Here is a 57,671-nt window from a genome sequence, read left to right as displayed (position 1 = left end):
CGGCGCTGGCTCCGGCCTGACGTCGTCGCTCACGGCCGACCTCCCACCGAGGCAATCGCCTCCACGACGCGCGTGTAGCCGGAGCACCGGCAGACGTTGCTGCCGAGCGCCTGGCGGACCTCGTCCACGGATGGGGACGGGTTCAGCTCCAGCAGCGCCTTCGCGGCCAGGACGATGCCAGACATGCAGAAGCCGCACTGCACCGCGCCGTGCCGGACCAGCGCCTGCTGAACGGGGTGGAGCTCAGGGCCGTTCCTGACGCCCTCGATGGTGGTGATGGCGCGGCCGGGCAGCGTCACCGCGAGCGACAGGCAGGAGAGCACGGGCAGGCCTTCCACCAGCACGGTGCAGGCACCACAGCTCCCCTCGTCACATCCGCGCCGGGTTCCCGTGGCGCGGACGTCCTCGCGCAGCACGTCCAGCAAGGTTCGTTCTGGGGAGAGGGTGAGCGCGTGCTCCGCGCCGTTGATGGTGAGTGAGATGGAGACCGTTTCAGACATGGGCGCGCTCCCGGGCCTGCGAGAGGGCGCGGCCGAGCAGACGCGGAATCAACATGCGCCGGTACTCCGCCGAGCCGCGAACATCGTCGATGGGCGCCGCGGCCTGGGCGAGCAGGCCTCCCGCAGCGGCCACGTCCTCCGCCTCCAGCCGCGTCCCGATGAGCCGCTGGTCCGCTGCGTCAAGGTGGAGCGGCACGGGCGCGCAGGAGCCCACGACCACGCGCACCTGCTGGCACGTGTCGCCCTCCATGTCGAGCACCAGCGAAACAGACACCGTGGGGTAGTCGGCGGCCACGCGGCTGAAGCGCAGGTGGTGCCCCACGGCTCCGGTCGCGCCTCGTGGGAGGAAGACGCGGGTGACGAACTCACCCCGTTGCAGGGCCGTGCGGTGGCTGTCCACGAACAGTGACTCAACGGGCACGGCTCGCCGGCCATGGGCGCCCGCGACCTCCGCGAGCGCCGAGGCCGCGACCAGCGCCACGGGCAGCTCCGTCCGTGGGTCTGCCAGCCCGATGGAGCCGCCCAGGGTGGCCATGTTGCGGATGGCCGGATGCGCGAGCTGCCGCGCCGCGCCGCGCACGACCTCCATGGCCCCGTCCAGCCGCGTGTCGGCCGCGACCGTTCGGTGGGTGCACATGGCGCCCAGCCAGATGCCGTCCGAGGCCTCGGTGATGGTGAACAGCTCTGGAATGCGGTGGAGGCTGACCAGCATTCCGGGGGCGATGCGACCCGCGTTCATCATCGCCACCAGCGAGGCCCCGCCCGCGAGACATCGGGCATCCTCATGCGCGTTGAGGGCCAACAGCGCGGCCTCGACGGACTCTGGCTCCGCGTATCTCATTGCGTCACCCCCCAGGTCTCTTCACCGGGAGTCTAGCAAGGAACGCAGACGCCCGCCCGCCCGGTCGGGCAATCACTCTCGGCGCCTCCTCATCGGCTGGGCGCTGCCCGTGCGGGGAAGCGCGTCAGCTCGCTCTCAGGAAGTCACCCAGGCGCCCCGCAAGCCATTGCCGGAAGGCGTCCGTCGTTGGCGGACAATGGTGACAGTCCTTGATGAGTTCTTGGTAGGCGAGCGTGGGAAAGAGCACCCGCGCGCGGGTGAGCAGCTTCTCTCCGGGGAAGCTCACATCCCCATCTCCGGCCATGACGAGCGTGGGGGCCTTCAACCTCTCGAGTTCCTCCGGCTTCGCGAGCGCGGGCACCCGCATGTCCATGTTGCATGCGCGGACGGCGTCGCCGAGGAACGGCGCCCAGTCGTCATCCGTGGTCGTCAGCAGGTGTCGGACAAACGCCTTCAGGCGCCGCTCTGATGGGGACATCCGATAGAGCATCATCGGGAGGGCCACCTTCGTGAGCCCGTCCCAGTGAGAGCCATTCACCACGCCCGCGGGGAAGAGCAGGGCGAGCCTGTCGATGCGCTCGGGCGCGATGGCCGCGAGCCGGATGGACACGAAGCCGCCCCAGCTCACACCCACCACATGGGGACGTTGGAGCGCCAAACCATCCAGGACGTCTCGGAGCCACTCGCCATAGTCATTGTTCGCGACCGAGGGCCGCACATCCGCGCTCTTCACCGACTGGCCGACGACGTCCACCGCGTGAAGCCGGAATCGCTTCAGGAGGGGTGCCAGCTCGTGGAGCACGTGCGCGGAGCTCGCGAGCGCGCCGTGGAGGACGACCACGTTGGGCGCGGCCTCTGGACCGCCCACCAGCACATGCGTGTCACCGACGCGGGTCTGCACCGTCCGGCTCTCCGTGGGGACCCGCAGGCGCCCCCGGAAATGGTCGTGCCACCGGGAGAGTATGGCCTTCGCCTGCTCACCCTTGAATGCCGATTTCATCGGGTCATCATCGCAGGTGCTGTCCTGAAGTCTGCAAGCAGTTGCACAGGTGCGCACCCCTGCGCGCGGCTTCAGGGGCACCGTTGGAGGACTGCCCCCCGCGGGACCACGTCACGTCGGAGCGCGCCCCCTCGGGAATCCCTGGCCGAGCCCGTGTGCGCGGTGTGGAGCGGGTGCGCTGCGCACCCGCTGCTCGTCCAGAGGGAAGGACCACGATGGCGACAAGGACTCGCGTGAGGGCGGAAGGCACTGCGAAGCGGCGGTGGCACCCGCGTAGCGGACGCGCCACGACGCCACTGTCAGGAGCGGACCCGCCCAGGCTCCCGTCCTCAGAGGGAAGGGGGCTGCGCACCGCTCTTGCAGTGACAGCGCGGCTCACCGGTGAAGGAGGTTCCCATGCGATGGATGCGCACGTTGACGTTGGGTGTGGTGGCGATGTCGGGCGGCTGTTCCGAGAGCAAGGTGGAGGAGGACCTGGACATCGTCCTGAGTGGGCGGCTCGTTGACGAGGCTGGCGCGCCGCTCTCGGACACGCAGTTGAAGCTCTACCGCAGCGCGAACTCCTCGTGCGCGTTCGCTGCCTTCTCGGCGAGCTGGAGGTCGGTGAAGACCCGCGCCGATGGCACCTTCGAGCTCGACCTGCTGGGGGCGGATACCCGCAACGGGAGCATCGCGCGTTGCTTCGTGGCCCGCTCGCCCGAGCAGTCCCAGGGCAGGAGCGTTTCGGCCTTCTTCCTCATCCAGCAGGCGGAGGTCGCGCTGCCCGTCTTCCAGGAGTGGACCGGCACGCTGGCGGCCACCGCGGAGGCGCAGGGGGTGAGCGTGGGCTTCAGTCCGCTGTCCGCCACCCACGGTGCCGGGAGCGATGAACACGTGCTGTACCTCCACCCGTCGGGCGCCAGGGAGGCCTGGCAGGTGCTCAAGGTCTCCTCGCCGGTCCTCCTGAGCGACTACGTCCTCGAGGACGCGGAGGGGCTCAAGGCCTCCATCACGACCGCGCGCGAGGCGAATGCGGGGGGCGTGACGGTCGGCATCACCTATTCCAGTGATGACGTTGTCCTGCCTCGCCGTGCCCTCGTCCCAGCAAGCCGTGGCGCGGCGTGCACCTACGTGAACGCCGAGACGCCCTGTCCCATCACCAACGGCGACCTCGGTGAGCTGGTGCTCTTCCAGGAGGGAGTCCGGGAGGTCGCCGTGCAGCTCTCGCGGCCGGTGGTTCCGCGCAAGGCCGTGCTGCGCAACTTCGGGGTGTCGGGCACCATGAGCGAGCTGGTGCTGGAGGGAAGCGCGGACGGCGCCGAGTGGATGCCCCTGGCCAACCTGCTCGACGGCGCCGGGGTGCAGTCCTTCATGGAAGTGGACCTCACGGGCACGACACCTGTGTCGCAGGTCCGTGTGCGGGCAACTCCGCAAGAGACGACGGGAGCGTTGCGCTCGCTGGGGCAGCTCTCACTCTTCGAATAGCCAGACGCTCGTCGCGATGACGGAGACCTGCACCAGTCCGGATGTCAGTCATGCAAGGCGAGGACCGCCCGGGCCGCTTTCCCCGGAGTACCGCGCTCGTGGGCGGACCTTGCCTCCACGCAGCAACCATCTCCCGTCTCGATGAGGGAATCAGGGCGTCAGGCCGCTTGAGTCATGGCCCCCATGCTCGTGGGAGGCCTTTCTCGCGAGGTCCACGATGCCGTCCGTGTTGCGTCCATCCCTGGTGCTGCTCTCCTCCTGCGTCCTGTTGCTGTCCACGCTCTCCGCCTGCGATGACGCTGACTCCACTCCTGATGCAGGCCCCTGGCTTCCCGAGGACTCGGGGACGACCGACTCCGGCACTCCCGATGCGGGCGCGGAGGCGCCGTGGGATGGCGGCTACACCGTGCTGGAGGAACACGGTGACTGGATTGACCGGGGCCGCTTCTCGCCATGCGAGTTCAATCAGCAAGGAGACCCCACCACCCTCCGGTGTGATGACCTGTCGCGCTACGACCTCTCAGAGTGCTCACCGGAGGCGCTCGCCCAGGTGGCGCCGCACGGCGTCTACCTGGTGGACATGCGAGGTGAGCGCCTGCTGGCTGACGGAGGGACCCAGATTGTCCCCGACTTCACCAGCTACCAGCTCTTCTCCGACGGAGGGACGGACACGCTCAACGGCCAGCCGCTGCTGACGCGGAGCACGGACGGCGGGAGCTTCTTCGTCGTTGGCAGCCGCACCAGTCCGTTCAACGGGGCCGTCACTGTCACCGCGCTCGCCGGCTGTCAGGTGCCCTCACCCGGCATCATCACGGGCTGCTACGCCCGTTGCACCAACGGCAGGTTCAGCCGGGCCGGCACCTTTGAAGCCCAGCGCATGCCCTCGCAGCGAGGCGAGGGCGAGTCCTCCGGCGGGCTGCGCCTCATCTCCGAGTCCCCCGTCGCACTGGGGGATGCCGTGGACGTCTATGTCACGAAGAACCACGCCTACGTCGTCTCCATCAATGACTTCGCTGGCACCAAGAACGGCGGGCTCACCGTCTTCGACGTGAGTGACAGGGCGCACCCCCTCTTCAAGGTTTCCATCAGCCTGCCGGGGGACTCGAGCTGGAACGGGGTGTGGGCCAAGGAAGATGCCCTCTACATCGCCGGCAACAGCGCGGGCGTCGTCGTCTATGACATCTCCAACCCCTCACAGCCGGAGTACGTGCGCCACCTGCCCGCGGGGCAGTACGGGGCGCACACCGTGCTGGTGGATGGAAACCGGCTCTATGCCATGTCGCCCGGCGAGGTGACCTTCGTGCATGACGTCACCTCGCCGCTGGAGCCCGTGCTGCGCCAGCGCATCACCGTGCCGTCCGAGTTCTCCGTGGGGGGCGCACACGACGCCTTCGCCTACGAGGGCCGGCTCTACGTCAGCAACGCCTTTGGTGGTTACTCCATCATGGACGTCAGCGACCTCGACAACGTGCGGCACCTGGGTCAGTACGTGCACGGCTTCAACGCCTACGCGCACCACAGCGCCGTGGGCACCTTCGCCGGGCGCACCATCGCCTTCGAGGGCACTGAATTCAACGGCGCCCACCTGCGCGTGTTGGACGTCACGGACCCGGCGAACATCGCCAAGATTGGCGAGTTCCGTCTCAGCCCCGTCACGTCCATCCACAACCTGATTCTGAAGGGCCACCTGCTCTACATCGCCTGGTACCACGAGGGCGTGCGCGTGCTGGATGTGTCCAACCCCACGAAGCCGCGCCAGGTGGCGCACTACAACACCTTCCGAGAGAGCGACCCCGGCCGCACGGACAACCTTTTCGAGGGCACCTTCGGCATCCGAGTGCCCGGCGACGGGTACGTGTACGCCGCCGACTCCGTGCGCGGCCTGCTCATCCTCAACGAACTCTGAGCGGCGGTGCCGCACGCCGAGCGGGGAAACAGCAGGGGGGGGAGGGCGAGGCGCCTCCTGCTGTTGCCCTGTCGCTGGAGCGGCTGCGTGGGGCTGCCGCGCCTCAGCGGCCCGCGGCCCTGGCGCGCTTCGACTTCGGCGCTCCGCTGGGGCCGTGAAGCAGTCACGGCGAGCCCGGCGCCCAGGCCCACCAAGAGGACTCCCGCGCCGAGCGCGGTACGACGAGATGGCATTCAACCTGGCATCCGACTCAAGACAGGCCGCCGCGTGCCTTCCCGGCCGTCTTCTGGACAGGGGCCGTGGACCGGGGCAGAGGTGTGCATACCGATGGCCTCCCGTCCGCCCTCCGCCCGTGGCTCCTCCCCCCGGACGCAGAAGACGAAGCAGCTCCCCGCCGGCGCCCGGCGCGCCGTGGGGAAGGCTCCCAGTCCGGGCTGGGGCCGCTGGCTGTTTGTCGGGTGGCTGCTGTTCGTCGTCTGGCTCAGCGTGGAGTACGCGCGGCTGCCCGACGTCCGCGCGCTGCGGACGCAGAACCCGCGCACCACCGCGCTCATCACGCAGCGGGCCGAGGAGGCGCTGGCGGCGGGGAAGGAGCCCCGCGTGCGCCATGCCTGGGTGCCGCTGGGGGCGGTGGCGCCGCACGCGGTGGACGCCGTGCTGAGCTCCGAGGACGCGCGCTTCTACAAGCACGAGGGTGTGGATTGGATAGAGGTGGAGAACGCCCTCGAGCAGTCCGTGCGAAAGGCACGCCTGGGTCGCGGCGCGTCCACGCTCACCCAGCAACTGGCCAAGAACCTCTACCTCTCCACGGACCGCAGCCTGCTGCGCAAGGCCAAGGAGTTGCTGCTCGCCCGCCAGTTGGAAACCCATCTGTCCAAGCAGCACATCCTTACGTTGTATGTGAATGTGGTGGAGTGGGGAGAGGGCGTGTATGGCATCGAGGCCGCGGCGCGCGAGCACTTCGGCACCTCGGCGCGGGCGCTCACGGTGGCACAGGGCGCGATGCTCGCGGGCATGTTGCCCGCTCCACGGCGCTGGTTGCCCGCCCAGAAGCCCGAGACCCTGCGTATCCGGGCTGGCGCCATCATCGGGAGGCTGGAGCGCGAGGGCCGCATCACCGCGGCGCAAGCCCGCGAGGCCCAGGCCGAGCTCTCGCGCTTCTTCGGCGAGACGTCCGTGCCCGGCTCCGTGGTGGAGGCCATTTCCCGACTGTCCTCGGAGAGCTGAGCCGCGGGCCCCCTGGCTCTGATAGAGGGGCGAGGCTGTCAAACCTCTCTCTGGAGTCTTCGCATGTCCCGGATTTCTCGTCACGCGCTCGTGCTCGCCCTGCTGCTGACTTCCACCTCCGCCCTCGCGGGAGCGCAGTGGGTGCAGGCGCGGACGGTGCTCAACACGTGTGGCTACTTCAGCACCTCGCAGGCGGAAGTCACCCTCACGTACCGCAATGATGACCTGCCTTGGGGAACCCGCGTGTTCCTCATCTACGGCTGGGGCGGAACCTCCGGCAGCCCCAGCACGTTCGACTGGGCTCCGGCGCCGCAGACGGTCGAAGTCCCGGCCGTGGCGCCGTACCACTGGGGCACGAAGGTGACGGGCGTCATCCGGGCGCGGTCGTCCACGCAGTACACGAGCATCAACTACGTCTGGAAGGTGGTCCTCCCGGATGGCCATGAGTTCTACGAGAAGGGCAATGACTCCACCTACGGCTACTACGCCGCGGACTTCTCGCAGGTGCCAATGCCTTGCACGAACATCTCCGGGAGCTTCATCGGTACCCCGACGCCGCTGACCATCACCACGGTCGTCAAGGACTGACGGCGCTCCGAAGGCTGCACCCGGCGCCGCAGGCAGGAGGGCTCCCTGCCCGCGGCCGTCTCTCAGCGCCGCGGACCGGGCCCCCGCGCGCCGCTGACGTCGACCCGGGTCACTCGGGCCGTCTTTTCCAGGTTGAGGTCGAGCACGTCGCTGATCGCCGTCATCTCGGCTCCAGTGCACGGGTCCAGGCGCCGGTAGGGGCTACGACGGGCGCTTTAAGTGATAGCGTGCCCGCCACCATGTCGAATCTGGACGAAATGCAGTCCGTGCTGCACCGCGACGTCGGTGCCATGCCGCCGTCCCTGAAGGGTCAGGTGCCACGGCTTCGCGACCTCCTGGCCGACGCGAGGGGCGCAGCACTGGAAGCGCTGTTCACACGCGCGAATCAGGCCGAGGGTGAGTTGCTGGAGGCGGCGGCATGGCTGTGGGCCCGGACGCTCCAGGCGCCTGATTCCGTAGAGCAGCTTGAATCGCTGGAGGTGGAGGAGGGCGAGGTGCGTCTGGTCCCGGGCGGGCTCCAGGTGGAGAAGGACGTGCTGAACCGCGGAATCCTCATTGTCGCGGGGGACGTGGAGGTAGGGGGCGAGTTCGGTGACGGGGACGTGGGGAGCGCCGCGGTCATTGCCGGCTCGCTCCGCTGCAAGGTCGCGAATGTCCAGGGGGTGCTTCGTGTGCGCGGTGCACTCGAGGCCTCCCAGCTTGTCTTCGCCAACAACGACCCGGAGCCGCTCGTGGTACGCGGAGGGCTCCGAGCTCCGTTGACGGTCCTTCAGCTCGGGCGCTCGCTCGACGTGAAGTCCGTGGACGGACTCGTGGTGGAAGAGGAAGTCACGCCCGCGCAGCTCGTGGGATTGAAGCGGTTGCTCCCGGCCTCGGTGTTGCTCGAAGTCGAGCTGGAGGACGAGGACGACGATGATGTGAGCATTCCGCTGGACGAGGTGCTGGACGTGGACGCGCTGTATGCCGCCGCGCAGGAGGGGTCGCTCATCTCTCCGTAGCGGGAGGGGCGAGCGACAGCCTTTGGCGCTGGCGGCTCAGGCCAGGCGATGACGCCGAAGGAAGGCGTGCGCCTTTGCAAGAAGGGCAGGGTCCGCGTCCTTCAGCCACGTCGAGAGGCTCTTTTCGCCGCGCTTGTCCGCGGGCCTGACCAACAGGGCACCGGCCAAGGCCACGACGCGGTCCTCGCCCGTGCCGTCCTCGAGGACGCGTTTGAAGTGCGGGAGAAAGGGCGTGTTCTTGAAGGAGCCCAGGGCCGCGATGAAGCGCGCGTCGCGACGGACGCGGGTCCTCCACCGGCTGCGAAATCGGCTCGCGGTGCTTCCGTAGGCCGCATCGACGGAGGGGTCCGTCTCCAGCCGCGTGAGATAGCTCGCTTGCCCGAAGGCACGGACGAATCGGGTGGCTTCCGCGTCCTGTGTGGGCGCGCAGAACGCGCGGATGAGAAATGCGGTGGCCTTGGCTGAGTCTTTACTCACGTGTGTCAGGATGTCAGCAGGCGCGGCTTTGCTCAACATCGACGATGGGGTGGGGCACGGCGATGCCGGCATCGAGGCGACGTGGCGCGAGCCCCAGCTACCTCGGCGTGTTGATGACCGTCAGCCGGTGGGGCTCCGGCGTCGCCCAGTTCTGGGGGGTGTTTCCAGACAGCGCAATCCCGTCGAGGACCACGTTGCTGTCGAAGAAGTAGAGCGCTCCGCCCTCCGGTGCCCTGTTGTCGCGGAACTCTCCGCCGCGGAACGTCCATTGGTTGCTGGCCGGGAGGTGCGCGGTGTTGACCGCCCCGCCCACGCCGCCGAACTGGGTACGCGGACCGGTGCACTCGTTTCCGTGGAAGATGTTCCCGGTGGCGACCCCCGAACTGGTCGGCGCAATCAGCATCAGCGCGCCGCCGAACGCGGGCGCCTTGTTGAAGCGGAACTCGTTGTGGTTCAGGTTCACGTTCGCGCGTGAGCCAATCCAAAGCGCGCCACCGGCGTTCTCGGAATAAGAGCCCTCCGCGCCCGCGCCGTTCTCGCCGTCGACCTTGTTGCCGTACTCCAAGATGCAGTGTTCGAGAAAGTCCTCCCCGGCGTCCGACGTCGCCGCCAGCCGCAGTCCGGCCCAGCCCTGGGTGGGATTGCTGGCCGTGAAGACAATGGGGCTGTCCGACGTGCCCTGCGCGGTGATTCGCCCATGCACGGCGAGCTTGTGGTGTCCCATGAAAATGAGCTGGACGCCGGGTTCGATGGTGAGCCGGCTCCCCGCGGGCACCGTCAGGTCACCGGTCACCTGATACGGCGAGCCCGCGCGCGTCAGGGTGCGCGTCGTGAGGCTTCCGGAGAGGTTCGTCCCTTCGGACGTGCTCACGGCGACCGTGGTGCTCGCGGTGGTGCTGCCGCGCTCGTTGGTCGCCGTGAGTGTGTACGTCGTCGTCGCTGTCGGGCGGACCTGCACCGAGCTTCCGCTCACCTCACCCACACCGTAATCGATGGAGAGGTCCTGCGCGCCGGTGACTTCCCAGGACAGCTCGGCGGGCACGCCCGGAGCGATGGTCGCGGGGGCTGCTTCGAAGCGCAGGATGTTGGGGCGGTCCGGGACTGGCTCCGGCGAGCTGCAGGCGGTGGCGACCGCGACAAGGGACGAGACGGCCAGGGCGAGACGACGCGAGTGGAGCATGCGCCCGTTCTACCTCAACCGGGGCGGCCCGTTGCGATTCCCCAGGAGCCGCGCTGTCATGTCGACAGCGACTGGGTTGCTTGGATGGATGAAAACATCCCAGCGCCAGAGGGTTCTCCTGGCGTGACTACATCCACGCCGCGTCACACTGGGGACATATCGTGGCGCGCTCATACGCCGCTCGCGGGCCCTCGAAGCCGCAGGTGTAGCAGGTCCGAAAAGGGTTCAAGGCCCGAGGTGCCCTGGCCGGCGTGGGCTCCGTGCCCCAACTGGGCGCCGCGCTGGCGGTGGGGAGGGCCATCCCGGGCTCCCAGACGAGCTCGCAGTGCAGGTCGGACAGGGGCTCCACGGGGCCGTCAACCACGGCCGCGATGAAGGCTGTCGGAAGCGTGGCCGCGGCGTGGCGCTTCACGGCCATGCTGCCCGGTGAAGCCTGGGGGCCTATCGCCACGTAGGTGCTGAGACTCAGGCCTCCAGACAGCATGCTGTTGAACAGTGATTCACCGAGGTCGACTCCCATGGAGACCTCGCCCGACACCGCCTTCATGTCGCTCTCCTTCGGAATCTCCAGGGTGTCGAAGAGCTTCCACGCGGGCCGCACGCGCCCGGCATCAGGGTGGAGATGCGACTCCACCTGGAAGTGGACCTCATCGAACTCCGGGGGCAGCTCGAGCGGGAGCCGCCACCGCACCACGCGGCCTCCCGCGAGCGGTGGCAGCGGGAACTGGCCCAGCATCCGCTGCGCGGGGCCCTGCTTCTGCCGGCCCATCACCCGCACGGTCGAAGGGGTGGCGGCGAGGGGCTCGAAGGCGGCCTGGAGCCACACGACGGCGGTGGCCTGCCCGAGCGGATCGCGGCTCACGGGCTCCGCGTGCAGGTGGACGGAGCCGAACTCTCGGGGTGTGCGTCCGACGTGGTCCAGGACATCCGCGTAGAAGTCATCCATGCCGCGCATCCTCGCTTCGTGTCCGCGGTCCTGATGATAGCTGTTCGGCCCCTGGTGTCTGCCGTCACCAGGGGCCGTGCCTCGCTCGCGGGGCGCCTCCTTCCAACTCCTTGAAACCACAGGGGTGCATTGGTCACGCTGTTCGACATGGGCATGGCATGTCGGCTGCAGTGGGTCAGGTCATCGCAGTCCTGACCCCTTCACCGACCTCCCCAGGAGTCTCCCATGGCCCGCCGCATTGGTTCGACCCCGCCCCGCTCCGCGACGTTCCCTTCCTCCAAGCCGCCCCAGTCCAAGCTGCCGGCGCGCGCGTCCACGTTCCCCTCCGCGACGCCCACCCGGCCCCCGGCGACGCCTCCCGCCGCGACGGCCACCCGGCCCACGGGGACCCTGCCTGGCGCGAATGCGCCGGCGGCCACGGAGCCCAAGCCCCTGAAGCACCCGGGCATGCCCGAGGGGGCGCCTTCCTACAGCCCCTGGGAGCTGAGCACGGGCCGGGCGTCGGATGTGATGGTGAGCGGTGGGGACAACAGGCTCACGGCGCCCGCGGCCGCGAAGCAGACGATGTTCGTCGACAAGCCGGGCAGCCCCTTCCAGAAGGACACGTTCGGCGGCACGGTGAGCGGCAACGTGGGCTCGATGCAGGCGTCCACCGCGAGCTACAGCGGCGGTGGCGTGCGCCACTACTCGGCCCAGGCCGAGCTGCGTGGGCCGTACGCCGGCTACGAAATGCAGAAGACGCACGCGGGCCGGCTGGGCGTGACCAGCGGCCAGATCTCCGCCGAGGCCAACTCTTTCAAGGGCCAGGCGCAGGCGGGTGTGTCGCTCGACAGGAACGAGCACGCCTACACGGCCGCGTTGACGGCCAAGGCGGAGACGGGCGTGGGCGTCACGGCGAGCGCGAGCCACGACTTCAACCGGCACGTGGGCGGGTACGTGAAGGGTGAGGCCAAGGCCTCTGCCTCCGCCTACGCCGAGGGCGTGGCCAGCCTGGACCCGAAGACAGGCACGGCGTTGCTCTCAGGGCAGGTGGGGGCGGCCGCCACGGCGGGCGCGTACGGCACTGCGGGGGGGCACGTGGGCCGGCTGCACGGCTCGGTCACCGGGGGCGTGGTGGCAGGCGCGGCGGCCCAGGCGGGCGGCAAGTTCGGCCTGGAGAATGGCTTCCTCAAGCACTCCGCGGACGTCAACGCCGCCGCGGGCCTGGGCACGCACGTGAAGGCCGACGTGGCGCTCGACCTGCGTCACCACATGCAGCCGGGCATCGCGGCGGGTCTGCGCCCCGCGCTCGCTGGCGCCACGAGCGCGGCCTCGCCCGCGAACGCCATCGCGCCGGAGAAGTCGCGCGTCGAGAACTTCTTCGCCAAAGCCTTCCACAGGGCCTGACAGGCCTCGCGGAGCGGCGGGTTCGATTCCCGCCGTACAGGTGGTTGGGAGCGTCGGCCGCCTGTGTTGCACGTACGTCACACGCTGGAGCAGGGGGGCCGGTCGAGAACACCGACCGCCTCTCTCCGCGTGTCGGGGCTCAGGTGGGCGTAGCGATTTGTCATCTCGATGGTCGCGTGCCCCATCAGCTCCTGAATCACCTTCAACGAGACACCCCTCATCGCGAGGTGGCTGCCGCGGGCGTGGCGCAGGTCGTGCCAGCCGATTTGCCCCACTTTGCCGCCCGGAGGGCTCGACGAAGCGGCGCCGTCATCTTCCCTTCGGTGAGCGGCTGCCCGTTCTCCTGGCAGAAGACGAAGCGGCCCCGACGGTGCCGGTGAGTCCTGAGCGCATCCTCCACGGAGGCCGGCCTTGATGGCGACGAGCAGCACCGGACGCCACTCCAGTCCAGCGACAGCGACGAGCCGCTCGGCCTCTTCTTCTCTGGCACAGGGGGGAGGTCCGCCGGAATGCCCCAGGGGCTTGGCACGGGAGCTACCTGGCCTACGGTTCGCGGCGCTGCTCGTCGGGCTGCCATCTGAGTCCGTCCTGGGCGCGGTTGAGGCCGGTGATGCAGTAGATGTGCAAGGTTCCCATGTTCTCGTAGGACCATAGAGATTGTCAGACGCGGTTGCTATGTGGCCCCTTGTTCGCCGATGTCCTGGCGGCTGACCCGGGGGCCACATGAGAGCTTTAAGAATTGCTGCACTGTTGCTGTTTTCGAGCGGGTGCGCGTCGACTCGTGTCGTGCATCTACACACCGGGCGCGGAGAGCGAATCGCCTTCACCCCGGTCGAGTCCGACCCCGTCGAGATAGGCGAAGACGCGTTCAAGCGTGCTGTCGCGCAGCTCGTGCTCGACATGAGGCTCGACGTCGCCTTCAGGGCAGGCCTGATGCGTTCTCGGGTGTCTGCGATTTCGTGAGGAGGCCGCGTGAGAGTGAGGCGCGGTGCGGCAAAGCTTCGCCGTTCGGCCGGGGCGCCGTGCGCATGGAGGAGAGTGGCGGCCAGAAGCGGAGGGAGGGCCGGCGAGCCCTCAGTCCGGTATGACCAATGCCGCCTGTCGTCGTCCATGGACGAGGCTGTCGCGCAGCAGCTCGCATGCGCGTGTCCACTCCACGAGGTGACGGCCTTGCGGAGGCAGACGCGTTCTGAAGCAGGCGAGCAGATTGAAGGCCATCGCCCGCAGCCAGGCCACCACCTCCAGGGCCGTGCGCGTTGGGCGGCAGGGCTGGCGCGCGTCCTCGCCCAGGACGACGTCCAGCGTCCAGTTGTGGCGATTCTCAATGCCCCAATGCACCCGCACCAGCCGCAGCAGTTGGTGGAAGTTGAAGACGGTGGTGTCCAGCGAGGTGACGAAGTAGCGGTAGTCCTCCGCCCGGAGGTTGTCCTCGTCGTCCCAGTGCTGCTGCCGCACCAGCAGCAACGTGCGCGCTCCAGGGAAGTTCACCTCGTCAGGCGTCAGCGCGTGCGTCCACAACTCGCGCACCACTGTCTGCCCATGCGCCCGCTCCTCGGTGCGCGAGCGGGCTGGGCACTGCTTGGAGGCGATGGCCCGCATGGCGTACTCGTGAAGGGTGGGCTGGTTGGCCTTCAACCCGAAACAGTAGTGCTTGCCCAGCTCTCGCACCAAGGCTGCATTCTGCGCGGCCGTCAGCCCCGCGTCGGCTGTCACCACCCCAAAGTGCTCGCCAAAGGCTTCCACCACCCGCGGAAGCAACTGCCGGAAGGCCGGAGACTCACCCTCCTTGGCTCCGATGAATTCCAAGTCCAGGCAGGGCGCCGCCAGCGCACTGGTGAGCACGGCCCGCAGCGCGCCCAGTCGCCACAGTGCGCGGCCCTCCTCGTCGTTGGCGACGGCCTCCAGCCCCTCCACCTCGCCCTGGTGCGTCGTCCACAAGCTCTTGCCGTCCACGCTCACCACGCCCAAGGGAAATGGCAGGCGGGGGGCGCTCGAATCCTCCAGCACCTCGCACGCCTGGGCCCTCAACGTCTCCCTCAGGCCGCCCGGCTGCTGCTTGCGCAGCAGACGCCAGAGCGTCGAGCCCCTCACCGAATGCGGCAACTCCAGTCGCTTGCGCGTCCGCGCTCCCACATCCCCCGCCAGCTGCGCGGCCTGCTTCAACCCTTTCTTGCCCACCGCGAAGCCAGCCACCACCAGCCCCAACAGGCCCAGGTGCTCATGGCGGGTGCCACGCGAGTCTCGCGGGTCCCTCACCGCGTCATCCCACGGCAGGCGCGCCTGCCGCAGCACGCGCCGCTGTTGTCCTCGAAGTCCACCCATGCTCGACTCCTTCTCGCCCCGCTCCACGCGTCTCGCGGAGCGGGGCATAGGGGGGATGGGGCTCGCCGGCCCCGTCCCTCCGCCTCCGGCTGCCGCGCTCAGTTTCGAGCACAACCCACCCGCCAGGGGGCGATCATCCAGGGCACCCGTCAGGTGGTGTACGAATCCGCTCACCCCTCCCGCGCGCAACCCCGCGACCCGACGACCCTTCTTCAAATCCGACCCCGAGAAAACGCATCAGGCCTGGCCTTCAGGGAGGTTGAAGAGGACGATCGCCGCTCGTTGCTCGCGTCTTCAGGAGGGCTCGTCGACGGCGCTCGTGATGCTGGTCGCGCCCGAGCCCATGACGAAGGTCATCGCGATTGCCCTGACTGCCTCTCTCATCGCCTACCTTGGGACGGGGCCGGTGTGGAAACTCGGGCGAGGCTTCTTGCGTTTGCTCGACGAGTCCCGGGACGCGGCGGGCTTCGCGGACATAGAGAGGGCCGGGCATCGCTTCGGGAAGGTGCTGGGGGACAACGGGGCCCGCGTTCTGGTGATCGTCGCGTTGTCCGCACTGGGCGGGAAGAGCGCGATGGCGGCGCAGGGGCCAAAGATGCCGGGCTTCGCCCAGGCGGCTTCTCGGGCGCAGCTTGAAGGGGGCTTCCAGCTATCAGGCGCGCTGGCCGGGGAGGTCCAGGCGATCTCGATTTCGTCGGCTGGGGTGCTGAACGTAACGCTCGCACCAACGGCGGTCGCCGCAGTCGCGATGGGCGCAGGCGCGAGTCCTGGGGCTGTGGTGGGAGCTGCTCGGGGCGTGCAGGGTGACCCCGAGGGAGAGATTCACCATATCTGCACAAACAAGAATTATAAGTCAGACAAGGAAGGTGGCCCGTGGACGCCACGATTCAGAGAGATTTTCGACAAGGCGGGCATGAGCCTGAACGATCCAGCGAACCTGATTCGTATCAAGGGGCATCAAGGCGCCCATCCTCGTGAGTACCATGAGAGCGTGCATGGACGTCTCCTGGAGATTGTGCTGGGGTGCCGAGGAGTGGCGATGTGTCGGAGGGCCTTGGAAAGAGAGCTTGCGGCTATTGCGCGAGAGCTTGTAAAAGACGGGTCGAAGTTGCGCGGACTCGTGAGGAAAGGCTCCGGAGAGTAGAGAATGGAACGGCGCTTTTTTAATCTCAAGATGGATGTCTATGTGAAGGGGCGCTGGTATTTGGCGGACCCAGCCGAGCCGGACGGTCGTGAAATCGAAGATTTCTGGCGGTTCAGGCAGGGGAAACCGGTCGAGCTAGACAGGAGACTGCGGGTTCCGATCTCTCGGCCTGGAGCGTCACTTGATATCGAGTTCGCAGGCGCGGGAGCGACCCCTATCCTGAGTGAACGGGCGGCATCTGTGTTCAGGAGCTTGGCGCCTGGTGATATTCAGCTCTTCCCTGTGGATGTGGAGGGCGATTCGAGGCCCTATTTCCTGCTTAATGTCGCACGTCAAATTTGCTGTGTCGACGAAGCGGCGTCCGAAGAGGTTCAGGTCCGTACTGCGGAGGAGTTTGAGGACCGCGTTGGCGAATACCGATCTGTGATCGGTTTGAAGATTGATAAGTCGAAAGTTGGGGATGCGCGGGTGTTTCGCACCTGGGGGTGGAGCCTGCCCATTATCGTCGACGAGGAGATCAAGGATGCCCTCGAAGCGAACGGCATCTTGGGTGGCAAGTTCGAAGAGGTTTGAACCGCACGTCTGCCGAAGGGACACAGTGGATGTAGAGGCCCGCGGTGCCATCAGCGCCGAAGCGTTCGGTCTCCACGCTCCCGACCTGCGCCCCATCCGCGGCCAGGACCTCCAGCAGGATGGGAGCGTTCACCGCTGTGCTCTTCCAGAGGGCAGCCCCTGCGGGCTGGGTCTGACAGCGTTTGGGATTTGACAAAGCCGGGCTGTGTAGGGGGTTCCCACGAGTCCTTCCGCCAAATGTCTGCCCTAGCGTTCCTCCAAGTCGTCTGCATTGGGGGTGCGCCGTGGCTATCACGACTCGACAGCCTGTCTTTCATGTCGTGCGAAGTCTGCTGGGCATGGGCTCATCCTCTTCTGCAAAGAGTGCCACGTCGAACTCGACGAAGGCGACTGCTGCGGCCCCGGATTGGAAGGTGACGGCGGCCAACCTCATGGAGACCTTCATCCAGTCCGGATACGTGACTGGCATTACGAAGCCCGGCATCGCGAAGCTCGAACAGTGAATCATGAGCGAGATGGAGGCGTTCATTCGCGACAACCCGAAGTTGTCCGCGGATGAGCTCGACAAGGTGGCGAAGCAGGTCACGATGCGCCACCTGTCCATGGCGGGGATGGATGGTCAACGTGAGGCGAAGATCAAGTCTCGCCTTCAGGAACTCCAGCAAGACCGCTGGGGCTGAAGGTCTACCGGCAGGACATGCGTCGGTACATATCGAACGCATCGTCTTGCTCCAGCAGCGGGAGTTCCGGCTGTACCACGGGGGATTGCTCCGCCCCCGGAGCCGGCGGCATGGGGTGCTCCTCGTGCTGAGGCGAGCGCTCCACCCAGCACGGATGGACTTCCACCCGGGGCGCCCAGGCCCCCGTCTCAGGGGCCCGGGCAGGTACGTCTCACCGCCAGGTGCGCCGGACCGCGATCACTCCCTGTCCTGGAACGTGTCGAGCGAGGGGCAGTAGGTGGCGTAAGCGTGGCCGGTGATGGCGCCATTCTCGTAGAGGCCATTCACGTCGAAGGCCACGAAGTGCGATTCGGGAGGGGTACCGCTCAGCACGCAGGTGGGGCAGAGCGAGGCCGCCACGGGCGTGAAAGTGAGGCTCGTGCTGTGCAGGAAGTACGCAGTCGTGAGCACCCCCTCGAAGTCGACGAACGTCGCTGTCGGCTCTTCTGGCATGGAGCCTACCTGCGGCGTCGCGTCCACAGGCACTCTCACCTTGTGGACGTTGACAAGCTGCGGCGGGAGCGGCGAGTCCCCGGAAGGGCACTCACCCGGCGCGCCGTTGTTGAGCTCGATCCACAGCTCCCACGGGGCCGCGGAGTCCTCCGGCTCTTCGTAGCCGAAATAGGCGCTGGTCAAGACACGCTGGTTCCCGTCCAATTGAATCGTGGTCGCGGTTTCCTGGCACTCGCCCTCGCAGATGGTGAAAGGGCCGGGCTCGGTGCCCGCGTCGGGCTCGGTGCCCGCGTCGGGCTCAGTGCCCGCGTCAGGCTCGGTGCCCGCGTCAGGCTCGGTGCCCGCGTCAGGCTCAGTGCCCGCGTCAGGCTCAGTGCCAGCGTCAGGCTCGGTGCCCGCGTCGGGCTCGGTGCCCGCGTCAGGCTCGGTGCCCGCGTCGGGCTCGGTGCCAGCGTCCGGCTCAATGCCCGCGTCGGGCTCGGTGCCCGCGTCAGGCTCAGTACCTGCGTCGGGCTCGGTGCCAGCGTCGGACTGACGGCCCGCGTCCGGCGTCGGATCGACGTCATCGGAACCACAGCCAGTCAGTGCGGGAGCGACTGCGAGGGAGAGTATCAACAGGGAGCGTATCGAGTGTCGCAGGTTCATTTCGTGGATTGTCACGGGTTCCTCGCGGAGATGCGAGGGGGCCCGGCCTTCTTCTGGATGCACTCCCCGGAACACATGAAAGGCCGCGTCGAGCCGTCCCCTCCGTGGGGCGCCGTTGGCGTGCAGCCTCAAATCATCCCATCCCAACCCGCACCACACCGACGGAACGCGTCGCTGAGGGACTCCACGAAGTCGGAGGGCAGCGGGCCCTCCTCCAGCGTTTGGATGTTCCGCCGCAGATGCTCCAGCCTCCCGGTGCCCACGATGCAGGTGGACACGCCAGGGACGTGTGCGGCGAAGCGCAAGGCCACATCGCTCCAGTCCAGGCCGCGCGGGTCGAGCGCCAGGGTCCGCATCCGGTGCCAGTACTCACCGAGGTCATGCGCGCTGGGACGCTCCGCGAAGCGCCAGGGCGCGTTCCCCAGCGGACGCTTTGCGATGACCCCCATGCCCCGCTCCCGTGCCCACGCGACGCCCCGTTCAATGGCGCGCTGGTCGAACAGGTTGACGGACGTCTGGACCACGGCGAAGGCACCCGTCCCAAGCGCGTACTCCAGCGCGGCGTTGTCACCGGAGTAGGCCGCGGCGCGAACCTTGCCCGCCTCGACTGCACGGACCAGCGCTTCCACGAGCCCGGGGCGCTGGAGCACCTCCAGCGGGCACGAGTGGAAATGCACCACGTCGAGCACGTCGGTGCGCAGGCGCATGAGGGCCTGGTCCACGCCACGGGTGATGCACTCGGGCGTCCAGTCCTCCACGCCTGGGACGCCGTAGCCGCACTTGGTGGAGAGGACGAACTCGGAGCGGCGCCCCTGCAGGTGCCGTCCGATGCGCTCTTCCGACGCCCCATAGCCGGGCGCCGTGTCGATGAGGTTGATGCCCGCATCCAGGACGCCGTGCAGCAGCGCGGCGGCATCCGCTTCCGCGAGCGCCGACCCCCCCACGTGTCCGGCACCAAAGCCGAGCACGGACACCTGCAGTCCCGTCCTTCCCAGGGGGCGACGCTCCATGGAACCTCCTCGCAGGGCCTGGTGGAGCCACGCGTCAAGTGGAGTTCACAGCATGTTCGTGCTCGGGCCCGTCTCAGGAGGCGAGGCACCAGCGGATGCCGCCGTCCGGGCAGCCGTTGTCGTCGGGGAAGGTGTCACGCGCTCGCTTCAGGTGAGCAGCTTGCGCTTGGCGGCGGTGAACTCCTGCTCCGTGAGACTGCCGCGCTCCCGCAGCGCGGTCAGCCGCTCCAGCTCGGACGCCAGGCTCGGCGCGGATGGCTCGGCCGTCTCGTTGTCCGCCGCGAGGAGGGCATTGCTCAGGCTGGACGCCACCATGCCGATGAGGCCAATGCCCATCAGCATCAGCACCGTGGCGCAGACGCGCGCCAGACCCGTTTGCGGGGTGATGTCACCGTACCCCACGGTGGTCGCGGTGACGATGGCCCACCAGATCGCATCCTGGAACGTCGACAACGAGGGGTTGGTGTCCCGCTCCAGCATCCACACGACGGTGGCCATGCCCGTCACCACCGCCGAGGCGATGAGGATCGTGTGTCCCAGCTTGTAGCGGTTGAGGAGCGCGTCCAGCATGGCGACCGAGCGCATGCGGCGGTACGAGGACACCACTCGCAGCAACCGCAACACGCGCGCCAGGCGTAGCAACTGGGCGGCGCGGAGCAGGCTGAACGCCTCCGCGTACAAGGGCACCAGGCCGAGCAGCTCGAACCAGCGGCTGCGCAGGAACGCGGTGCGGCGCTCCGCCCGGAAGAGGCCCCAGAGGAAGTCCCCCAGGAAGATGCAGATGAAGCCCAGGTCAATGGCCGCGAGCACCTGAAAGCGCGGCTCCGGCCAGCGCAGTCCCGCCATCTCCACGTAGAGGATGGGGAAGAGGCTGACCAGCGCCAGCACGGACATGAGGAGGTCCTTCAGTGCGAGCCTGGGGGAAGCGGCGCCCGCCTGCTCCTCCACGGTGCGAACCTGCCTCGTTTCACTGGCCCCCGCGACGGATTCCTCGTTTCGCATGGGGCGCCACGCTAATGCAGGGGGGATGGGATGAACACCCACGGCAGCCTGGACGGGCGCCCGTCTGGCGCTCTGGACATCCACCTTCCCGCGTGGCCGAGCGCCCACGGGGGGTAAGAAGTCTGCTTTGCTCCGTGACGTGCCCGCCCAGCCCCGTCAGCGCCGTGTAGAGCGTGGCGCCCAGGCTGTAGACATCCGCGCGGCGGTCCAGCCGGGACACCTCGCCGCGAGCCTGCTCTGGGGCCATGTAGTGCGGCGTGCCGAGCACCGCGCCGGTGGCCGTGAGGCTCTGCTCCGTCCGGTCGCGCGCCAGCCCGAAGTCCATGACGTAGGGCTTGAGGCGGCCGTCCTCGGTGCGTTCGACGAGGATGTTGCCGGGCTTGAGGTCGCGGTGGATGAGGCCGGCCCGATGCGCGGCGTGGACGCCTTCGGCGGCGTCGCGCAGCAGCAGGGCCACCTGTTCCACGGTGAGCGCGTCCGCGAGTTGGTTCAGCGGCCGGCCGTCCACGTCTACACCGGCGGGCACGGGGAAGACGGGCGCCTCGAGGGAGGCGGCGCGCGGAGAGGGCGCGCCGTCCAGGGTGGACGCGCCCGCTGTTCCTTCGTTGGTGGCTCGCGCTCCCGTGCCCATTTTCGGAGCGTGAGTCTAGCCGCCTCAGCGGGCGCGCAGGACTTCCCGCAGCCGCGCCGTCTTCTCGTCGGTCCAGCCTTCGGGGCGCAGGAGCGCGACCCAGGCGTCCACGTGCTCGCCGGTGTAGACGTGGCCGTAGCCGGCGGGCACCTCCATCCCCAGCGGCAGGTCGGCCGTCACCTGCCAGAACGTCACGAAGGGGAGCCACACCATCGCTCCCAGGACATCGTGGCCGCGAGGCTCCCGCAGCCAGTCCGGCCGCTGCAACAAGAGCCGGGGGCTCCACCAGATGATGGGGTCCGAGGGGTGGAGCAGATACAGCACCCGGGAGTCCCCCCACGGGGCGGACGCGGGAGGAAGGTTCGTTCCAGGGCGCCGGCTGAATCGAACGATGCGTCCGTTTCGATAGACGGGCGCTATCTCGGGGCTGCCCGCGTCCCGGTGGTCCGTGAACTCGCGATACAGGGTGTTGAAGTTCGGCGGCCCCACGAACAGCGCGCCATCGGTGCGATTGGCCAGGTCCCGCTCGCCGCTGAACGCCGTCTCCCCGCCGTAGGAGCCCAGGCTTTCGCCGAACACCAGCAGCTTCGGCCGTTGGCCCTCGGGGAGCCTGGACCAGTGCTCGTAGACGACGTCGAAGAGCGCCCGGCCCGACTCACGCGCCCGCTCCTGGTCCACCAGGACGGAGAGCCAGGACCACAGGTGGGAGTACTGCATGGCGACAATCGCGGAGTCACCGCGGGTCAGGTACTCGAAGGCGTCCACGGCCTCGGGCACCACCCAGCCACTGCCCGTGGTGGTGACGACCAGCAGGTAGGCCCGGTCGAAGCCGCCGGCGCGCTCGAGGTCCTCGACGGCGAGCGTGGCCCGCGCCTCGGCGTCCGGTGCGGAGGCGTAGCCCGCGTACACGCGAATCGGCTCCTTCACGGCCGCTCCCTCGAACGCGGCGAGGTCGGCCATGGCGGGGCCCCCGCCGACGAAGTTGCGCCCCTCCCGTCCCAGCGACTCCCAACTCACCCGGGAGCCGGGGCCGCCGGAGCGCAGGGCGGTGCGGGGCCGGAACACGCCCTCGTCGGTCGTCGCGTCCCGCACGCTCAGGGTCTGGTCCGCCAGCGCGATGAGCCCATCCCACAGCACGCCGCTCGCCACCAGCGCGGTGAGTACCACCACCGCCAGTCCACTCGTCGCGCGGGCCGCGCGAGGGCCGATATGCCGGACGAGCCGCGCGTCCAAACGGCGGTACACCGCGCGCAGCCCCCGTCCCGCGGCGATGAGCAGGATGAAGACGGCCGCCGCGACGACGGGCGCGACCAGGTAGCCCGCGTTGCCCGGGTGGGGAACGTCCATGAGCTCCCGGATGCGCTGCTGCCAGTGCCAGCCCAGCAGCAGCGCGCCGGACAGCGCCACGAGCGCCGTCACGGAGAAGCCCCGCCACGCGCGAGGACTCGGCGTCCTCGCCGGACGTGGGGAGAACTCGCGCCACAGCCAGGCGCCCAGCACCCCCAACCCATAGCCCATGGCCGCGCTGAGGCCGCTGACGAAGCCCTGGAAGGGCCCGCTGCGCGGCAGCAGGGAGGGCGTGAAGGCCAGGCACGCGAAGAGCAGCGCGCCCCACGCTCCCGGCAACGTGTAGCGGAGCCAGCGGGGCCAGGCACCAATCGCCAGCGCGGGCCGAACAGCGCGAGTGAAGAGGCGCTCCATGACGACCCCCGCGATAAGGACCTCGATGCCCGCCACGCCGGCGCCGAGCAGGCGTCGAGCGGCGGCACACGGAAGGTAGGCCCTGGAGCGGCCGCCGGCAGCACGCGCTCCGGGCGCCCGGCTCCTGGCCCCCCCAAGCCTTGAGGGCGGTCCCTCGCGGCACCGCTCCGCGCTGGCCCCCGGCACCATCGAGGGCCAGCTTCGCTTCCGAGCGCTCAGCGAACTTCGAATTCGTAGATGCGCGTCGCGGGGTCGCCGTTCTGCGTCGGCGTCGTCACGTTGAGCTTGATGTAGCGCGCCGACGTCGCGGTGATGGCGTGGGTCGAGCTGCTGCCGGTGTTGTTGCTCACCGTGACGGGCGTACTCCAAGTGGAGCTGTCGCTCGAGGTCTGGATGGTGAACGCCCGGCTGTTCCAGTTCGTCGATTCACCCCCCGCACCCGCATGCCTGAGCGTGAAGCTGCTGACGGTCCGCGCCGAACCGAGGTCGACCTGCATCCAGGCCGGCGAGGCCAGTGAGCAGAACTTGTCGGTGGTGCCACCCGAGACGCTGCCGTTGACCGCCTTGGCCGCCGATTCGTTGCTGTTGCAGGGCGCTGAGCTGGTGGTGGGCCTGTTCAGCGCCAGGTTGGCGTAGCCCGAACCGACCGACACCGTCTGGGACCTGCCATGGCTCGCGCCACCATTGTCGGTGACGGTCAGGGTGACGTTGTAGTTGCCAGGGCTCGCATAGGTGCGCGAAGGGTGGGTCGCGGTGGAGGTGCTGCCGTCTCCGAAGTTCCAGCTGCGTGAGGTGATGGTGCCGTCTGCGTCGGTGGACGCATCGCTGAAGGTCGCGGTGAGGCTGCTGACGGTGACGCTGAAGTTCGCCACCGGTGGGGTGTTGCCGCTGACGGCGGTGTTGATGGCCGCCGCGTACTGCGCGCTGGTCCCCTGCGCGCTGCACTTCTGGATGTCGTCGTACAACCACATGAAGCCGCCGTTGATGCCAGCGCTGGCCTTCCAGTTGCTCATCTTGGTCTGCACCACGGAGGGGCTGTCGCCCGACGCGCAGCCGTTGCCATTCCTGGACCACAGGCCCGGAGCGACCGTCATGCCCATCGCGGTGTTCCAACTCGCGGGGTTGTTCCCGGCGCCGCCGGCGTACACCTGCAGGTAGATTCTATCGACTGCGCTGCCGAGGTTGTTCTTGAGGTTCCGCCAGAACGTCTGCTGGGTGTACGGCGCGAAGGTGATTTTGTAGCCCATCCCGATGAGCATCTGGCTGAAGGTCGTGGTCGGGGCCAGGTTGTAGGCGCTCTCGTCGTCGAAGTTCACCGCGTCGGCGCCGGTGGCGGTCTTCAGCGCCTGGAAGTTCCTGTACAGGATGCTGTTGGTGCCGGTGCCGCAGACGATGGTGGTGCCGCAGCCGGGGGCGGTGCCGTTGACCAGTCTGATCATGCGTTCAAAGTCCGGAACGCCCCAGGCGCCAGTCGACACTTCAATGCGATTGACCGAGGTCGGCGCGGTCTTGAGCGTGGCCAGGCGGGCCGGCCAGGCCGGGTCGCCCATGTAGGCGCCGTTCTTGACCACCGGAATGTCGTTGTAGATGAGGTCGCCGTTCTCCTCGATGTGGAAGCTCCAGAGGATGACCGTGGTGAAGCCCGAACCGCGCAGGTCGTTCATCACCGCGGTCCCGCCGGAGTAGAACGGGCCGCCGCCGTAGATCGCCGAGTACGCGCTGGCGTCCGGCGCGGCGACAGCCAGGGCGAGCGCGGCGAGTGCTGGCAACAGGCCGCGGAGAAAGGCGGACGGCGCGGAGTGATTCGATTTCGGCATGGAAGGCTCCTTGTGCGTTGTGCGTCGTGAGCGGGGCGATGGCAGGCGATTCGCGTCGATGTGTGAGAGCCAATGCGCTCGCGCATACCCACGCGCGCTCCGGGTCGCCAATGGTGGCGGGGGCTACACTGGGAGTGATGGCTCCTTCGTGTCAATCTTTGGGTTGATTCAAGTCAGGCGAGAACGTACAAGCACGGGTGTCTGCAATGGGCGTGAACCGGGTGCGGGACGGGTTGCGCGAGGTGTGAGTGTTGAGTAGTGTTTGTTGTGATTTGCTGTGTTTGCGGCCTCGTCTTGAATTGCGTACGGTCCCATTCAACTCTGCTGGGAGGGACCATGGCCGGACTTTCCGCTGTGCTTTTGATGTCGCTGGGGCTGCTGTTGGGAGCTGGTGAGAGCGTTTCCGAGGCAGGGAAGTCAGAGACGCCCCAGGCCGAGGGTGATGACACTGACTTTCTCTGTGTCGAGGATGCCTTGTATTACTATTACAGCGACGCGAGTCATACGACCTGGGTTGGGGAGACCTATTGTGCGTGTGGCCATCTGGCAGTGCTTACTGGAAGGCGCACTTCATATGTGGAGGTGGTGTATGCCGAGCCGTGTATGGGCGAGGCGCAGGACTGTGCGTCCGAGGTTGAATGATGGGCGTGTGGTGAAGCTGTAGAAATCTGGGAGGCGCGCTCAGGCGCTGTGCGATTCACGGAGAGACGAGGCCCTCGTTTCTTCGTGGTTCGTCTACACTCGCCGTGAATCCATCCTTTCACGGAGACTTCACGATGTTCAGCGCCTTCTCACGTACCCTGCGAACCTTCACCGCGACCACCGCGCTCCTGGCCCTCACTGGCTGCGGCGACGATACGCAGGACCCGCTCCCGGGGCCTCCCGGGGAGCTCGTCTGCGATTCACAGACCTATGCGGAGGCCGTACGCAACGCGGCCGAGCCTACGTCCGTGGACATCTCCACGGAGTTGTGGGCCATCAGCCCGTCGAATCCGAGGCTCATCTGGAACGAGTCCCAGACGGCCGTGCGCGTGGCCATCTGGACCACGTACACGGGCTATACGCTGGGAGAGAATACCCTCTCCCGTGAGGTCTGGGTCACGCCCGCGCCTCAGCTCCAGACGTTCTGCAAGACGGTGCCCGAGGAGAAGCTCGTCGCTCGCCTCAACCAGTATCTGGGCCTGCCCCCGGCCACGGAGGGCGACAACGCTCGCTACATCGTCGAGCTGTGGGTCCGGCCCCAGGACATGTTCCGGCCCTGCCCGGACGCGGAGATTGACGACACGTCGTGCGGCCTTCAGTTTCCTGCGTCGGCCACCTCCGAGCACAAGGACTGGATCAACGCCTATTACGCCTCCAGCTATGGGTTCTGGCAGAGCACGCACTACCCCTGGACTGGACTGGGCTACACGTATGACTGGTGCAACGCCGACACGCGTGTGGGTGGCAGTGAGTACGTGGTTCGCGCTGACTCCATCGTCAACGTAACGGGCAAGTTCGAGCGCGCCATCTACTGCGCGCCATAGCGAGACGCGCCAGGGCCACGGGCACGCGGGCCAACGCTCAGTTGGCCAGCTCCCGGGACTCCACGGGGGGCTGCTGCTTGGGCTCGCCGAAGGACATCAGCCGGCGGTGGAGCGGCGTGAGCAGTCCGACGAGAATCACCAGCACGCCGGTGACCTGCAGCAGCCGCTCGATGGAGACCACCTCTGCCAGGGGCCCGAAGAGCAGCATGGCCAGCGGCATCAGCGCGGTGGAGAGCATGGTCATCACGCTGAAGACGCGGCCCAGGTAGGCCGGCTCCACGCGCTCCTGGAGCATCACCGTGGCGGGCGTGTTGTAGAGCGGCAGCGCTATGCCGAAGATGCCCATGGTCGCCAGGTACACCCCGAAGTGGGGCACCACGCCGAGGGCCACGGTGCACGTGCCCATGATGAGGTTGGAGGAGACCATCGTCCGCATGCGGCTGCTGAAGCCCCCCCACGCGGCGAGCGCGGCGCCACCCAACATCATGCCCACCGAGAAGACCATTTCGATGGCCGTCAGCCTCCACACCTCGTCCCCGAAGCTTCGCGCCGTCTGCAGCGGCGTGAGGAACGCGGCCGGGGTGATGAGGACCAGGATGAAGCCCAGGTAGCTGAAGAACGGCACCAGGTGCGCGTGGCCGCGGATGTAGCGGAAGCCGTCGCGAATCTCCGTCAACTGCGAGGAGCCCTCCTGCTCCGGCGCGCGGGGGCGCGGCGCTACCCGGACGAAGAGCGTCACCAGGGCGATGGCCAGGGCCGCTGTCACCACGTCGATGTAGAAGATCACCTGCAGGGGGGCCACGGACATGAGGAAGCCGGCGAGCGCGGGCGCCCCCAGCATGTTGACCGAGTGGACGGTGCCCTGGATGCCGTTGACCCGCATCAACTGGTCCTCGGGCACCAGCTGCGGCAACAGCGCGCTCACCGCCGGCTGTTGAACGGCCGTCCCCACGGAGCGGATCGCCGCGGCCAGGAAGAAGAGCCACAGCTCCGTGCCGCGCAAGGTGAACATCACGGCCAGCGCCAGGGTCACCAGCGCGATCATCGCATCGGAGAGGACGATGAGCTTGCGGCGGTCATACCGGTCGGCCCAGACGCCCGCGAAGGGCGAGAGGAGGAACGTGGGCAGGAAGCCGGCCACGATGTAGAGCGTCATCATGACGCTCGAGCGTGTCTGCAGGGTCACCTGCCACAGGAGCGCGTACTGCACCAGCGAGGAGCCGAGCAGCGACAGTGCCTGGCTGCCCAGGAAGAGGGCCGTATTGCGCTTCCAGGAGGCGTTCATGGCGCGCACTGTAACCGCTGGCGAGCTTCAAACCTTGCGGAGTGAAGGCTCCACGGGATTGAGTGAGGGCCCATGGGACTTCTCCTGCGCGGGCTCCTCGTCGTCGCTGTCAGCTGCTCCGCGGGGTGTGGTGGCCTGCGCCACACGATGGGAGAGGAGGAGTACCTGCGACAGCGGCTCTACGACTACGCCTACATCGTTCCGCTGGACACGCTCTGGGAGGAGGCAAAGTTGCTCGCGGAGTCCGTCCGCGACGAGTCGCGAACCGAGGACGGCGTCCGGACAGCGGTGGTCTCCCTCCGCCGGGGCCTCCGGGGAGATGAGACGTCCCTCGACGAGCTGTTCATGCGCGGCTGGGAAGAGGGTGGGCGCAGCTACGTGAAGTTCTTCGCTGTGGGGCACGGGCTCGCCGCCCACCCCTACGACATCGGCGTCCGGGAGGTGAACGCGGAGCTGGACCTGCTCGCTCGCTTCGCTCCGGCGGACGCGGCGAGGTTCCGGGAGGGCGCCAGGCGGGCGGGGCAGCGCGCCCGGTAGCGCCTCGGGGGGTCAGCGCATCGGCACGACAAGCACCTGCGTGCGCCCAGGAGCGATGTCGACCTCGCGTGTCTCCTCGTGGTCGCTCCTGCGGATTCGCACGGCGTGTCGTCCCGGGGGAAGCGACAGGCGCGCCACCTGGAACTCGGAGGGGAGGCTGAGCCAGCCCTGCTCCATCTGCGTCGCGCGTTCAGAGGCGGTTCGCAGGAGGAGATAGCCGCCCAGCGGCGGAACGAGCACGAAGAGGGCCACGGACCCGGCCCTCGCCCATAGGTTGGGCTGGCGAGTCGTATCGGTGCTCACGCCCAGGGCGCCACGGCGCAGCAGGAGGTTCTCCAGGGACGTGACGGTCTCCGTGTCCCAGCTTCCTGACGCCACCTCGATTCGGGCCTGCCCGTGGGGCCAGGGACGCGGGCACACGCTCCAGACGCGGCTCGCTTGCCAGCGCTGGAGCACGCAACGCTCGGGGAGCTTTCCGGCCTCCACGACGACCACCAGGCCGCCCGCTTCGTCCGCCGGAGCCGACGATTCAGGTGCCAGGATGAGCCCCTCCAGTTCCTCGAGCTCCGGGCGCCCGAGCCGGCGTGCCTCCGCGAGAAGCCTGGGCTCCAGGTGGGTCAACCGGGAGGGCGCTCCGGGTGGAGCGCTCCGGGTGATTCGCCAGGCGGCGAGGTAGTCGATGAAGGAGGACGCCTCGTTCCCCGCCAGCTCATGCGCCAGCCCGCTCACGTACAGCCCGATGGCGCTCTGCACCAGGTAGGGGCGCAGCTCATCGTCGATGGGGATGGCGTTCAGGTGCCGCTCCATCGTCACGTGGTGGCGCAGCTCGAGGTGCCGCTGGAGGTTCAGCGCGTTCGTCAGCCGAGCCTCCACGGCCGCCTCCTCGGGCCGCCCAAGCTGAAGGTAGTTCAGGGCGTTGAGCGTGTGCAGCGTCTGGCGCTCCAGGGCGCCCATGCGCCAGGGGATGTTCCCGGTGAACTCCTCCGACAACCTGACCCGCTCGTGCTCATCAGCGAGCTCCGCCGCTTGGACCAGGGCCCTGCTGCTGGCTTCCCAGGCTCCGGCGCGGTGCAGCAGCCCGCCCCGGTCCGCCGCGACGAGCAGCGGATCCAGCGCTTCGCGCGCGGTGACGACGTCCAGTTCCTTCAGCGCTTCGTCGTACCGTCCGACGTCCGCGAGCACGCGCATCTGCGCGGTCTGTTGCACATAGCTGGCGCCGCAGCCGGACAGCACGGCGAGAAGGACGGCTCCAAGCAACTGCGAGACGAGGCGCGATGGAAAAGCCTCGCCCCCGGAGATGAAAGACGCCATCCCGCTAGAATAGAGCCATCAGGCCCGTCTCCGTCATCTGGATACAGATACCTGTGCCTACCCAGACATGCGGGTGGAAATCCAAGCGCTGTCATATCGGGTCGGCTGGAGGTCATGGACAGGACAAGAAAGTCGCGTCTTGCTGATTTTTCTTGAATTTAGTGCTAGCTCACGCCCCTCCATCTGGAGGTGGTTCATGAGGAAGTTCCCTCGCATCCTGGCGCTCACGGTGGTGTGCGCCGTCTCTCCCTTCGCATCCGGCTGTGGCGACGAGCGCATCGACACCCCGCTCGCGGAGGAGGCTCCGGCCGGCACCGCCAGCGCGCCGCTCGCGTGCAGCACGCGCATCACCTATGGCGAGCGGTGGATTCGCCCCTCGGGGCACCCCGCGCAGTTCGACATCGCGAGTGGTTTGGTGACGTGGGATGGCACCTGTATCAACGAGGGCAGCAACTCGTACGCGGTGCTCTCCAACGGCTGGCAGCCGTACTTCACCGGCAACAACGCGTGTGTCATGGCGCTCGACACGGACTGTGCCGGGGCCGCCGCGTGCTCGACGCGTGTCACCTACGCCGCGTCGTGGCTGCGCCCGTCGGGACACGCCGCGCAGTACGACGACGTGAGCGGGCGCGTGTTCTGGGACCGGACCTGCACGAACGCGGGCAGCAATTCGTACGCGGCGCTCTCCAACGGGTGGAGGCCGTACTTCAGCGGCACGGGCGCGTGCGGCATGTCCTTCCGCTACACGGGTTGCGGCGGGCTGTACCAGAACCCGGTGGTCCCCGGGGACTGCGCGGACCCGGGCGTCATCCATGATGGGACGCGGTACGTCGCCGCGTGCACGTCGGGCGGCGCGGCGAATGCGTTCGCCCTGCGCACGTCGACGGACCTGGTGACGTGGACGCACGCTGGCTCCATCTTCCCGTCGGCGTCGAAGCCCACCTGGGCGAGGGGAGACTTCTGGGCCCCGGAAATCCACAAGGTGGGGACGCGCTACATCGCCTACTTCACCGCGCGGCACTCGGACGGGAAGCTGTCCATCGGCGCGGCGACGTCGCCGAGCGCGCTCGGGCCCTTCACTGACATTGGCCGGCCGCTCGTGCATGACACGGCGATGGGGATGATTGACGCCACCTTCTTCACGAGCACCACCGGGGCGCCATACCTGGTGTGGAAGGCGGACGGCAACGCGGTGGGGCAGCCGACGCCCATCTACGGGCAGGCGCTGTCGGCGGATGGCCTGTCGCTGGTGGGCGCGCGCCAGACGCTCATCCGCAACAACCTCGCGTGGGAGGGCGGCGTCGTCGAGGCGCCGTGGGTCGTCGCTCGGGGCGGCTACTACTACCTCTTCTACAGCGGTAACGCGTACTACAACAGCACCTACGCCGTGGGCGTCGCGCGGGCGACGAGCCCGCTGGGCCCGTACACCAAGCTGGGCTCGCCAATTCTCAAGACGGGCGGCGGCTGGACGGGGCCGGGACACAACTCCGTCGTCACCGGGCCGGGCGGAGACATGTACATGGTCTACCACGCGTGGAACAGCGCCCACACGGCCCGGGTGATGCTCGTGGATGCAATCACGTGGTCCAATGGCTGGCCCGCGGTTCCGTCCGCGCCGTCCGCGGGCTCGCGGCCCATGCCGTAGCGGCTTCGCCGTGACGACTGCCTCCGCGCCGCGGCCTCATGCGCCACGGCGCGGAAGTGCGCGGCGGCGGGGGCTACTTGCCCGTGTCCTTCGCCGCGCCCTTGGCCTCCTCGACGGGCGGGGCCAGGGGGAACGCCAAGTAGCCCTTCTCCGTGTACCAGGCCATGACCTGCACCCGCAGTCGGCCTGCCTTCACCATCGGGTCCTGCTCGGCGAGCTGCTTCGCCTCCGCCTTGGTGGAGGTGCGGTAGATGCACGCGCCGCGCATGCCCGCGTCGTCCTGTTCGTCGAAGGGACCCGCGAGCACCATCTTGCCGCTCTCCCCCATGAGCGTGAGGTGCGCGAGGTGCTCCTTCTGCAGCTGCGCCAGCGCGGCCTCCGGCAGCTTCTTGGCGCCAGGTACGCGCTCGAGCAGGACGAGGTAGTGCTTGTCGAACTCGAACTTCTTCGCGGCGGGCTGGGCCGGCGCGGCGCCGAGGGTGAGCAGGAGCAGGGCGGTGGTGAGCGTCATGGCGGAGGTCCTCGGGAAGCAGGTGCGCGGAACCCTAGAGGCCGCGGCTGACGCGGCGCCACTTTCCGGCTGATGCGTGAAGGGCAAGCCCACCACCAGCGGCGCGCGGGGCCGGCGCCTCGCGCAGCCGCGGCTGTCCACGGTGTTCGTGCAGGAGGGCGGCTACTCGGTGGAGGACCTCGGCCTCAACGTGGCCGGCGTGCCCGGGGGGGCGTCGACGCCGGACGCTGAAGGTGGGGGCCGGCACGCTATGTCCGGACGGGCTCGGCGGGCTGGTTGCTGCGCCGGTGCCGTGCGTAGAGCGCGTCGCGCCAGGCGACGATGTCCGGATAGCGCGCGCAAAGCCGCGGGTGGACGCCCGCCGCGCGCGTGGCGGGGCCTACCGCGAGGTGCTCGCCGTCCACGGGTGACACGAATTGCAGCGTCACCGCCATCGCGAGGTCCGCGTAGGTGAGGCGGTCCGCGACGAGGTGGCGCTTGCCGTCCGCGAGCGCATGCTGAAGCGCCTCCAGCTCGAGCACCAGCGTGGCCTCCGCCGCCGTGCTGTCCGGCATCCCGTACTTCCTGCGCAGGAAGGCCATGGCGAAGTCCACCGCGGGCACCGAGAGCTGGCGCACGAAACCAGGGAAGGCGGGCGGCTGCTGCTCCAGCTTCGCGGCGCGGTCGTTCGCGAGCCGGTCGAGGTAGCGCACCCGCGCCGCGCCGAGCGCGACCTCGCTGCGGGCGTTCCAGGCGGCGATCTCCTCAGCGTGCTCGGCCGGAAAGAGCGTGGGCGCGCTGCCGTGCGCGTCCGCGTAGCGGGCGATGCGGAAGGAGTCGATGAGCGGACCCTCGGGCGTGAGCAGCATGGGGGTGCTCACGCGGCCCTTCAGCCGCCGCGCCCGCAGCCGCAGCGAGAGCTCGCCGATGAGCGGGTAGTGCTCGCGGTAAGCATACGCGAGGCGGTGGTGGTCCAGCGCCCCGGAACCTGTCAACGCGAGTGAGACAGTGAGTTCGAGAGATTACTGCGTAGCATCCTGTGAGGCAGAGAGCCGCGCGGGGTCATTTATCCAGACGATGGTTGGCGGGGCCTTCGGCACGGGTACACCGCGAGGGAAGCGCTCAGGGTGAGCGGCGTAGGCAGCGGCGAGCACGGCAGCGCGGGCCGCGAGGCGCTCGGCCGCCAGGCCGTGGTGCACGTCGTAGGGCGTCAGCAGGCCGAGGCCGCCGTGGTGGTGCTCATTGTTGTACCAGCCGAAGAAGTCACCTGAGTGGCCGCGAGCGTCCTGGATGCAGCCGAAGCACTCGGGAAAGTCGGGCTGGTACTTCATCGTCTTGAAGTGGGCCTCGCTGAAGGGGTTGTCGTTGGAGACGTAGGGCCGCGAGTGCGTCTTCGTCACGCCCAAATCGGCCATCAGCAGGGCCACCGGCTTGGACGTCATGGAGGAGCCCCGGTCGGCATGAATCGTCAACTGGCCGGGCACCACGCCTTGGCGCTCGCACGTCTGCGCCAGCAGCTTCTTGGCCAGGGTGGCTGACTCGCGGTGGGCCACCATCCACCCGACGACGTAGCGGCTGAAGACGTCCATGACGACGTAGAGGTAGAAGTACGTCCACTTCGACGGGCCGTGCAGCTTCGTTATGTCCCAGCTCCAGAGTTCATTGGGCTTCGTTGCGTGAAGCTGAGGCACCGGGTGGTTGGGGTGGCGCAGCTGGTCGCGGCGCTCGCGCACCTCCTGATTCTCGGCGAGCACCCGGTACATGGTGCGCTCCGAGCACAGGTAGCGCCCCTCATCGAGGAGCTGCGCGTAGACTTCCGCGGGCGCGGCATCCACGAATCTCGGCTCGTGCAGCACCGCGAGCACCTCGGCTCGCTGCTCGGGCGACAGGGCCCGCGGCTGAGGGCCTCTGCGCACCGGCCCGTGTAGGGGCCGAGCCTGCCGGTAGAAAGTGGCGCGCGGCAGGCCCAGTGCCTGGCACACCGGCGCCACGCCCAGTGCGTCGACAGCCTCCAGTGCCACGGCCATCAGGGCGTCTCGCCGGGCATGGGCAGCTCCACTCCCAGGATTTCCGATACTTTTTTTTGGAGGTCCAGCAGGGCCTCGGCGCGCTTGAGGCGCACCTGGGCCCGCGCCAACTCCCTCTCGAGCTCGGCCACGCGTCGGGCACTCGCGTCGGGCACCTTCGCTGGCGGCCCTCGCTTCTTCGGGCTGCGGGCCGACAGCTCTCCCGCGTCGCGCTGACGTCGCCACGCGCTCAGCAGGGAGGAGTACAGCCCCTCGCGGCGCAGCAGCGCCCCGACTTCACCTGGCTGCGTGCAGCGCTCTGCCTCCGCCAGCACTCGCAGCTTGTACTCCGCTGTGAATCCTCGGCGCCTGGCCTTCTCCACCACCTCGGTCTCCCGGACTCGAGTCTCTTCCACCACTGGATTCATCGTTCCTGCCTGGGTCGCCCTGCACACTAAACTACCGGGTACGAACTGTCTCACTCACGTTGGCAGAGAGGGCCCAGCGGGCCTTCTCGGACCAGGGAGAGGCGGCCTCGCCAATCAGGGTCCACGTCATCGCGGCGCCTCAGTGCGCGGCTGCTGCGGCACCTGGGGCGGGTGGGCACACGCGAGCCAGCGCGCAGGCAGCATCCGGAGCACGGCGAGGTGCGGGGGCTTCATCATCAGACCTCCGACAGCGGAAGGGGAGACGTGGCGCTCAGTGACTCGGCGGGCGTTTCTCTCCCACGCCGCGGAAGCTACCCCAGGGGAGCAGGGACTGCCCACGGTGAGCGCAAACCTGGCCCCGGCGCGAGGGCCACCTCTGGCCGCGGGGTGTGGGTCCGCCTGCTGAAGTGCATGTGGGCTTCGCGCTGTGCCCGAGGGGCCCAGTTTTTGTTGTCCACGGCTGAGGGGAAATGCGCGCTGGCTTCGTTTCCTGCCGGGAGTACCCACGTCAAGCAGGAGTTCTAGAGCATGAAGTCTTTCAGAGCGAAGCCGCTTCTGGCGGTCCTCTCAGTGCTGGCCGCATCCCTGGTGGGATGCGGGGTTCCAGAGGAAGAATCCAGCGCCTCTGCCAACGCCGAGTCCCAGGCACTGGCCGGTCCAAATGATGCCTGGGTTGCCCGCCACGGGCTCACCAGCGCCCAGTATCAGACGGAGTTCAGTACGTGGGTGGGGCAAGGCTATCGCCTCTCCTATGTCAGCGGCTACGAAGATGGGGGCAGTGCCCGTTACGCGGCCATCTGGGAACAGACGAGCGGTCCGGCCTGGCGGGCCTTCCACGGGCTGACCTCCGCGCAGTATCAGACCACCGTCGTCAATCAGAATGCGCAGGGTTACCGCCCGGCCATGGTCAACGGGTACAGCGTCGGCGGCGTGGCCTACTTCGCGGTCATCTTCCACGTGGACAACGGTGCCGCATGGGTGGCCCGCCATGACCTGAGCGCGGCCCAGTACCAGACGGAGTTCAACACCCGGGCGGGGCAGGGCTACCGGCTCGTGCACGTGAGTGGCTACACGTCCGGTGGCGCGGAGCGCTACGCGGCCATCTGGGAGCAGTCGAGCGGTCCGGCCTGGCGGGCCTACCACGGGATGACCTCGGCCCAGTACCAGTCCACGTTCAACACCAACGCTTCCCAGGGTTACCAGCTCGCGAAGGTCAGCAGCTACAACGTGGGCGGCACGGACCGGTACGCGGCCATCTTCCATGCTTCGTCGGGAGTTCCGATGGCCGCGCGGCATGGGCTCTCCGCGGCCGCGTATCAACAGGCCGTGACGGACCTCAAGAACCAGGGATATCGCCCCGTCCTGGTGGCGGCGCACCACAATGGGAGCCAGCCCGAGTTCTCGCTGCTCTGGCAGAACCTGACGTTCAGTGCGGCCGACCTGCAGCACATTGACGACACCGTCGAGCAGGCCATGGCCAGCACGAACACCGTCGGCCTGTCGCTGGCCATCACCCGCAAGGGGCGCCTCGTGTTCGCCAAGGGGTATGGCCTGGCCGACCGGGCCAACAACACCCCGGTCAACACCTCCCACCGCTTCCGCGTCGCCAGCGTGTCCAAGCCGATGACCTCCATTGGCATCATGCGGCTGATTCAAAGCGGCCAGCTCCGGCTGACGGACCGCGTCTTCGGCCGGGGCGGACTGCTGGGTGAGACGTTCGGTGCGCAGAGCACCTACGCGGACAGCCGCGTGCTGAACATCACGGTCCAGCACCTGCTGGAGCACACCGCGGGCGGCTGGGACAACGACGGCGGCGACGGCACGGGCGACCCCATGTTCATGAACACGGGGATGAACCACGCGCAGCTCATCCAATGGGTGTTGCAGAACGTGCCGCTCGAGTTCGCGCCTGGAACGACGTACCAGTATTCGAACTTCGGCTACAGCGTCCTCGGCCGCATCATCGAGCGGGTCACGGGGATGACCTATGACGCCTATATGCGCGCCAACGTGTTCACGCCCAGCGGCGCCACCAGCTTCGCCGTGGGGGGCGATACGTTGAGCGCGCGTCTGTCGAACGAGCCCGTCTACTACCAGCTTGGCGCGGGGGCCTTCAACCCGTACGGCATGAAGGTGCGTCGCATGGATGCGCACGGCGGCTGGGTCGTCACGCCCATCGACTTGCTGCGCGTCGCCGTGCGAGCGGATGGATTCTCCACCGTCCCGGACCTGCTGAGCGCGAGCACCATCGCCACGATGACGACCCGCACGACGGCACTGAGCACGGCGGGCAACTCCGTCAATTACGCCAAGGGCTGGTCGGTGAACAGCATCCCCAACTGGTGGCACGGCGGCTACATCCCGGGGACCCGGGCCCTGTTGGTGCGGACCGATGACCGCTATGGGCCCAGCCGCTCCGAGGAGTTCACCTGGTCCGTCATGGTCAATTCCAACAACAGTGAGGAATCGGGAACGCCCGACATCAACCTCGACAGCCTCATGTGGAACGTCGTGAACGGCGTCAGCACCTGGCCCGCGCACAACCTGTTTTGACAAGGGCCTCCACCGGACCTTCCGGGAGGGCGCGTAGGACCGGCGGGGCTCGCGAGGGGCCTCCGCCGGTCCGTAGTGCGGCGGACCGGACGGCTCGGTGGGCCGCGGCCTTCGGGCCGTGAGCCGGGTGGAGTGCGCTGCGTCACGTCCCCGGCTGGCCCCTCGCCGGCCCCGGCCCCTCGCCGGGCTCGGTGTCAGGCCGCTGCTCGAGTTCGGCCAGCATCTCGTTGAGCAGCTCCGCCGCGTTGTCCGTGTGGAGGTTGTGGCCTCCCCGGAGGTGGACGCTCCGCGACCGAGGCAGCGGGAGGTCCGGGGGCACGAGCACGGGCGTCCGGGCGAACTGACTGGTGGTGCCGTGGAGCCGCAGGGAGGGCACGGTGAGCGCTCCGAGGAGCGCCAGGTAGCGCGCTCGTGAGAAGCCCAGGTCGATGCCCAGTGGGTTTCGCAGCCGGACGTCCCAGGACCAGCGCAGGCCCTGCTCGCATGGCTCGGTGATGCGCCTCGCGAGCATCCTCGCGCGGGCGGGTGACAGCCCCCCGTGGCTCAGCGTGAGCATCCGCGCGGCGGTCGTCAGGTCGGGGTAGGGCGTGTGTGCGGGGGGCTCCGTCAGGAAGCGCAGGTCGTTCTTCAAGAGGTCCAGTGCCCCTTGCTCGTCGCGCAGGTGCGGGATGACGGGCTCGACGAGGAGCAGGCGCTCGACCCGCTCGGGATACGCGGACGCGAAGAGCGTGGCCACGGCTCCGCCCATCGAGTGCCCCACGAGCGTGAACGGACGCCTCACCGCCGCGGTCGCTTGCGTCAGGTCCAGCAGGAAGTCGAGGACGGTGAGCGCCACGTTCGCTGGGAGGTGTCCGGACCGGCCGTGTCCCCTCAGGTCGGGTGCCATGACGCGATAGCCGCGCTCGACCCACCCCACCGCCAGCTCGTCCCAGCTCGCGGCCTGGTCGAGGAGGCCGTGGACGCAGACCACCAACGGCGCGTCCTCCGGACCCCAGGTGCAGACGCAGAGCTTCGTTCCCGCGCTCGTCGTGAGGAACGACTCGCGGAGCGTGGAGAGGGGCGCCTCGTCGTCCGGCGCTGCTTCGTCCCCGGGGGGGGCTGACGCGCGTGGAACGGCGTCTCCTCCCGCACCCAGCTTCAGGACCTCCACGAGCAGGTGTCTGCCAAGCTGCGCCAGGGTGGGGTGGTCGAACAACAGCGCCGGACTGAGTGTGCAGCCGAGGCTGGATTCGACCCGGTTCTTCAGCTCGACCGCCATCAGCGAGTCGAAGCCCAACTCCAGCAGGGGCTGGGTGGTCTCGACCGCATCCGGCGCGGCGAGCCCCACGACGCTCGCGACCTGCCGGCGCAGGAAGTCGATGAGGACGGCCTCTCGCTGCTCCTCGGGCGCTTGCGTCAACTGTGTGAGCAGGGCTCCAGCCTGGGCGGGCTCGGCGCCGGGCCTTCCCTGGCCGAGCTGCGCGTAGACTCTCGCGACTCCCGGACTGGAGACGGTCTTCAGGAACTTCGACCAGTCCATGTCCGCGACGGCCACGTTCGTGGGCGCCGCGTGGAGCAGGTGCTCGAAGACCTCCACGTTGTCTCCGGCCGCCATGCGCCCCAGGCCCAGGGACTCGAAGCGCGCCCGGTTCGCGGCTCGCTTCGTCTCCGCCATGCCTCCGGCTGCCCAGGGGCCCCAGTGGATGCTCGTCGCGGGGAGCCCCTGGCTCCTGCGCAGCGCCGCCAGTCCGTCCATGAACGCGTTCGCCGTGGCGTAGTTGCCCTGACCCGGCGCGCCCATCACCGAGGCGATCGACGAGAACAGGACGAAGAAGTCCAGCTCCAGCGCGCGGGTCGCCAGGTGCAGGTTCCACGCTCCGTCGACCTTGGGCGCCAGCACCTGGGCGAAGCGCTCCCAGGTCTGTTTGACCAGCACGCCGTCATCCAGCAGGCCCGCGGCGTGCACGAGACCTCCCAGCGGCGCTGGCCCCGCCGTGAGTCGCTGGACGAGCGTCTGGACCTGTTCCGCGTCCGCGACGTCCGCTCGCTCCAGGAGGACGTCCACCCCGGAGCTTCGCAGGGCGGCGATGGCCTCCCGCGCGGCCTCGGTGGGCCCGGAGCGGCTGGACAGCACGAGGTGCCGCGCTCCATTGGCGACGAGGCTCTGGGCGATGTGCAGCCCCAGGGCTCCCAGTCCACCGGTAATCCAGTAGGTGCGGTCCGCCCGGACGGCTCCCGTCGCGTGCTCGCTCGCGGGGAGCGTCAGCACCACCTTGCCGATGTTCTTCGCCTGCGCGAGGTGCCGGAAGCCGGCCTCGGCCTGGCGGATGGAGAACGTCTTGACGGGCAGCGGCGCGAGGCGGCCGTCCTCCAGTCCCCGCACCGTGTCCGTGAGCAGGTCCACCTGGAGCTCCGCGTTCCCGTCGACGTCTCCCAGGTCGAAGGAGAAGTACGCCACGTCAGGCCGGAAGGTCGCCATCTGCGCCTGGGACCAGATGCCAATCTTGCCAATCTCCACGAAGCGGCCCCCCTGGGCGAGCACCCCCGCGCTCTTGGGGATGTAGTCGCCGGTCAGGCTGTTGAGGACCACGTCCACCCCCCGGCCCCCGGTGAGGCGCAGGACTTCGTCGGCGAAGTCCAGGGTGCGTGAGCTCATGACGTGCGCGACGCCTTGGCGCTTCACGTGCTCCCACTTGGACGGGCTCGCGGTTCCGAAGATGGTGGCCCCCCGGTCCTTCGCGAGCTGGACCGCTGCCTGCCCGACGCCTCCGGCGCAGGCGTGGATCAACACCGTCTCTCCCGGCTTCAGCTTCGCGAGCTTCTCGAGGCTGTAGATGGCCGTCATGAAGGCGGCGGGGATGGAGGCCGCCTGCGCGAAAGAGAGGTTGCCCGGCTTCCGGTGCACCAGCCGCTGGTCGATGGTGACGTGGCTCGACAGCGCGGACGGCGCCATCGTGAACACCTCATCTCCCACGGCGAGGCTCGTCACGCCCGGCCCCACGCGGACGACCCGCCCCGCGCATTCGAAGCCGAGCGGCTGGTCGGCGGCCCGGAGGATGCCCGCCTCCTTGCTGAACGCCTCCAGCATCCCGAGGCAGTAGAGGACGTCCTTGAAGTTGATGGCCGACGCGTGGACCTCGAGCTCCACCTCTTCGGCCGTGGGCTCGCGCCGCTCCAGCGGGACCAGCGTCAGGCGGTCCAGCGCTCCGTACGCGGCCGTCCGGAGCCGGTAGCTTTCGCCGGGAAGCGCGAGCTGCCCCTTGGGCTGGGCGGAAGCACGAGCCCACCGCGCCACCATCCGCTTGCCGGAGCGCACCGCGACCTGGAGCTCCACGTCTGGCTGGAGGACCTCGGCCGCGAGCGCCTCCAGTCCTCCGCCGTCCACATCCACGCAGGTGCAGCCGAGGGACGGATGCTCCAAGGCGATGGTGCGTCCCAGCCCCCACAGCGCCGCCTGGTTCGCGCTCACCCGTTCGCCTTCAACGACGGGCTGCGCGCCTCGCGTGACGAGATAGAGCCGTGGCAGTCGTTGGCCCGGGACGTCCATCAGTGACTGGACCAGGGCCAGCGCGCTTCCGACCGAGCGCGACAGCGACTCGTCCAGCGCCCAGAGGTGGAGGATGCCCGCGAGGGGCAGGGGGCTCGTGGCCGCGAGGTCCGCGAGCGCTCGCGACCAGGAGGCCTTGTCGAGCCAGTCGACATCCCCGTCGCTCAACAGCCCGCAGGTGTCTCCGCGGGCTTCCAACATCGCCCGCAGGCGCGCCCCCGCTCCCTCTCGGTCTCCCAGGATGAGCCAGCGCCGTGCTGGCGCGTCGGGGGTCTCAGGAAGTGCCTGGGGCACCCAGGTCATCGAGTAGAGCTTGTCCTTCCACGTGGCCGTCGCGAAGGCCAGCGCGCGGCGGTCGACGCGCATCGCCTGGAGTCCCTCCACCTCGCACACCACCTGTCCCTGCTCGTCGAGAAGCCGGAGGTCCGCGACGACGCGAGGGTCCCCGGGCGAGGGCGCGTGGCGAAGGAGGGCATGGGCCCACACCTCCTCGGCGCCCGGCCGTGACAGGTGCAGGGCTTCGATGCCGACGGGCAGGCACACCACGTCCGCGACCTCCGGAACCAGCGCCCCGACCGCCTGGAAGCAACCATCCAGCAGGGCGGGGTGCAGCCCGTAGGCGCTCGCCTCGTCGCGCGTCACCCCCGCCGGGTGGATCCGCGCGAGGAGCTCCGGGGGCCGCGTGCCATCGCCCGTCAGCCGCCGCAGCGCCGTCACCGCGCGGAACGCTCCGCTGTAGCCCAGGCCCAGCGCGGCATAGCGCGTGTAGAACGCCTCGGTGTCGAGCACCTCGCCTGTTGCCTCGAGGCGCTCGCGGGCCTCGGCTCCGTCGAAGGCGCCCCCACCGTGTCCACCTGGTGGCGACACCTGGACCTCCCCCGTGACATGGAGGCGCCAGTCGGATGCGTCCTGCGAGGCCGCGCTGAGAATCCGGAAGCGGTAGCGGTCGTCACCGACGCTGGAGAGGTGCGTCTGCACCACGGTGTCGGTGCCTGGTGCCAGGACGAGCGCCGCCTGGACCGCGACGTTGCGGAGCGACAGCGCCGCCTGGGGGAACATCCGCCCGAGGCTTGCCAGGGCCATCTCCACGTAGCCCGCTGCGGGCACCACGACCTTGTCGTAGACGCGGTGGTGCCGCAGGTAGGCCGGGCCGCCGGGCGACAGCGCGCTCTCGAACAGGTGGTCACCCGGGGGCAGGGCGGCGCTTCGCAACCGCCGGCCCAGGAGCGGGTGGGACTCGCCCGACGCCGCCATCGCCACCGAGCTGCCTTCCTCGCGCTGGAGCCAGTAGCGCTGCCGCTGGAACGGATAGGTCGGCAGCGCCAGCCGGGGCGGGGCGGGCTGCCCACACCGGCCCGCCTTACCCAGGTCCACGGGCAGCCCGTGCGCGAACAGCGTCGCGACGGCCTCCAGCAACTGGGGCCAGGCGGGCGCGTTGGCTCGCAGGCTCGCCGCCGTGACGAACCGGTCCGGTTCAACGCAGGCGGAGGCCAGGCTCACGAGCGTGGCGCTCGGTCCAACCTCCAGCAGGCCCACGACCTTGTTCGCTTCCAGCGCCTTCACTCCCGCCATGAAGTCGACCGGCGCGAGCACGTGGTCCACCCAGTAGCCGGGCGTGGCCAGTTCCTCTCCGCCCACCTGGCCTGTCACGTTCGAGATGAGCGGGATGCTGGGGCGACGGAACGTCACCGTCCCGGCGACCGCGCGCAGGTCTTCCACGATCGGCCGCATCAGCTCCGAGTGAAAGGCGTGCGAGACCTCCAGCAGCCCCCGGTTGCGCACGCCCTGCTGACCCAGCCGCTCGCAGGCCGCGAGGACGGCGTCCCGCTCGCCCGAGATGACCGTCTGCTGAGGCGCGTTGAACGCGGCGATGGCCAGGCGTGCCCCCTGCTCCGCGACCACGGGCGCCACCGTGTCCCGCCCGGCCAGGACCACGGCCATGGCGCCGCCTTCCGGCAGCGACTGCATCAGCCGCCCTCGCGCGGCGATCAGCTTCAGTCCGTCCTCCAGGCTGAACAGGCCCGCCACGCACGCCGCGGCCAGCTCGCCCACGCTGTGGCCCATGACGAACGACGGTCGGGCGCCCCAGGACTGCCAGAGGCGCGCGAGGGCCACCTCCAGCGCGAACAGCGCGGGCTGGGTGTACTTCGTCTGGTTCAGCAGCCCGCGGTGCTCGCCCCACAGCACCTCCCGGAGCGGCGTCTCCAGGTGCTCGGAGAGGAGCGCCTCGCAGCGCTCCAGCGTCTCCCGGAACACCGGATGCAGCGCGTACAGCGCCTCCCCCATGCCGGCGTACTGCGAGCCCTGCCCCGTGAAGAGGAACGCGAGCCGTCCCTCCATCGCGGGCGCGCTGCCCGTCCGCACGTTCCTGCCCGAGGCGGCGCGCGTCTTCGCGAACGCGGCGAGCGTGTCACGCAGGGACTCCGCCCCGTCCGCCACCACCGCGAGCCGCTGCGCGAACCGCGCGCGTCCGGTGTTCGCCGTCCAGGTCACCGCGTCGAGCGACGCCTCGGGGTTCCGTTCCAACCAGCGCGCGTAGCGCTCCGCCATCACCGCCAGCGCCTCTGGTGTCCTCGCCGACAGGCACAGCACATGCGCGGGCTGCGTGGCCGGCGGCACGGGGGCCGCCCGGGGGGCCTCCTCCACGACGACATGCGCGTTCGTCCCGCTGAAGCCAAACGCGCTGACCCCGGCGATGCGCGCCCGCGGGCCCCGGGGCCATGCGACGGGCTGCCTCAGCACCTCCACCGGCAGGTCCTTCCACGGGATGCGGCTGCTCAAGGCCCCCAGGGTGGGGTAGCCCGGAAGCGTCTCCGCCTGGAGCGCGAGGATGACCTTGCAGAGGCCGGCCATGCCCGCCGCCAGCTCGGTGTGACCGACGATGCTCTTCGCCGACCCCAGGAGGAGCGGCCGTTGCCTGGGGCGATCCGCGCCGAACACCTGCGCCAGCGCCCCCACCTCGATGGGGTCTCCCAGCGCCGTGCCGGTGCCGTGGGCTTCGACATAGTCCACGTCCCCCGGCTTCACGCCCGCGCGCGCCAGCGCCTTGCGCACCAGCGCCTCCTGCATGGGCCCGTTGGGGACGGTCAGTCCGGAGCTCGCGCCGTCCTGGTTGATGGCGCTGCCTCGGATGACGGCCAGGATGGTGTCTCCGTCCGCCTTCGCCGCCGACACCGTCTTGAGCACGAGGGCCGCGACGCCCTCCGAGCGCACATAGCCATCCGCCAGCTCGTCGAACGTCTTGCAGCGACCGTCCGGGGCCATCATCCGCGCCTTGGAGAAGGCCGCGGTGATTTCCGGCGCGAGGACCAGGTTGACGCTGGCCGCGAGCGCCACGCGGCAGTCCCCCCGGCGCAGGCTTTCGCCCGCGGAGTGCACCGCCACCAGGGCCGACGAGCACGCCGTCTCCAGCGACACGCAGGGCCCGGTGAAGCCGAACGTGTACGCGAGCCGCCCCGCGGCGACGCTCGTGGCGTTGCCCGTTCCCAGGTAGGCGTTCACGTTCTCGACGCGCTGGAGGGCCATGCGGAAGTAGTCGGACGTGCACACGCCGACGAAGACGCCGCTGGGCGAGCCGTACAGCGCGTCCGGTGACAGCCCCGCGTTCTCCAGCGCCTCCCACGACGTCTCCAGCAGCAGGCGCTGCTGCGGGTCCATCAACGCCGCCTCTCGCGGCGAGATGCCGAAGAACGGCGCGTCGAACGCGTCCACGCGGGGCAGGAACCCTCCGTGGCGCGTGGACATCTTCCCCGGCGCGTCCGGGTCCGCGTCGTAGAGCGCGTCGATGTCCCACCGCTCGCGAGGGACCTCCGTGATGCTCGGCTCGCCGCGGTGGAGCAGCGCCCAGTACGCGTCCGCGCTCTCCGCGCCAGGGAAGCGGCAGCTCATTCCCACCACGGCGATGGGCTCGTCCTGCGTCTTGCGCAGGGTCGCGACTTCGTTCTCCAGCCGCTCGATGATGCGGAGGACCTTCTCTGAGTCCAGGACGCTCTGCGACATGGGGTGTTGGCTCCCGCTGGCCCGCAGGCCGGTCAGTTGACGCGCTTCTCGCGGCCGGCCCAGTACGGCTCGCGCAGCACGCGCTTCAGGACCTTGCCGCTCGGATTCCGGGGCAGGGCGTCTACGAACTCCACCGTCCTGATCATCTTGAAGCTCGCCAGGTGCTTGCGCGCGAACGCCAGCACGTCCGCCTTCGTCACCGCCGAGCCCGGTTTGCGCACCGCGATGGCGATGGGCAGCTCTCCCCAGCGGTCATCGGGCACGCCAATCACCGCCACGTCCGCGAGCTCCTCGTGCTGCACGAGGATGCGCTCCAGCTCCGCCGGGTAGATGTTCTCTCCCGCGGAGATGATCAGGTCCTTGATGCGGTCCGTGACGTAGACGAAGCCGTCCTCGTCCACGGAGCCCGCGTCACCCGTGTGGACCCACCCATCCACCAGCGTCCTGCGCGTCTCCTCCGGGAGCTTCCAGTACTCCAGCATGTGCCCCGCCGTCTTGAAGGCGATCTCCCCCGTCTGGCCTGGAGGCAGCTCGCGGCCGTCCGGGGCCAGGATGCGCACCGAGACGCCCCGCAGCGGACGGCCCGCCGCCTTCAGCCGTGGGTTGGCCGGGTCCTCGTGCTCGGCGGCGGGCATGAACACCGCCATGTTCGTGGTCTCCGACAGGCCGTAGTTCTGCGTGAAGCGGCACTTGAACAGGGCGCGCGCCCGCTCCAGCAGGGGCCGGGGCATCGGCGAGCCTCCGTAGACGAGCTGGTCCACCGAGGACAGGTCCGCCGTCCGGCTCGCCGGCTCCGACAGCATGAAGCGAATCATCGCCGGCACGAAGGCGACCTTGGTGATGGCGTGCTTTTCGATGAGCTCCAGCGCGGACGCGCCGGTGAACGCCTTCATGATGACGTTCGTCGCGCCGTTGACCAGGCCGTGGATTCCGAACCACAGGCCGCCCACGTGGAACGTCGGCAGCGCCAGCAGCGTGATGTCCCCTGTCTTCCAGTCGATGAGCTCGTCCCCGGCGCGCACCACTTCGCGGATGACGTCCAGGAAGCAGCCGTGCGACAGCACCACCCCCTTGGGCCTTCCGCTGGTGCCGCTCGTGTAGACCTGCACCACCGCTTCGTGGCTCTGGAGCGGCAGGGCCTCTCGCCGGGCCGGGTGTGCGTCGCGCCACGCCGGGTAGAGGGCATGCCGCTCGGAGGGCCCGTCGAGCACGATGAGCCGCTTCAGCCTGGGGCATGACGGCAGGAAGGCCTCCACCAGGGGCACCATCTGCTGGGTGATGAAGAGGAGCTCGGCGTCCGAGTCCTGGACGATGTAGGCCAGCTCGCTCGCCTCCAGCTTCCAGTTGATGCTGAGCAGCACCATGCCCGCCTTGGCACAGCCGAACAGCAGCTCGTAGGACGCCTCGCTGTCGGTGCCCAGCAGCGCGACCCGGGCCTGACGCGGAAGTCCCTCCGCGACCAGGGCGTTGGCGACGCGCTCACTGCGCTCGGCCAGCGTGGCGTAGCTCACCCTGCGCTCATCGGCGATGAGCGCGGTGTGCCCGGGTGTGGCGCGGGCGTGGAGGTCCGGGATGTCGGCCAGCGTCTTGATGGCGTCGTAATGCTCCAGCATGGGAGTTCTCTCTCGGGTGAGGCCCCGCGTGGAATGCGGAGGAACGGCTCAGAGGTCGTACTTCGTCAGCTTCCGGCGGAGCCGCTCCTCGGGTGACTCCTGGGGCTCGGACGCGTCCTCCGGCGTGGCTTCACCAAACGCCACGCCCACGACATGCCCGGCCAGGCTCTCCGGGCTGGGGAAGTCGAACAGCAGCGTCGTGCGCAGCGCGCAGCCCAGCTCCTCCTCGAGGACCTCCTTGAACTCCAGCGCCCGCTTCGAGTCGATGCCCAGCGTCTCGAACCGGGACCGCGGGTGCAGCTCGTTCGGGTCGCAGCCCAGCTCGTCGCAGAGGACCTGGAGGATGGCCTCCACCAGCAGCCCCTGTCGCGCGGACGGAGCCGCCGGGGTGAGCCGGTCGCGAAGCCCCACGAGCGCGTTCACGCGGCCCCCAGTGCCGCCGGGCCGCTCGTCCGGCGCGCGGTGTCGGCCCGCTTCGCGTAGTTCTCCACGATCTTCGAGTACAGGTTGAGCAGCCCGTACACGGCATCCTCGGCGAACAGGCGGGTGTCGTAGTCCAGCTCCAGGGTGATGTCCGTCGGGAGCACGAAGACGTTGCAGCTCAGGTCGAACTCAATCCAGTCATTCACCGCGGAGACCAGCTCCGGCGGCTGGCCGCCGAAGCTCGGGAGCTGGCTCACCGGCTCCACGTTGAACGTCACTTCGACCGGGCTCCCCTGGGCCTCCGGCATCACGGCGCGGTACTGCTCGCACAGCTCCGCGTAGGGGAAGCCGGCGTGCTTGAACAGCTCCTTCATCTGGCTCCGGGTCCGCGCGAGGCTCGCGTCGAAGGTCGCGTCCGCGCCGTGCGCGGGCAGCAGCGGCAGCAGGTTCACGCACGTTCCGACGGTCTGCTTGAGCTCCCGCGTCGTCCGGTTCGCGAACGGAATGCCCACCACCGGCAGTCGCGTCCGGTAGGCCCGGTTCAGGAACACCTGGAAGCCCGCGAGCAGCGCGGTGAACGGCGTCACCCCGTCCGCCTTCGCCTGCGCCTTGAACAGGGCCGTCAGCGGCTCGCCCAGGCTCCGTCGCGCACGGCCTCCCGGGCGGCCTCCGACGGCGCCCCGGTGCCGGAGCTCGCCGTAGGTGTGGCTCCGCTGGTAGCTCGCGATGGCGTCAATGGCTTCCTTCCAGAACCGCTGGTCGGCCGCGTACTGCCCACCCTGGCGGTAGCGCGCCTCGTGCTCGCGCCAGCGCGAGTAGGGCACGTTCGCTCCCATGGCAGTGTCGCCGTTGTAGAGGGCCGCGATGCGCTCGAACAGCGACACCAGCGCCCAGCCGTCGCAGACCAGGTGGTGTACGCACAGGCTGAACAGCGTCACCCCTTCCTCGAACCGGGTGAGGTGGACGCGGACGTTCACCCCGGACTCGGGGGCCAGCGGCGTCTGCTGCTGGGCCGCCATCAGGCGCTCGATGACGCCCGGCTCCGTCGAGCGCCGCGAGACGTCGGCCTGCTCGATGGGGACCCGGCGCTCCGCCACGGGAATCACCTTCTGCGTCCCGCGCTCCACGTCGAGGCAATACCAGAGGGCCTCCTGGCCGCCGAGCACGGTCTGGACGGCCCGCGACAGCCGCTCCAGGTCCACCGCCGCGTCGAAGCGCAGCCCGTAGCAGAGGTTGCAGGTGACGGACCCCTCGGGCCCGCTCCGCACGAGCTGGAGGAAGCGCTGCTGGGCGTCCGACACCGGCGGCTCCGCGGGCGGGAGCGCCCTGCCACCGTCACGGAGTGGCAGGAGCTTCAGCGCGACGAGCTCCCGGGCAATCTCCCGCACGGACTCGACGAAGCGGGCGAGCTCCGCGTCGGTGTGGGCGGTGGACAGGAAGCAGTTGCGCCCCTCCCAGATGAAGTACCCCGCGTCCAGGAGCCTGTAATAGAAGAGGTCCAGGTTGCCCTTCGACGCGAAGCGGAACAGCGACGAGAAGGACTCCACCGCCACGTCCGCGCCCTCCTCGTCGAACGCGGCGTTGAGCTGGGTGGCCAGCCACTCGGTGCGCTCGTTCAACGCGCGGTAGAGCTGGTCGTCCGCCTCCCGGAGGTGCTCCAACACGGCCAGCGACGCCGCCATGGTCAGCGGGTGCTTGGAGAAGGTTCCGGCGAAGAAGATGGTCGGCGTGCTGGGGAAGCTCGCGTCGCCGTACCGCCAGAAGCCGCCGTCGAGCCCGTCCATGAACGCGGCGCTGCCCGCGACGACGCCAATGGGCATCCCGCCGCCCACGACCTTGCCGTAGGCGCAGAGGTCGGCCTGGACGCCGAAGTACTGCTGCGCGCCGCCCTTCGCGCAGCGGAAGCCGGAGATGACCTCGTCGAAGACGAGCGCGATGTCCTTCTCCTGGGTCAGCTCGCGCAGTTGCTTCAGGAACGCCGCGGGCTGCATGCCCGGAGCCCGGCTCTGCACCGGCTCCACCATCACCGCGCCAAGCTCCTTCGCGTGCTTCTCGATGTAGTCGAGCGCGCTCTGCTCGCAGTAGTCCAGGACCACCGTGTCCCGGACCAGCGAGGCCGTCGTCCCCAGGCTCGCGGGGCGGCTCTCGTCGCTGGAGGCGTTGCCCCGGGCGAGGAACGCGTCGAACGTGCCGTGGTAGGAGTTGCGGAAGATGACGACCTTGTCCCGCCCCGTCTTCGCGCGGGCGAGGCGCAGCGCCGTCATCGTCGCCTCCGTGCCGGAGTTGCAGAACGTCACGCGGGCATGGCCCGTCAGCTCGCAGATGAGCGCCGCCACGCGCCCCGCCAGCGGAGACTGCGGCCCGATGGGCATCCCGCGCCCGAGCTGCGCCTGGAGGGCGGTGGTGATGAAGTCCGGCGAGTGGCCGAAGAAGTGCGCGCCAAAGCCCATCGTGAAGTCGAGGTACGTGTTGCCGTCGACGTCCGTGACGTGGGCGCCTCGCGCCTGCTCCGCGACGATGGGAAACACCATCTCCTTCAGGAGCGGACGGAAGCCCGCGGAGACGCGGTTGTCGGCCAGGGGCTGGCGGTAGTGCTGCGCCAGCCGCTTGGACTCCGGCGCCTTCTGCGCCACGCGGGCCGTGAGGCGCTGGATGTAGCCGGCCTTCTCCGCGTCCTCCTCGCGCTCGTCCTTGCCCAGCTTCACGGAGAACGCGCTGAAGCGGTCGGCCTCGGGCTTGCCCGCGGGGGGCGCTGACGCGGCGAGCGCTGGCGCGGGGGCGGGGCGCTCCTCCGAGGGCGGGGGCCGCTGGGGCGCGGAAGCCTTCGCCGCCGCCGTCCCGGGCTTGCGGCCCAGCAGGGTGAGCTGCCGGTCCATCAAGTCGAGCTGGTGCCGGACGATGTCCTCGAGCTCCTGGCTCCGGCCGCCGCGGGTCCGGGGCGTCAGGTCCACCTCCGGGACTTCAGGGAGGCCCACGGGCTCGGGCGCCCGGGCCTGGACGGTGGGAGTGGCGTCCTCGTGCGCGCGGTGCTCGTGGATGAAGCGGGCGAGCCGGTCCACGGTGTTGACCTTCTCGTAGATCTCCAGGACCGTGAGCGATACCTGGAAGCGCGCGTTGAGCTCCTGGATGACCTCCAGGAGGATCAACGAGTCCGCGCCCATGTCGGCGAAGGGCAGGTGGGGATCGACGTTCTCCGGCGCCTGCTTGAGGCAGTACGCGACCTCGCGCAGCACCAGGGCCTGGATGCGGGACACCGCGTCGTTGCTGGACGTCTCGTTGCTCATGTCAGTTCCCATCGGGACTCAAGGAAGGTTACGGGTCGCCCAGCAGCGCGAGCTGCTGGCGCATCACGTGGAGCTGCCGGTCGATGACGGCCTGGAGTGACGGCTCCGCCTCGCCGGGCGCCAGCGGCTCGCTCCGCTCCGGGACGGCCGCGCCTGCCTCCGCGCTGCTCGCCGTCCAGTACCGCCTGTTCTCCAGGCGCCTGGCCGGAAGCGACACCCGCCGAGGCGGCGTTGAGTGACACAGCGGCGCGAAGTCCAGGTCCAGCCCCAGTTCATGCAGCGTCCCGACCGCGGCGAGCAGGCACTCCTCGCTGTCCCGGCCGCGGACCCCGCTGCTCACGGCGCTCACCCGCGCGCCGTGGTCCGCCGCCACGAGCGAGGACAGCACCCGGTCCGGGCCCACCTCCAGGAACACGCGCGCGCCCAGGCCGACCAGCGTCTCGGTTCCCGCGGCGAACTGCACGGGCCTCGCGATGTGCCGTCCCCAGTAGTCGCCGCCCAGGGCGCCCGGGGCCACCACCGCGCCATCGAGGTTCCCCACCACCGGGAACGTCCCGGCATGGATAGGGAGGCTCCGCGAACGCTCCGCCAGCCGGGCCGCGGCCTCGTCGAAGACGGGGGAGTGGAAGGCATGGCGTGTCCGCAGCGCGCGGAACCGCACGCGCTCCCGCTCCAGGCGCTGCTCCAGTCGCGCCACGGCCGGCCGCTCCCCGCTGACCACGACGCGCTGCCTGCCATTGATGGCGGCGAGGTGGAGCGGCTCCCCCAGCTCCCTCAGCAGCGCCTCCAGCGAACTGGCGTCGAGCGACACCGCCACCATCGCGCCGTCGTGTGGCACCGACTGCATCAGCCGCCCGCGCTCGTGGACCAGCGCCACGCCATCCGCGAGGGACAGCGAGCCCGCGACGGTGTGCGCCACCAGCTCTCCAAGGCTGTGTCCGATGGCGAAGTCCGGAGTCAGGCCCAGCGCCATCCACGCGCTCGCGAGCGCGTACTCGAACGCGAACAGGGAGAGCTGCGCCGCGTGGGTGTCGGACGTCAGGCGCTCATCGCCCCCGGCGGACGGCTCGTACACGAGGTGCGCCAGCGACACGCCCGCCTGCTCGCGAGCCAGCGCGTCGCAGCGGTCGAACGCGTCCCGGAACGGCGCGAAGGACGTGTACAGTGATTGGCCCATGCCAAGGAACTGCGAGCCCTGGCCGGTGAACATGAAGGCCACCTTCGGCCTCCCGCCCGGCTGGACGGGCAACGGCTCGGCGCGGGGCCGGACCTCGCGGAGGGCGCGGAGGGCCTCCTCGCGCGTCCTCACGACGACGGCGCGGCGGTGCGTCAGGTGCTCCCGGGCGACCATCAGCGTGTCGGAGACCGCTTCCAATGGCCCCGCTGACGCGGCCAGGTGGGCCGCGAGCGCGAGCGTGTCCTCCTTCAGCCCTTGCGCGAAGTGGCTCGACAGCGGCAGCAGCACGGGGCGCCCGGACTCGGCGGCTTCACGCTCCCGGGTGACGTGGCGCTCCAGCACGACATGGGCGTTGGACCCGCCGAAGCCGAACGAGCTGATGCCGATGTGGCGCCGGCCCTCTGGGAGGGGCTGCGCCTGCCCGGCGATTTTCAGCGCGCAGTCCTCCGCGTGGAAGAAGGGCGCGTGCGGCGGCGCCACCGGATGGGGCGGCACCACGCCGTGCTCCAGGATGAGCATGCCCTTCAAGAGCCCGCAGAGGCCCGCCGCGGCCTCCGCGTGGCCAATGCTGGCCTTCGCGGAGCCCACGAAACACGGCTCGCCCGGCGTCCCGTCGAAGACCTCCTGGAGCGCGTTCAGCTCGATGGCGTCCCCCAGCGACGTCCCCGTGCCGTGGGCCTCCACGTACGCGATGTCCGACGGCGACAGGCCCGCGCGCTCCAGCGCGGCGCGAATCACCCGGATTTGACTGGCGCCGTTGGGCGCCGCGATGCCGTTGCTGCGCCCGTCCTGGTTGATGGCCGTGGAGGCGATGAAGCACCGCACGGGCTGGTGCTCCAGCTCCGCCTCCGTCACCCGCCGCAGGACGGCCACCGCGACGCCCTCGGCGCGGCCGTAGCCATCCGCGTCGGCGCTGAACGTCTTGCAGCGCCCGCTGGGGGACAGCATCTTCGCCTGGGAGAACGCGAGCGGAAGGTCGGCCGACAGGATGACGTTGACGCCGCCGACGATGGCCATGTCAATCTCCCCGCCGCGCAGCGACTGCATCGCGAAGTGCAGCGCGGTGAGTGACGACGAGCACGCCGTGTCGATGGCCAGGCTCGGGCCCTTCAAGTTGAGGAAGTAGGAGATGCGCCCGGCCAGCAGGTTGTGCGAGTTGCCGATGCCGAAGTAGCCGTCCACGTGCTGCTTCTGGCCGGAGTCCAGGCTCATGTAGTCCGAGCTACCCACGCCAATGAACACGCCGACGTTCGCGCGCCGCAGCTCCGCCCGCGTGATTCCGCCGTCCTCCAGCGCGTCGTGCGTCACCTCCAGCAGCAGCCGCTGCTGGGGGTCCAGCTTGACGGCTTCTCGTGGGGACACGCTGAAGTAGTCGGCGTCGAAGCGGAACACGTCATCCAGGTAGCCGGCGCGCAACGTGAGGATGCGCTTGCCCAGCAGGGGGTCCTTCGCGGCCTTCCACAGGTCCCCGCGCGACGCGTCCGGCTCCGCCGCCGCCACGCGCCCCTCCACCAGGAGCCGCCAGTAGTCGTCCAGGCTGGCGGCGCCTGGAAACCGTCCCGCCGCCCCAACGACGGCGACCTTGTTGTCCTCGGCCGATGCCATGCGCTGTCCCATCCCTTTCGTCCCTGGAAGGCCCCTGGGGGCGCCCGCGCCGAAGCCGCTGGCGCGGGTGCCCGTGTCGCCTCACGCCGCGCGCTTCACCTCGCGGTCCTTCGCCGCCAGCATGTCGACGAAGCGCGCCCACTCCTCCACCGTGTCGTTCAGGAACGACTCCACCTCCGCGTAGCGGTCCGGCGTCAGCGCCTGGCGGACGAGGAACCAGCTGTCCTCGGAGTGGTCGGTGTCGACGATGGCGCCGGACTCATCCTCGACGTGGATGCTGTGGTAGCCATCCGAGATGTCCGTCGGGCAGACGGCGAGGGTGTTGTCCGCCCACGGGCCGTAGTAGGGGATGAACGCCGTCTCGATGCCGGCGAGCACCACCGCCAGGCGCAGGTGGTCGCTGAAGCTGTCGAGCAGCCGCTTGCGCACCGCGACCGACTCCGGCGACGCCACGTAGGATGACCAGCTTTCCTCGGGGTGCCCCACGGCCGTCAGCGTGTCCACGAGCTGCCAGTAGTGGGAGAAGCCCGGGTGGCCGCAGAAGCCCGACTTGCCCAGCGGCGTCGGCTTGTAGCCCAACTCCTCCAGCACGTTGAGCTGGATGAGGAAGCGCGCCGCCATCTTCGCCTTCGCCCCCAGCCGGCGCTCGAGCGCGCCGGTGGTCTCCATCAGGCGGATGAGCCCGTCACCGAAGTGCTCCGCGAAGGCGTAGCGCACCTCCGAGTGCACCAGGCCCATGGACTTGAGTGTGAATTCCTTCCGGGCGAACGACGCGATGACCGGATGGTTGAACAGGCGCGAGTCCTTGATGCCGCGCTCGAGCTTCCGGGTGAAGTCCTCGTTCTGCTGCCAGAGGTCCGCGTCGACGGACTCACGCACGATGCGGCGGGAAATCTCCCGCGGATTCTCGATGGGGAACTTCATCTCGGGCTCCTTGGCTGAATGGGCTGTCTGTGTTTCGGGATGGAACTTCAGGCCGCCGGCGTCATGCTTCGTCGCTTCATGTCCTCGCCCCAGCCGTCTCCCTGCAGCTCCGCGGGAATCCTGGGGGCCAGCGTCGCGTGGTATTCGGGGAGCTGGGACCAGTGCAGCGCCTGCTTGAAGTGGTGCGCGGCGTGGTAGCCCGCGTTCCACGTGAACCAGTTGTAGAAGCGCCCCGTGTGCGTCCTCGACGCGGTGTAGTCGTCGCCGTAGGGCAGCCCGCTGTGGTGCGCGTACGCGGACCACTTCAGCGCGTAGAGCATCAGCAGCATGGGCGCCACGAACACGATGAGCGCCGGGACGGGCCGGTAGGCGATGAGCCCCCCCAGGAGGGCCACCCCCAGCGCCAGCCAGGTGAGGAACTGCGCCCGGAGGCGCGGGTTCTTCTGGCCCAGCACGAAGCAGGACGGGTAGTGCCAGGCCAAGCAGCGGAGGGCGAACTCGTGGCGCCCCATCGTCGTGCCGTCGCGCCGGCGCCAGTTGAGCGTGTCCAGCTCGGGTTTGTCATAGCTGGCGTGGTGCCCGACGATGTGGTTGAGCGTGCCGCTGAACGGCGAGGAGCCCGTCTCCAGGAAGATGAGGACTTCGAGGATGCGATTGAGCGGCTGGTTCGAGAACGTCCGCACATGCATGTGATTGTGGTTGTAGGCCACCACCGACAGACAGAACGGCACCAGCGCGAACGCGCCCGCTGCCAGCCAGCCGATGCTGTCGACAAACAGGTAGAGCGAGAGCTGCGCGGCGAACGTCAAGACAATGAGGACCACCGCCCAGCCGTCGGCCGGGAAGGGGAGCAGCTTATTCCGCATGGGATGCCTCGTGAGCAGGTTCACTGAAGGCGGACCCGGAGGTCCGCCCAGGAAACAGCGGCCGGACTACCCGGCCACCTTCGCGCCGCTCCTCTTGTTCAACCTTCCCAGAAGGAAGCCGGCGAGCTCCCGGATGTTCGGGTAGCTGAAGAGGACGGAGGGGTCGACGGTCAGCGCGTACTCGTCCGACAGCGCGGCCCCCAGGTCGATGGCGTCGATGGAGCCCAGGCCCAGCATGGCGAACTCCACGTCACCCTGGAGCGACGCCACGGGCCTGGCGCACCGGCCGGAGATCCACTGGCGGATGAAGGCCTCCACCTCCGCGCGCCCCACCGGGGTTGGCGCCGCCACCACGTGCATGGCGGGTGGGGCCGCCACCACGGGCGCGGAGGGTGCCGCCGCCGGCGCTGGCGGAGGGGAGGTGGGCGCGGCGGACGTGGGCGTGAAGAGCGCGTCGAGCGACACGTCGGGCATCGCGGGGCCGTTGCCCCTGCGCCCGAAGTCGCGGTCCAGCGCCTCACCGAAGGCACGCAGCGCTTCGGCGTCCGGCAGCTCCTGGAACGCTCGCGTCGCCTGGGTGACCCGGGCCAGGGCTGCCTGGAGCCGCTCGTGCAGCCAGCGGCGCGTCGCCGCGTCAACGCCGCTTCCAGCCGCTGCGGCGTAGAGCACCAGGTCATCGACGTACTCGCCGAAGCGCAGGCCCTGCCAGTCCTCCAGGGACGTGTCGCGCTCGCCCGGCCGAGCGGGCTGGAGCGCGGCGAGGACGGCGTCGTAGTGCGTCCGCACCGTGTCCTCGTCCAGGGACTCGCGCAGGAAGGCGCGCAGCACCGGCCGGCCGCGCAGCGCCGAGGTGCCGACGAAGTGGTGCAGCGTCTCCGTGGGCCCCTCGAAGATGCGGAAGATTCGGGCGTCGCGGAACAGCTGCGGGATGAAGTTGGACTCGAGGTAGCCCCGTCCGCCCGCCAGTTGCATGGTGCGGTCCACGGTGGTCCACAGCACCTCCGTGGACACCGACTTGCACACCGCCAGCACCTCTGGCGCCACGTCCTGGCCCGCTTCGACCTTGCCCACGACGCGGTCGATGAGCGCCTCAATGGCGGCGATCTGGTGCATCGCCTCGCCCAGCACCGCGCGGGTGTAGGGGTTCTGGAGCAGGGGGCCCGTGGAGACGCGGCGGCCCTGGGCGTACTGGAGCATCAACTGCACGCACAGCCGGGTGGCCCCCAGGCACACGGAGGCGATGGCGAGCCGCCCGTAGCACAGCGTGTCCTGCGCCACGGCCATGCCGTTGCCGGGCTCGCCGAGCAACTGCCACGGCTCCACCGGCACGTCCTCCAGGTGGACGGTGTTCTGGATCATCCCCCTCAGGCCCATGGTGAGCGCCTCGGGGCCCTGGCGCACGCCCGGGCTGCCCTGTGGGATGGCGAACGCGGAGAAGCCCGCCGGCTGCCCGTTCGCGTCCACGTGCCGCGCGAAGACGTTCATCAGCCCGGCCCACGCCGCGGAGCCGCTCCAGATTTTCGTTCCGCTCAGCCGGTAGCCGTCACCGGAGGCCCGGGCCGTCGTCTCCAGGGCCTGCGGGTTGGACCCCGCGCCGGGCTCCGTCAGCGAGAAGGCCGCCAGCTCCCGGCCGCGCGCCAGCGCCGGCAGGTACCGGGCCTTGAGCTGCTCGCCGCCGAAGCGCAGCACCGGGCGCACGCCCAGCACGTTGTTGAGGCCCACGAACAGCGCCAGCGTCATGTCCTTGCTGCCGAGCAGCTCCATCACCCGCAGGAACTCGCGCGTGGTGAAGCCCAGGCCCCCGTGCGCCTCCGGGACGAGCATCCCCAGGAGGCCCTGGTTGCCGAAGTCGAGGACGACGTAGGGCGGCAGCGTGCGCCGCTCGTCGATGACGAACGAGTTCAGCCGCGTGGCGCAGTAGTCCCGCACCCAAACGAGCTTCTCCTCCACCACGGGCCGGAGCGCCTTGGCGTCCCCGGGGACGGCGCGGAGGGGGGCGGCCTGCTGGGGAGGCTCCGGCCGCCAGTCGTGGAGGACCTCCAGCGTGCCGTCGAGGAACGCCTTGCGCACCTCGCCGCGCTGAATCTTCCCGCTGCTCGTCTTGGGAATCATCCCCGCGTTGACCAGCGCGATGTACGCGGGCGTGACCCCATGCACCCGCAGCACCTCGCGGCGGATGCTCGCGATGAGCTCCTCGAAGCGCGGCGCCACCTCCCGTCCCCGCGTCACGGCCTGGACGACGGCCAGCTTCTCGTCGTCGAAGCTGAACGCCGCGCCGCAGTGGACGCGCAGGTCGTCCGACAGCGCCTGGATTGTGTCCTCGAGGTCCTGGGGATGGTGGTTGAAGCCGTTGACGATGATGAGCTCCTTGATGCGGCCGGTGATGTAGAGGCTGCCCTCGTGGACGAAGCCCAAATCACCGGTGCGCAGGAAGGGGCCCTCGCCGGTGTCGGTGGTGTACGCGTGGAAGGTGTCCGCCGTCGCCTTGGCCCGGTTCCAGTAACCGCGCGTGACGCTGTCGCTCTTGAGCCAGACCTCTCCCACCCGCGTGTCGGGCTGGAGCGTCCAGGACTCCGGGTCGACGATGCGCACCGTCTGCTCGCCCTGGTCCAGCGCCATGCCTACCAGCGTCTGCACGCGCCGCTCGTCCCGCAGCTCGAACGTGGTGGGGGCCTTGCCGCGCGGCCCGCCCGCGACGAACAGCGTGGCCTCCGCCAGGCCGTAGCAGGGGAAGAACATCTCGCTCCGGAAGCCCGCGCGCTCGAACCGGCGTTGGAAGCGCTCCAGCGTGCTGGCCTTGATGGGCTCCGCGCCGTTGAAGGCGCTCCTCCATGACGACAGGTCCAGCGTGTCGATGACGGCGTCGTCCACCTTCTCGATGCAGATGTCGTAGGCGAAGTTGGGCCCGCCCGCGCAGGTTCCCCGGTAGGTGGACACGGCCTGGAGCCACAGCGCCGGGTCTCGCACGAAGCTCTTGGGCGCCATCAGCACCGTGCGCGCTCCCAGCCCCAGCGACTGGAGGATCATCCCGATGAGGCCCATGTCGTGGTACAGCGGCAGCCACGTCACGATGACGCTGTCGCGCGTGTTGCCCATGGCCACGGCCGTCATGCGGTTGTTGTGGACGATGCTGCGGTGGGTGACCATCACCCCCTTGGGGTCCCCCGTCGAACCGGACGTGTACTGGAGGAAGGCCACGTCGTCCGGCAGGGGCGTGGGCAGCCCGGCGCCGGTGGGGTCGCCGCCGCCGTGCGCGGCGATCAGCTCTCCCATGACGAGCGCGGGGCAGTCCGGCTGCTGCGCGGCGTGGCTTGCGTCCCCGGCGCGCGCCACCAGCATCGCCTTCGGCTGGCAGTCCCGGGTGATGGCGCGCAGCTTCGCCCAGTCCTTGTCGCTCGCCGGCGGGTAGAGCGGGGCGGCGATGGCGCCCGCGGCGACGCACGCCAGGAAGCCGACGATGTACTCCAGCCCGGAGCGCATGACGATGAGCACCCGCTCGCCCCGGAAGCCCTCGCGCTCCAGGTGCGCGGCCACGCCGAACACGGTGCGCGCCAGCTCACCGTAGGTGATGGGCTGCTCCGGTTGCTCCCGGCCGCTCAGGTAGGTGAACGCGTTCTTCTGGGGCTGCACCTGCGCCCAGTGCCGCAGCGCGTGGACCAGCGTGGGAGAGAAACGGAGCGCGTCGGCGGAATCCGTCATGACCCCTTCGAGACCCATCCCTGCTGGATTTTCGATGACCCGTTGTTCTGGCTGCACGTGCGTCATGACTCCATGTGGGGCGGCGGCGCCGCCGCGCCCGGCGCGGGCACGGCGGCATCGTCGCGGTGGACGAGGAAAGGTCTGGAAGACCGCCGGGCTCCGGCGCGGGGCGTCAGCCCTTGGGCAGCTCGCCGATCTTCGCGAAGGACGCGGTGGCCATGGCCACCAGGCCCTTCGGAGACGT

The 57,671-nt window shown here is 69.3% G+C and carries 41 protein-coding genes and 3 pseudogenes (2 of these 44 cut by a window edge); 15 read left to right on the top strand and 29 right to left on the bottom strand.

All coding sequences use genetic code 11. The annotated features are described in order from the left end of the window. From KGD87_RS15990 to KGD87_RS15975, 4 genes are all read right to left on the bottom strand, one after another. Nucleotides 1-33, bottom strand: the 5' end (the start) of a protein-coding gene (locus tag KGD87_RS15990; protein ID WP_284668274.1) for a xanthine dehydrogenase family protein molybdopterin-binding subunit. Its footprint begins 2,289 nt before the window's first position; the window shows 33 of its 2,322 coding nt (coding positions 1-33); its start codon is at nt 31-33; its stop codon lies off the left edge, out of view. Then, nucleotides 30-500, bottom strand: coding sequence for a (2Fe-2S)-binding protein (locus KGD87_RS15985; protein WP_284668273.1), 471 nt, complete (start codon nt 498-500; stop codon nt 30-32). The genes KGD87_RS15990 and KGD87_RS15985 overlap by 4 nt, the downstream gene beginning before the upstream one ends. After that, entirely contained in the window at nt 493-1,341 is an 849-nt protein-coding gene (locus KGD87_RS15980; protein WP_284668272.1) for an FAD binding domain-containing protein, read from the bottom strand. The genes KGD87_RS15985 and KGD87_RS15980 overlap by 8 nt, the downstream gene beginning before the upstream one ends. 124 nt (nt 1,342-1,465) lie before the next feature. Beyond that, the gene (locus KGD87_RS15975; RefSeq protein WP_284668271.1) at nt 1,466-2,341 is read right to left on the bottom strand and encodes an alpha/beta fold hydrolase; all 876 of its coding nucleotides are present in this window, start codon (nt 2,339-2,341) and stop codon (nt 1,466-1,468) included. A gap of 396 nt (nt 2,342-2,737) precedes the next feature. Here KGD87_RS15975 and KGD87_RS15970 point away from each other — a divergent pair, with 396 nt between their 5' ends. The 5 genes from KGD87_RS15970 (at nt 2,738) to KGD87_RS15950 (ending at nt 8,524) form a co-directional block, all read left to right on the top strand. Further along, nucleotides 2,738-3,805 carry a hypothetical protein gene (locus tag KGD87_RS15970; protein ID WP_284668270.1) on the top strand — a complete coding sequence of 356 codons (1,068 nt, stop codon included), beginning with the start codon at nt 2,738-2,740 and terminating at the stop codon, nt 3,803-3,805. Between the two features lie 217 nt (nt 3,806-4,022). Continuing rightward, a complete protein-coding gene (locus KGD87_RS15965) occupies nt 4,023-5,711 on the top strand; it encodes a hypothetical protein (protein ID WP_284668269.1) in 1,689 nt (562 codons plus the stop codon). Between the two features lie 327 nt (nt 5,712-6,038). After that, nucleotides 6,039-6,938 (top strand): monofunctional biosynthetic peptidoglycan transglycosylase, encoded by a 900-nt coding sequence (mtgA, locus tag KGD87_RS15960; RefSeq protein ID WP_284668268.1) that lies wholly within the window; start codon nt 6,039-6,041, stop codon nt 6,936-6,938. A 63-nt stretch (nt 6,939-7,001) separates the two neighbouring features. Then, a complete protein-coding gene (locus KGD87_RS15955; protein WP_284668267.1) occupies nt 7,002-7,526 on the top strand; it encodes a hypothetical protein in 525 nt (174 codons plus the stop codon). Between the two features lie 239 nt (nt 7,527-7,765). Then, nucleotides 7,766-8,524 (top strand): hypothetical protein, encoded by a 759-nt coding sequence (locus KGD87_RS15950; RefSeq protein ID WP_284668266.1) that lies wholly within the window; start codon nt 7,766-7,768, stop codon nt 8,522-8,524. A gap of 36 nt (nt 8,525-8,560) precedes the next feature. Here KGD87_RS15950 and KGD87_RS15945 read toward each other — a convergent pair whose 3' ends face one another. From KGD87_RS15945 to KGD87_RS15935, 3 genes are all read right to left on the bottom strand, one after another. Beyond that, entirely contained in the window at nt 8,561-9,073 is a 513-nt protein-coding gene (locus KGD87_RS15945; protein WP_284668265.1) for a hypothetical protein, read from the bottom strand. Between the two features lie 25 nt (nt 9,074-9,098). Further along, nucleotides 9,099-10,181: a beta-helix domain-containing protein gene (locus tag KGD87_RS15940; RefSeq protein ID WP_284668264.1), complete on the bottom strand. Its 1,083-nt coding sequence runs from the start codon at nt 10,179-10,181 to the stop codon at nt 9,099-9,101. A 127-nt stretch (nt 10,182-10,308) separates the two neighbouring features. Beyond that, a complete protein-coding gene (locus tag KGD87_RS15935; RefSeq protein ID WP_284668263.1) occupies nt 10,309-11,127 on the bottom strand; it encodes a hypothetical protein in 819 nt (272 codons plus the stop codon). A gap of 225 nt (nt 11,128-11,352) precedes the next feature. Between KGD87_RS15935 and KGD87_RS15930 the strand changes: the two genes are divergently transcribed. Then, entirely contained in the window at nt 11,353-12,513 is a 1,161-nt protein-coding gene (locus KGD87_RS15930; RefSeq protein WP_284668262.1) for a hypothetical protein, read from the top strand. 77 nt (nt 12,514-12,590) lie between these two features. Here KGD87_RS15930 and KGD87_RS15925 read toward each other — a convergent pair whose 3' ends face one another. After that, nucleotides 12,591-12,734: a tyrosine-type recombinase/integrase gene (locus KGD87_RS15925; RefSeq protein ID WP_284668643.1), complete on the bottom strand. Its 144-nt coding sequence runs from the start codon at nt 12,732-12,734 to the stop codon at nt 12,591-12,593. Between the two features lie 502 nt (nt 12,735-13,236). Here KGD87_RS15925 and KGD87_RS37065 point away from each other — a divergent pair. Beyond that, a pseudogene (locus KGD87_RS37065) lies at nt 13,237-13,437 on the top strand (AHH domain-containing protein); the annotation flags it as partial. Between the two features lie 150 nt (nt 13,438-13,587). Here KGD87_RS37065 and KGD87_RS15920 read toward each other — a convergent pair. Next, nucleotides 13,588-14,835, bottom strand: coding sequence for an ISAs1 family transposase (locus KGD87_RS15920; RefSeq protein ID WP_284668261.1), 1,248 nt, complete (start codon nt 14,833-14,835; stop codon nt 13,588-13,590). 310 nt (nt 14,836-15,145) lie between these two features. Here KGD87_RS15920 and KGD87_RS15915 point away from each other — a divergent pair. The 3 genes and pseudogenes from KGD87_RS15915 to KGD87_RS15905 form a co-directional block, all read left to right on the top strand. Beyond that, nucleotides 15,146-15,979 (top strand): annotated as a pseudogene (locus KGD87_RS15915) (AHH domain-containing protein); the annotation flags it as partial. A gap of 3 nt (nt 15,980-15,982) precedes the next feature. Continuing rightward, nucleotides 15,983-16,552 (top strand): imm11 family protein, encoded by a 570-nt coding sequence (locus KGD87_RS15910; protein WP_284668259.1) that lies wholly within the window; start codon nt 15,983-15,985, stop codon nt 16,550-16,552. 506 nt (nt 16,553-17,058) lie between these two features. Continuing rightward, entirely contained in the window at nt 17,059-17,232 is a 174-nt protein-coding gene (locus KGD87_RS15905; RefSeq protein ID WP_284668258.1) for a hypothetical protein, read from the top strand. A 237-nt stretch (nt 17,233-17,469) separates the two neighbouring features. Here KGD87_RS15905 and KGD87_RS15900 read toward each other — a convergent pair whose 3' ends face one another. From KGD87_RS15900 to KGD87_RS15875, 6 genes and pseudogenes are all read right to left on the bottom strand, one after another. Then, complete coding sequence (locus tag KGD87_RS15900; RefSeq protein WP_284668642.1) at nt 17,470-18,369, bottom strand: hypothetical protein; 900 nt, start codon at nt 18,367-18,369, stop codon at nt 17,470-17,472. A gap of 128 nt (nt 18,370-18,497) precedes the next feature. Continuing rightward, the gene (locus tag KGD87_RS15895; protein WP_284668257.1) at nt 18,498-19,379 is read right to left on the bottom strand and encodes an aldo/keto reductase; all 882 of its coding nucleotides are present in this window, start codon (nt 19,377-19,379) and stop codon (nt 18,498-18,500) included. 147 nt (nt 19,380-19,526) lie between these two features. Continuing rightward, the gene (locus KGD87_RS15890) at nt 19,527-20,381 is read right to left on the bottom strand and encodes an ion transporter (protein ID WP_284668256.1); all 855 of its coding nucleotides are present in this window, start codon (nt 20,379-20,381) and stop codon (nt 19,527-19,529) included. A 151-nt stretch (nt 20,382-20,532) separates the two neighbouring features. Further along, a pseudogene (locus KGD87_RS37060) lies at nt 20,533-20,889 on the bottom strand (serine/threonine-protein kinase); the annotation flags it as partial. Nucleotides 20,890-21,036: 147 nt separating this feature from the next. Continuing rightward, on the bottom strand, nt 21,037-22,713 hold the full coding sequence (locus KGD87_RS15880; RefSeq protein WP_284668254.1) for an alpha/beta hydrolase: 1,677 nt from the start codon (nt 22,711-22,713) through the stop codon (nt 21,037-21,039). A gap of 215 nt (nt 22,714-22,928) precedes the next feature. Next, on the bottom strand, nt 22,929-24,530 hold the full coding sequence (locus tag KGD87_RS15875; RefSeq protein WP_284668253.1) for a PKD domain-containing protein: 1,602 nt from the start codon (nt 24,528-24,530) through the stop codon (nt 22,929-22,931). Between the two features lie 336 nt (nt 24,531-24,866). On the opposite strand from KGD87_RS15875, the gene KGD87_RS15870 reads away from it, so the two are divergent. Together KGD87_RS15870 and KGD87_RS15865 are read left to right on the top strand one after the other, a co-directional pair. Further along, nucleotides 24,867-25,172: a DUF6289 family protein gene (locus KGD87_RS15870; RefSeq protein WP_284668252.1), complete on the top strand. Its 306-nt coding sequence runs from the start codon at nt 24,867-24,869 to the stop codon at nt 25,170-25,172. Nucleotides 25,173-25,306: 134 nt separating this feature from the next. Continuing rightward, nucleotides 25,307-26,056, top strand: a complete 750-nt coding sequence (locus KGD87_RS15865; RefSeq protein WP_284668251.1) for a hypothetical protein — start codon at nt 25,307-25,309, stop codon at nt 26,054-26,056. A gap of 37 nt (nt 26,057-26,093) precedes the next feature. Here KGD87_RS15865 and KGD87_RS15860 read toward each other — a convergent pair whose 3' ends face one another. Then, on the bottom strand, nt 26,094-27,341 hold the full coding sequence (locus KGD87_RS15860; RefSeq protein WP_284668250.1) for an MFS transporter: 1,248 nt from the start codon (nt 27,339-27,341) through the stop codon (nt 26,094-26,096). Nucleotides 27,342-27,413: 72 nt separating this feature from the next. On the opposite strand from KGD87_RS15860, the gene KGD87_RS15855 reads away from it, so the two are divergent. Next, nucleotides 27,414-27,878: a hypothetical protein gene (locus KGD87_RS15855; RefSeq protein WP_284668249.1), complete on the top strand. Its 465-nt coding sequence runs from the start codon at nt 27,414-27,416 to the stop codon at nt 27,876-27,878. A gap of 12 nt (nt 27,879-27,890) precedes the next feature. On the opposite strand, the gene KGD87_RS15850 is transcribed toward KGD87_RS15855, so the two are convergent. Next, a complete protein-coding gene (locus tag KGD87_RS15850; protein ID WP_284668248.1) occupies nt 27,891-29,111 on the bottom strand; it encodes a COG3014 family protein in 1,221 nt (406 codons plus the stop codon). A gap of 274 nt (nt 29,112-29,385) precedes the next feature. Between KGD87_RS15850 and KGD87_RS15845 the strand changes: the two genes are divergently transcribed. Next, complete coding sequence (locus KGD87_RS15845) at nt 29,386-30,834, top strand: glycoside hydrolase family 43 protein (protein WP_284668247.1); 1,449 nt, start codon at nt 29,386-29,388, stop codon at nt 30,832-30,834. 73 nt (nt 30,835-30,907) lie between these two features. Here KGD87_RS15845 and KGD87_RS15840 read toward each other — a convergent pair whose 3' ends face one another. The 3 genes from KGD87_RS15840 to KGD87_RS15830 form a co-directional block, all read right to left on the bottom strand. After that, a complete protein-coding gene (locus KGD87_RS15840; RefSeq protein WP_284668246.1) occupies nt 30,908-31,345 on the bottom strand; it encodes a YciI family protein in 438 nt (145 codons plus the stop codon). Nucleotides 31,346-31,593: 248 nt separating this feature from the next. Continuing rightward, a complete protein-coding gene (locus KGD87_RS15835) occupies nt 31,594-32,319 on the bottom strand; it encodes a glutathione S-transferase C-terminal domain-containing protein (RefSeq protein ID WP_284668245.1) in 726 nt (241 codons plus the stop codon). 27 nt (nt 32,320-32,346) lie between these two features. Further along, a protein-coding gene (locus tag KGD87_RS15830) for an IS3 family transposase (RefSeq protein ID WP_502887984.1) occupies nt 32,347-33,758 on the bottom strand; the annotation gives its coding sequence in 2 pieces (ribosomal slippage) (nt 32,347-33,398 and nt 33,398-33,758; 1,413 coding nt in all). A 528-nt stretch (nt 33,759-34,286) separates the two neighbouring features. Here KGD87_RS15830 and KGD87_RS15825 point away from each other — a divergent pair. After that, nucleotides 34,287-36,311: a serine hydrolase gene (locus KGD87_RS15825; protein ID WP_284668244.1), complete on the top strand. Its 2,025-nt coding sequence runs from the start codon at nt 34,287-34,289 to the stop codon at nt 36,309-36,311. Nucleotides 36,312-36,453: 142 nt separating this feature from the next. On the opposite strand, the gene KGD87_RS15820 is transcribed toward KGD87_RS15825, so the two are convergent. From KGD87_RS15820 to KGD87_RS15780, 9 genes are all read right to left on the bottom strand, one after another. After that, nucleotides 36,454-43,836 (bottom strand): type I polyketide synthase, encoded by a 7,383-nt coding sequence (locus tag KGD87_RS15820; protein WP_284668243.1) that lies wholly within the window; start codon nt 43,834-43,836, stop codon nt 36,454-36,456. A 32-nt stretch (nt 43,837-43,868) separates the two neighbouring features. After that, nucleotides 43,869-45,449, bottom strand: a complete 1,581-nt coding sequence (locus KGD87_RS15815; protein WP_284668242.1) for a long-chain-fatty-acid--CoA ligase — start codon at nt 45,447-45,449, stop codon at nt 43,869-43,871. A 48-nt stretch (nt 45,450-45,497) separates the two neighbouring features. Beyond that, nucleotides 45,498-45,872, bottom strand: a complete 375-nt coding sequence (locus tag KGD87_RS15810; RefSeq protein ID WP_284668241.1) for an acyl carrier protein — start codon at nt 45,870-45,872, stop codon at nt 45,498-45,500. Continuing rightward, nucleotides 45,869-49,156, bottom strand: a complete 3,288-nt coding sequence (locus KGD87_RS15805; protein WP_284668240.1) for an aminotransferase class III-fold pyridoxal phosphate-dependent enzyme — start codon at nt 49,154-49,156, stop codon at nt 45,869-45,871. Before KGD87_RS15805 ends, KGD87_RS15810 begins: the two co-directional genes overlap by 4 nt. A 28-nt stretch (nt 49,157-49,184) precedes the next feature. Next, nucleotides 49,185-51,938 carry a type I polyketide synthase gene (locus tag KGD87_RS15800; RefSeq protein WP_284668239.1) on the bottom strand — a complete coding sequence of 918 codons (2,754 nt, stop codon included), beginning with the start codon at nt 51,936-51,938 and terminating at the stop codon, nt 49,185-49,187. Between the two features lie 81 nt (nt 51,939-52,019). Further along, nucleotides 52,020-52,862: a hypothetical protein gene (locus KGD87_RS15795; RefSeq protein ID WP_284668238.1), complete on the bottom strand. Its 843-nt coding sequence runs from the start codon at nt 52,860-52,862 to the stop codon at nt 52,020-52,022. Between the two features lie 47 nt (nt 52,863-52,909). Next, nucleotides 52,910-53,728: a fatty acid desaturase family protein gene (locus KGD87_RS15790; RefSeq protein WP_284668237.1), complete on the bottom strand. Its 819-nt coding sequence runs from the start codon at nt 53,726-53,728 to the stop codon at nt 52,910-52,912. A 66-nt stretch (nt 53,729-53,794) separates the two neighbouring features. Continuing rightward, the gene (locus KGD87_RS15785; protein WP_284668236.1) at nt 53,795-57,427 is read right to left on the bottom strand and encodes an AMP-binding protein; all 3,633 of its coding nucleotides are present in this window, start codon (nt 57,425-57,427) and stop codon (nt 53,795-53,797) included. A gap of 172 nt (nt 57,428-57,599) precedes the next feature. Further along, on the bottom strand, nt 57,600-57,671 hold the final stretch of the coding sequence (locus KGD87_RS15780; protein WP_163778356.1) for a PaaI family thioesterase. 342 nt of this gene lie beyond the right edge of the window; only the last 72 of its 414 coding nucleotides appear in the window; its start codon lies off the right edge, out of view; it ends in the stop codon at nt 57,600-57,602.

Source organism: Myxococcus sp. SDU36 (assembly GCF_030168875.1).
In the GTDB taxonomy this organism is placed as follows: Bacteria; Myxococcota; Myxococcia; order Myxococcales; family Myxococcaceae; genus Myxococcus; species Myxococcus vastator.
The sequence above is the reverse complement of the archived record's forward strand: the minus strand, read 5'-3'. Positions and strand labels throughout refer to the sequence as shown.

Bases quoted from the DNA above. Each gene is read 5' to 3' on its own strand.
- KGD87_RS15985 (WP_284668273.1), bottom strand. From the start codon at position 500: ATGTCTGAAACGGTCTCCATCTCACTCACCATCAACGGCGCGGAGCAC.
- KGD87_RS15980 (WP_284668272.1), bottom strand. From the start codon at position 1,341: ATGAGATACGCGGAGCCAGAGTCCGTCGAGGCCGCGCTGTTGGCCCTC.
- KGD87_RS15975 (WP_284668271.1), bottom strand. From the start codon at position 2,341: ATGAAATCGGCATTCAAGGGTGAGCAGGCGAAGGCCATACTCTCCCGG.
- KGD87_RS15970 (WP_284668270.1), top strand. From the start codon at position 2,738: ATGCGATGGATGCGCACGTTGACGTTGGGTGTGGTGGCGATGTCGGGC.
- KGD87_RS15965 (WP_284668269.1), top strand. From the start codon at position 4,023: ATGCCGTCCGTGTTGCGTCCATCCCTGGTGCTGCTCTCCTCCTGCGTC.
- mtgA (WP_284668268.1), top strand. From the start codon at position 6,039: ATGGCCTCCCGTCCGCCCTCCGCCCGTGGCTCCTCCCCCCGGACGCAG.
- KGD87_RS15955 (WP_284668267.1), top strand. From the start codon at position 7,002: ATGTCCCGGATTTCTCGTCACGCGCTCGTGCTCGCCCTGCTGCTGACT.
- KGD87_RS15950 (WP_284668266.1), top strand. From the start codon at position 7,766: ATGTCGAATCTGGACGAAATGCAGTCCGTGCTGCACCGCGACGTCGGT.
- KGD87_RS15945 (WP_284668265.1), bottom strand. From the start codon at position 9,073: ATGCCGGCATCGCCGTGCCCCACCCCATCGTCGATGTTGAGCAAAGCC.
- KGD87_RS15940 (WP_284668264.1), bottom strand. From the start codon at position 10,181: ATGCTCCACTCGCGTCGTCTCGCCCTGGCCGTCTCGTCCCTTGTCGCG.
- KGD87_RS15935 (WP_284668263.1), bottom strand. From the start codon at position 11,127: ATGGATGACTTCTACGCGGATGTCCTGGACCACGTCGGACGCACACCC.
- KGD87_RS15930 (WP_284668262.1), top strand. From the start codon at position 11,353: ATGGCCCGCCGCATTGGTTCGACCCCGCCCCGCTCCGCGACGTTCCCT.
- KGD87_RS15925 (WP_284668643.1), bottom strand. From the start codon at position 12,734: ATGAGGGGTGTCTCGTTGAAGGTGATTCAGGAGCTGATGGGGCACGCG.
- KGD87_RS15920 (WP_284668261.1), bottom strand. From the start codon at position 14,835: ATGGGTGGACTTCGAGGACAACAGCGGCGCGTGCTGCGGCAGGCGCGC.
- KGD87_RS15910 (WP_284668259.1), top strand. From the start codon at position 15,983: ATGGAACGGCGCTTTTTTAATCTCAAGATGGATGTCTATGTGAAGGGG.
- KGD87_RS15905 (WP_284668258.1), top strand. From the start codon at position 17,059: ATGAGCGAGATGGAGGCGTTCATTCGCGACAACCCGAAGTTGTCCGCG.
- KGD87_RS15900 (WP_284668642.1), bottom strand. From the start codon at position 18,369: ATGAACCTGCGACACTCGATACGCTCCCTGTTGATACTCTCCCTCGCA.
- KGD87_RS15895 (WP_284668257.1), bottom strand. From the start codon at position 19,379: ATGGAGCGTCGCCCCCTGGGAAGGACGGGACTGCAGGTGTCCGTGCTC.
- KGD87_RS15890 (WP_284668256.1), bottom strand. From the start codon at position 20,381: ATGCGAAACGAGGAATCCGTCGCGGGGGCCAGTGAAACGAGGCAGGTT.
- KGD87_RS15880 (WP_284668254.1), bottom strand. From the start codon at position 22,713: ATGGAGCGCCTCTTCACTCGCGCTGTTCGGCCCGCGCTGGCGATTGGT.
- KGD87_RS15875 (WP_284668253.1), bottom strand. From the start codon at position 24,530: ATGCCGAAATCGAATCACTCCGCGCCGTCCGCCTTTCTCCGCGGCCTG.
- KGD87_RS15870 (WP_284668252.1), top strand. From the start codon at position 24,867: ATGGCCGGACTTTCCGCTGTGCTTTTGATGTCGCTGGGGCTGCTGTTG.
- KGD87_RS15865 (WP_284668251.1), top strand. From the start codon at position 25,307: ATGTTCAGCGCCTTCTCACGTACCCTGCGAACCTTCACCGCGACCACC.
- KGD87_RS15860 (WP_284668250.1), bottom strand. From the start codon at position 27,341: ATGAACGCCTCCTGGAAGCGCAATACGGCCCTCTTCCTGGGCAGCCAG.
- KGD87_RS15855 (WP_284668249.1), top strand. From the start codon at position 27,414: ATGGGACTTCTCCTGCGCGGGCTCCTCGTCGTCGCTGTCAGCTGCTCC.
- KGD87_RS15845 (WP_284668247.1), top strand. From the start codon at position 29,386: ATGAGGAAGTTCCCTCGCATCCTGGCGCTCACGGTGGTGTGCGCCGTC.
- KGD87_RS15840 (WP_284668246.1), bottom strand. From the start codon at position 31,345: ATGACGCTCACCACCGCCCTGCTCCTGCTCACCCTCGGCGCCGCGCCG.
- KGD87_RS15825 (WP_284668244.1), top strand. From the start codon at position 34,287: ATGAAGTCTTTCAGAGCGAAGCCGCTTCTGGCGGTCCTCTCAGTGCTG.
- KGD87_RS15820 (WP_284668243.1), bottom strand. From the start codon at position 43,836: ATGTCGCAGAGCGTCCTGGACTCAGAGAAGGTCCTCCGCATCATCGAG.
- KGD87_RS15815 (WP_284668242.1), bottom strand. From the start codon at position 45,449: ATGCTGGAGCATTACGACGCCATCAAGACGCTGGCCGACATCCCGGAC.
- KGD87_RS15805 (WP_284668240.1), bottom strand. From the start codon at position 49,156: ATGAGCAACGAGACGTCCAGCAACGACGCGGTGTCCCGCATCCAGGCC.
- KGD87_RS15800 (WP_284668239.1), bottom strand. From the start codon at position 51,938: ATGGCATCGGCCGAGGACAACAAGGTCGCCGTCGTTGGGGCGGCGGGA.
- KGD87_RS15795 (WP_284668238.1), bottom strand. From the start codon at position 52,862: ATGAAGTTCCCCATCGAGAATCCGCGGGAGATTTCCCGCCGCATCGTG.
- KGD87_RS15790 (WP_284668237.1), bottom strand. From the start codon at position 53,728: ATGCGGAATAAGCTGCTCCCCTTCCCGGCCGACGGCTGGGCGGTGGTC.
- KGD87_RS15785 (WP_284668236.1), bottom strand. From the start codon at position 57,427: ATGACGGATTCCGCCGACGCGCTCCGTTTCTCTCCCACGCTGGTCCAC.